General features: G+C 45.2%; 59 protein-coding genes (2 of these 59 cut by a window edge). 35 read left to right on the top strand and 24 right to left on the bottom strand.

All coding sequences use genetic code 11. The features are described from left to right. The 7 genes from ACRD67_RS06075 to ACRD67_RS06045 form a co-directional block, all read right to left on the bottom strand. A protein-coding gene (locus ACRD67_RS06075; RefSeq protein WP_430966147.1) for an alanine/glycine:cation symporter family protein crosses the window boundary here: on the bottom strand, positions 1-82 show its beginning. Its footprint begins 1,532 nt before the window's first position; only the first 82 of its 1,614 coding nucleotides appear in the window; it begins with the start codon at positions 80-82; its stop codon lies beyond the left edge, outside the window. Positions 83-173: 91 nt separating this feature from the next. Beyond that, complete coding sequence (locus tag ACRD67_RS06070; RefSeq protein WP_430966146.1) at positions 174-1,181, bottom strand: potassium channel family protein; 1,008 nt, start codon at positions 1,179-1,181, stop codon at positions 174-176. Positions 1,182-1,183: 2 nt separating this feature from the next. Then, the gene (locus ACRD67_RS06065) at positions 1,184-1,411 is read right to left on the bottom strand and encodes a PspC domain-containing protein (protein ID WP_430966145.1); all 228 of its coding nucleotides are present in this window, start codon (positions 1,409-1,411) and stop codon (positions 1,184-1,186) included. Between the two features lie 9 nt (positions 1,412-1,420). Then, the gene (locus ACRD67_RS06060) at positions 1,421-2,704 is read right to left on the bottom strand and encodes a DUF2851 family protein (RefSeq protein ID WP_430966144.1); all 1,284 of its coding nucleotides are present in this window, start codon (positions 2,702-2,704) and stop codon (positions 1,421-1,423) included. Between the two features lie 53 nt (positions 2,705-2,757). Further along, the gene (locus ACRD67_RS06055; RefSeq protein ID WP_430966143.1) at positions 2,758-3,069 is read right to left on the bottom strand and encodes a rhodanese-like domain-containing protein; all 312 of its coding nucleotides are present in this window, start codon (positions 3,067-3,069) and stop codon (positions 2,758-2,760) included. A gap of 79 nt (positions 3,070-3,148) precedes the next feature. Then, entirely contained in the window at positions 3,149-3,766 is a 618-nt protein-coding gene (locus tag ACRD67_RS06050; protein ID WP_430966142.1) for a thioredoxin family protein, read from the bottom strand. 4 nt (positions 3,767-3,770) lie between these two features. Next, the gene (locus tag ACRD67_RS06045; RefSeq protein ID WP_430966141.1) at positions 3,771-4,316 is read right to left on the bottom strand and encodes a TlpA disulfide reductase family protein; all 546 of its coding nucleotides are present in this window, start codon (positions 4,314-4,316) and stop codon (positions 3,771-3,773) included. Between the two features lie 132 nt (positions 4,317-4,448). Here ACRD67_RS06045 and ACRD67_RS06040 point away from each other — a divergent pair, with 132 nt between their 5' ends. From ACRD67_RS06040 to ACRD67_RS05990, 11 genes are all read left to right on the top strand, one after another. After that, positions 4,449-4,895, top strand: coding sequence for a MarR family winged helix-turn-helix transcriptional regulator (locus ACRD67_RS06040; protein ID WP_430966140.1), 447 nt, complete (start codon positions 4,449-4,451; stop codon positions 4,893-4,895). Positions 4,896-4,900: 5 nt separating this feature from the next. After that, positions 4,901-5,533: an NAD(P)H-dependent oxidoreductase gene (locus ACRD67_RS06035; protein ID WP_430966139.1), complete on the top strand. Its 633-nt coding sequence runs from the start codon at positions 4,901-4,903 to the stop codon at positions 5,531-5,533. Positions 5,534-5,579: 46 nt separating this feature from the next. Next, the gene (locus ACRD67_RS06030; protein ID WP_430966138.1) at positions 5,580-6,158 is read left to right on the top strand and encodes a YceI family protein; all 579 of its coding nucleotides are present in this window, start codon (positions 5,580-5,582) and stop codon (positions 6,156-6,158) included. A 458-nt stretch (positions 6,159-6,616) separates the two neighbouring features. After that, entirely contained in the window at positions 6,617-8,014 is a 1,398-nt protein-coding gene (locus ACRD67_RS06025) for an anthranilate synthase component I family protein (protein ID WP_430966137.1), read from the top strand. A 10-nt stretch (positions 8,015-8,024) separates the two neighbouring features. Further along, the gene (locus ACRD67_RS06020) at positions 8,025-8,588 is read left to right on the top strand and encodes an anthranilate synthase component II (protein WP_430966136.1); all 564 of its coding nucleotides are present in this window, start codon (positions 8,025-8,027) and stop codon (positions 8,586-8,588) included. Positions 8,589-8,626: 38 nt separating this feature from the next. Continuing rightward, a complete protein-coding gene (gene trpD / locus ACRD67_RS06015; protein ID WP_430966135.1) occupies positions 8,627-9,622 on the top strand; it encodes an anthranilate phosphoribosyltransferase in 996 nt (331 codons plus the stop codon). A 7-nt stretch (positions 9,623-9,629) separates the two neighbouring features. Next, complete coding sequence (trpC, locus tag ACRD67_RS06010) at positions 9,630-10,418, top strand: indole-3-glycerol phosphate synthase TrpC (RefSeq protein ID WP_430966134.1); 789 nt, start codon at positions 9,630-9,632, stop codon at positions 10,416-10,418. Further along, positions 10,415-11,059 (top strand): phosphoribosylanthranilate isomerase, encoded by a 645-nt coding sequence (locus ACRD67_RS06005; protein ID WP_430966133.1) that lies wholly within the window; start codon positions 10,415-10,417, stop codon positions 11,057-11,059. Before trpC ends, ACRD67_RS06005 begins: the two co-directional genes overlap by 4 nt. A 14-nt stretch (positions 11,060-11,073) precedes the next feature. After that, a complete protein-coding gene (gene trpB / locus ACRD67_RS06000; RefSeq protein WP_430966132.1) occupies positions 11,074-12,258 on the top strand; it encodes a tryptophan synthase subunit beta in 1,185 nt (394 codons plus the stop codon). Positions 12,259-12,483: 225 nt separating this feature from the next. Beyond that, entirely contained in the window at positions 12,484-13,245 is a 762-nt protein-coding gene (gene trpA / locus ACRD67_RS05995) for a tryptophan synthase subunit alpha (RefSeq protein ID WP_430966131.1), read from the top strand. A gap of 31 nt (positions 13,246-13,276) precedes the next feature. After that, the gene (locus tag ACRD67_RS05990) at positions 13,277-14,776 is read left to right on the top strand and encodes a M20/M25/M40 family metallo-hydrolase (protein WP_430966130.1); all 1,500 of its coding nucleotides are present in this window, start codon (positions 13,277-13,279) and stop codon (positions 14,774-14,776) included. Positions 14,777-14,806: 30 nt separating this feature from the next. Here ACRD67_RS05990 and ACRD67_RS05985 read toward each other — a convergent pair whose 3' ends face one another. Both ACRD67_RS05985 and ACRD67_RS05980 read right to left on the bottom strand, forming a co-directional pair. After that, positions 14,807-15,481: a uracil-DNA glycosylase family protein gene (locus ACRD67_RS05985; protein ID WP_430966129.1), complete on the bottom strand. Its 675-nt coding sequence runs from the start codon at positions 15,479-15,481 to the stop codon at positions 14,807-14,809. 67 nt (positions 15,482-15,548) lie between these two features. Beyond that, on the bottom strand, positions 15,549-19,001 hold the full coding sequence (locus ACRD67_RS05980) for a pyruvate carboxylase (protein WP_430966128.1): 3,453 nt from the start codon (positions 18,999-19,001) through the stop codon (positions 15,549-15,551). Positions 19,002-19,250: 249 nt separating this feature from the next. Here ACRD67_RS05980 and ACRD67_RS05975 point away from each other — a divergent pair, with 249 nt between their 5' ends. Continuing rightward, on the top strand, positions 19,251-19,376 hold the full coding sequence (locus ACRD67_RS05975; protein ID WP_430966127.1) for a 30S ribosomal protein THX: 126 nt from the start codon (positions 19,251-19,253) through the stop codon (positions 19,374-19,376). Positions 19,377-19,381: 5 nt separating this feature from the next. Here the strand turns inward: ACRD67_RS05975 and ACRD67_RS05970 are convergent, their stop codons facing one another. From ACRD67_RS05970 to ACRD67_RS05955, 4 genes are all read right to left on the bottom strand, one after another. Continuing rightward, positions 19,382-19,753 carry a hypothetical protein gene (locus ACRD67_RS05970; protein ID WP_430966126.1) on the bottom strand — a complete coding sequence of 124 codons (372 nt, stop codon included), beginning with the start codon at positions 19,751-19,753 and terminating at the stop codon, positions 19,382-19,384. Positions 19,754-19,810: 57 nt separating this feature from the next. Continuing rightward, positions 19,811-20,569: a peroxide stress protein YaaA gene (gene yaaA / locus ACRD67_RS05965; RefSeq protein ID WP_430966125.1), complete on the bottom strand. Its 759-nt coding sequence runs from the start codon at positions 20,567-20,569 to the stop codon at positions 19,811-19,813. 203 nt (positions 20,570-20,772) lie between these two features. Next, positions 20,773-21,798 carry an RluA family pseudouridine synthase gene (locus tag ACRD67_RS05960; protein WP_430966124.1) on the bottom strand — a complete coding sequence of 342 codons (1,026 nt, stop codon included), beginning with the start codon at positions 21,796-21,798 and terminating at the stop codon, positions 20,773-20,775. Between the two features lie 2 nt (positions 21,799-21,800). Beyond that, a complete protein-coding gene (locus ACRD67_RS05955; RefSeq protein WP_430966189.1) occupies positions 21,801-22,388 on the bottom strand; it encodes a PASTA domain-containing protein in 588 nt (195 codons plus the stop codon). A 185-nt stretch (positions 22,389-22,573) separates the two neighbouring features. On the opposite strand from ACRD67_RS05955, the gene ACRD67_RS05950 reads away from it, so the two are divergent. The 5 genes from ACRD67_RS05950 to ACRD67_RS05930 all read left to right on the top strand — a co-directional run bounded on the left by ACRD67_RS05950 (position 22,574) and on the right by ACRD67_RS05930 (position 29,080). Continuing rightward, positions 22,574-23,557 carry a D-alanine--D-alanine ligase gene (locus ACRD67_RS05950; RefSeq protein ID WP_430966188.1) on the top strand — a complete coding sequence of 328 codons (984 nt, stop codon included), beginning with the start codon at positions 22,574-22,576 and terminating at the stop codon, positions 23,555-23,557. Positions 23,558-23,584: 27 nt separating this feature from the next. Continuing rightward, positions 23,585-24,040, top strand: coding sequence for a pantetheine-phosphate adenylyltransferase (gene coaD, locus ACRD67_RS05945; protein ID WP_430966123.1), 456 nt, complete (start codon positions 23,585-23,587; stop codon positions 24,038-24,040). Positions 24,041-24,221: 181 nt separating this feature from the next. Continuing rightward, entirely contained in the window at positions 24,222-26,879 is a 2,658-nt protein-coding gene (locus ACRD67_RS05940; RefSeq protein ID WP_430966122.1) for a PAS domain-containing sensor histidine kinase, read from the top strand. Continuing rightward, the gene (locus tag ACRD67_RS05935) at positions 26,866-27,270 is read left to right on the top strand and encodes a response regulator (protein WP_430966121.1); all 405 of its coding nucleotides are present in this window, start codon (positions 26,866-26,868) and stop codon (positions 27,268-27,270) included. Before ACRD67_RS05940 ends, ACRD67_RS05935 begins: the two co-directional genes overlap by 14 nt. Before the next feature lie 58 nt (positions 27,271-27,328). Beyond that, positions 27,329-29,080, top strand: a complete 1,752-nt coding sequence (locus tag ACRD67_RS05930) for a M14 family metallopeptidase (protein WP_430966120.1) — start codon at positions 27,329-27,331, stop codon at positions 29,078-29,080. A 16-nt stretch (positions 29,081-29,096) separates the two neighbouring features. On the opposite strand, the gene ACRD67_RS05925 is transcribed toward ACRD67_RS05930, so the two are convergent. Further along, complete coding sequence (locus ACRD67_RS05925; RefSeq protein WP_430966119.1) at positions 29,097-29,684, bottom strand: NUDIX hydrolase; 588 nt, start codon at positions 29,682-29,684, stop codon at positions 29,097-29,099. 7 nt (positions 29,685-29,691) lie between these two features. Here ACRD67_RS05925 and pyrE point away from each other — a divergent pair, with 7 nt between their 5' ends. Continuing rightward, entirely contained in the window at positions 29,692-30,333 is a 642-nt protein-coding gene (gene pyrE / locus ACRD67_RS05920; RefSeq protein WP_430966118.1) for an orotate phosphoribosyltransferase, read from the top strand. A 4-nt stretch (positions 30,334-30,337) separates the two neighbouring features. Then, positions 30,338-30,730 (top strand): SRPBCC family protein, encoded by a 393-nt coding sequence (locus ACRD67_RS05915; RefSeq protein ID WP_430966117.1) that lies wholly within the window; start codon positions 30,338-30,340, stop codon positions 30,728-30,730. Here the strand turns inward: ACRD67_RS05915 and ACRD67_RS05910 are convergent. Continuing rightward, the gene (locus tag ACRD67_RS05910; RefSeq protein ID WP_430966116.1) at positions 30,727-31,458 is read right to left on the bottom strand and encodes a biotin--[acetyl-CoA-carboxylase] ligase; all 732 of its coding nucleotides are present in this window, start codon (positions 31,456-31,458) and stop codon (positions 30,727-30,729) included. The two genes, ACRD67_RS05915 and ACRD67_RS05910, sit on opposite strands and share 4 nt — an antisense overlap. Before the next feature lie 93 nt (positions 31,459-31,551). On the opposite strand from ACRD67_RS05910, the gene rsfS reads away from it, so the two are divergent. The 6 genes from rsfS to ACRD67_RS05880 all read left to right on the top strand — a co-directional run bounded on the left by rsfS (position 31,552) and on the right by ACRD67_RS05880 (position 36,320). Then, positions 31,552-31,929: a ribosome silencing factor gene (rsfS, locus tag ACRD67_RS05905; protein ID WP_430966115.1), complete on the top strand. Its 378-nt coding sequence runs from the start codon at positions 31,552-31,554 to the stop codon at positions 31,927-31,929. Positions 31,930-31,935: 6 nt separating this feature from the next. After that, positions 31,936-33,924 carry an ATP-dependent zinc metalloprotease FtsH gene (gene ftsH / locus ACRD67_RS05900; protein WP_430966114.1) on the top strand — a complete coding sequence of 663 codons (1,989 nt, stop codon included), beginning with the start codon at positions 31,936-31,938 and terminating at the stop codon, positions 33,922-33,924. A 64-nt stretch (positions 33,925-33,988) separates the two neighbouring features. Then, the gene (locus tag ACRD67_RS05895) at positions 33,989-34,600 is read left to right on the top strand and encodes an LUD domain-containing protein (protein WP_430966113.1); all 612 of its coding nucleotides are present in this window, start codon (positions 33,989-33,991) and stop codon (positions 34,598-34,600) included. Between the two features lie 2 nt (positions 34,601-34,602). Continuing rightward, on the top strand, positions 34,603-35,406 hold the full coding sequence (locus ACRD67_RS05890; RefSeq protein WP_430966112.1) for a phosphatidate cytidylyltransferase: 804 nt from the start codon (positions 34,603-34,605) through the stop codon (positions 35,404-35,406). Further along, entirely contained in the window at positions 35,396-36,064 is a 669-nt protein-coding gene (locus ACRD67_RS05885) for a phosphatidylserine decarboxylase family protein (RefSeq protein ID WP_430966111.1), read from the top strand. The genes ACRD67_RS05890 and ACRD67_RS05885 overlap by 11 nt, the downstream gene beginning before the upstream one ends. Beyond that, entirely contained in the window at positions 36,054-36,320 is a 267-nt protein-coding gene (locus ACRD67_RS05880; protein ID WP_430966110.1) for an acyl-CoA-binding protein, read from the top strand. The genes ACRD67_RS05885 and ACRD67_RS05880 overlap by 11 nt, the downstream gene beginning before the upstream one ends. Before the next feature lie 5 nt (positions 36,321-36,325). Here ACRD67_RS05880 and ACRD67_RS05875 read toward each other — a convergent pair whose 3' ends face one another. From ACRD67_RS05875 to ACRD67_RS05840, 8 genes are all read right to left on the bottom strand, one after another. Beyond that, positions 36,326-37,087, bottom strand: coding sequence for a creatininase family protein (locus tag ACRD67_RS05875; RefSeq protein WP_430966109.1), 762 nt, complete (start codon positions 37,085-37,087; stop codon positions 36,326-36,328). Positions 37,088-37,114: 27 nt separating this feature from the next. After that, positions 37,115-38,383, bottom strand: coding sequence for a sterol desaturase family protein (locus ACRD67_RS05870; protein WP_430966108.1), 1,269 nt, complete (start codon positions 38,381-38,383; stop codon positions 37,115-37,117). 8 nt (positions 38,384-38,391) lie between these two features. Next, on the bottom strand, positions 38,392-38,991 hold the full coding sequence (locus ACRD67_RS05865) for a DUF1684 domain-containing protein (protein ID WP_430966107.1): 600 nt from the start codon (positions 38,989-38,991) through the stop codon (positions 38,392-38,394). 104 nt (positions 38,992-39,095) lie between these two features. After that, positions 39,096-39,620 carry a GNAT family N-acetyltransferase gene (locus ACRD67_RS05860; RefSeq protein WP_430966106.1) on the bottom strand — a complete coding sequence of 175 codons (525 nt, stop codon included), beginning with the start codon at positions 39,618-39,620 and terminating at the stop codon, positions 39,096-39,098. 188 nt (positions 39,621-39,808) lie between these two features. Further along, positions 39,809-42,178 (bottom strand): spondin domain-containing protein, encoded by a 2,370-nt coding sequence (locus ACRD67_RS05855; RefSeq protein WP_430966105.1) that lies wholly within the window; start codon positions 42,176-42,178, stop codon positions 39,809-39,811. A gap of 124 nt (positions 42,179-42,302) precedes the next feature. Then, complete coding sequence (locus ACRD67_RS05850) at positions 42,303-42,941, bottom strand: Crp/Fnr family transcriptional regulator (protein ID WP_430966104.1); 639 nt, start codon at positions 42,939-42,941, stop codon at positions 42,303-42,305. A gap of 192 nt (positions 42,942-43,133) precedes the next feature. Beyond that, positions 43,134-44,111 (bottom strand): NAD(P)-dependent alcohol dehydrogenase, encoded by a 978-nt coding sequence (locus tag ACRD67_RS05845; protein WP_430966103.1) that lies wholly within the window; start codon positions 44,109-44,111, stop codon positions 43,134-43,136. Between the two features lie 111 nt (positions 44,112-44,222). Further along, positions 44,223-46,868: a valine--tRNA ligase gene (locus ACRD67_RS05840; RefSeq protein ID WP_430966102.1), complete on the bottom strand. Its 2,646-nt coding sequence runs from the start codon at positions 46,866-46,868 to the stop codon at positions 44,223-44,225. Between the two features lie 198 nt (positions 46,869-47,066). Here ACRD67_RS05840 and ACRD67_RS05835 point away from each other — a divergent pair, with 198 nt between their 5' ends. Next, positions 47,067-47,456, top strand: coding sequence for a DUF1573 domain-containing protein (locus ACRD67_RS05835; RefSeq protein ID WP_430966101.1), 390 nt, complete (start codon positions 47,067-47,069; stop codon positions 47,454-47,456). Between the two features lie 63 nt (positions 47,457-47,519). On the opposite strand, the gene ACRD67_RS05830 is transcribed toward ACRD67_RS05835, so the two are convergent. Further along, positions 47,520-48,854: an aspartyl protease family protein gene (locus ACRD67_RS05830; protein ID WP_430966100.1), complete on the bottom strand. Its 1,335-nt coding sequence runs from the start codon at positions 48,852-48,854 to the stop codon at positions 47,520-47,522. Between the two features lie 153 nt (positions 48,855-49,007). Here ACRD67_RS05830 and ACRD67_RS05825 point away from each other — a divergent pair, with 153 nt between their 5' ends. The 9 genes from ACRD67_RS05825 to ACRD67_RS05785 form a co-directional block, all read left to right on the top strand. After that, positions 49,008-50,198, top strand: coding sequence for a pyridoxal phosphate-dependent aminotransferase (locus ACRD67_RS05825; protein ID WP_430966099.1), 1,191 nt, complete (start codon positions 49,008-49,010; stop codon positions 50,196-50,198). Further along, the gene (murB, locus tag ACRD67_RS05820) at positions 50,198-51,214 is read left to right on the top strand and encodes a UDP-N-acetylmuramate dehydrogenase (RefSeq protein WP_430966098.1); all 1,017 of its coding nucleotides are present in this window, start codon (positions 50,198-50,200) and stop codon (positions 51,212-51,214) included. Before ACRD67_RS05825 ends, murB begins: the two co-directional genes overlap by 1 nt. Before the next feature lie 207 nt (positions 51,215-51,421). Further along, entirely contained in the window at positions 51,422-51,988 is a 567-nt protein-coding gene (locus ACRD67_RS05815) for an RNA polymerase sigma factor (RefSeq protein WP_430966097.1), read from the top strand. Beyond that, on the top strand, positions 51,985-52,743 hold the full coding sequence (locus ACRD67_RS05810) for an anti-sigma factor (protein WP_430966096.1): 759 nt from the start codon (positions 51,985-51,987) through the stop codon (positions 52,741-52,743). The genes ACRD67_RS05815 and ACRD67_RS05810 overlap by 4 nt, the downstream gene beginning before the upstream one ends. Positions 52,744-52,820: 77 nt before the next feature. After that, positions 52,821-53,030, top strand: coding sequence for a membrane or secreted protein (locus ACRD67_RS05805; protein ID WP_430966095.1), 210 nt, complete (start codon positions 52,821-52,823; stop codon positions 53,028-53,030). Positions 53,031-53,071: 41 nt separating this feature from the next. Next, on the top strand, positions 53,072-53,638 hold the full coding sequence (locus ACRD67_RS05800; RefSeq protein ID WP_430966094.1) for an RNA polymerase sigma factor: 567 nt from the start codon (positions 53,072-53,074) through the stop codon (positions 53,636-53,638). A gap of 159 nt (positions 53,639-53,797) precedes the next feature. Then, positions 53,798-54,673, top strand: a complete 876-nt coding sequence (lipA, locus tag ACRD67_RS05795) for a lipoyl synthase (protein WP_430966093.1) — start codon at positions 53,798-53,800, stop codon at positions 54,671-54,673. A gap of 49 nt (positions 54,674-54,722) precedes the next feature. Further along, positions 54,723-55,733 (top strand): type I glyceraldehyde-3-phosphate dehydrogenase, encoded by a 1,011-nt coding sequence (gap, locus tag ACRD67_RS05790; RefSeq protein ID WP_430966092.1) that lies wholly within the window; start codon positions 54,723-54,725, stop codon positions 55,731-55,733. Continuing rightward, positions 55,724-57,671, top strand: partial view of a tetratricopeptide repeat-containing hybrid sensor histidine kinase/response regulator gene (locus tag ACRD67_RS05785; RefSeq protein WP_430966187.1) — the 5' portion only. 278 nt of this gene lie beyond the right edge of the window; only the first 1,948 of its 2,226 coding nucleotides appear in the window; it begins with the start codon at positions 55,724-55,726; the stop codon falls past the right edge of the window. Before gap ends, ACRD67_RS05785 begins: the two co-directional genes overlap by 10 nt.

Raw genomic sequence — 57,671 nt, 5'->3', positions numbered from 1 at the left:
CCAAGCCCAAATCCGAAGACTCTTGGGCAAAGGATAAAAAGGGAAAGAGAAAGGTAATCATTGAGAGAAGTCTATACTTCATAATTGCTGTTTTATGGTTATTTTATTAGTCTGTAAAGGCGGCAATATCCAAAAAATATTCAATCCAATCAAATAATGTGCTTTAAATGTAATCAGCGGATATGGAACATTTCGTTCAACTTTTTAATCTGCTCCGGCCTTCCCAAGACAATAACCTTACTCTTGGGCTGTAATTCCAAATCTGCCTCGGGGTTAATGATGTAGGTACCATCGGGAGCTATGTATCCAATGATAGTACAGCCTGTCTTTTTTCTCAGGTCCAGATCGCGAAGGGAGTTGCATTCCACTTGATCGGCAAAATCCTCTATGGGGACTTCTTCCAAATTGGTGGTATGTTCGCCCTCTACGGATAATTTGTCCATAAAGGTGATCAAATCCGGCATGACCACCAAGGAGGCCATATGATCTCCTCCGATCTTATCGGGCATAATTACCTTATCGGCACCTGCCAACAGTAATTTTTTTTGGGAGGTCACTTGCGAGGCCCTGCTGATGACGAACAGATCCTTATTGAGTTGTTTGGAAGAGAGTACTACAAAAAGATTGGTGGCATCATCCGGCAAAGCGGTAATCAGGTATTGTGCACGTTCAATGCCTGCGGCCATCAACACCTCATCTTCGTTGGCATCCCCTTCCACAAAAAGCACGTCGTCCTCGAACTTTTCAAGTACTTCCTTGTCCCTTTCTATGACGACGAATGGTTTTTTATACGCCCTTAACCGCTCCGCTGCCTGATTGCCGTTACGCCCAAATCCACATACAATCACATGGTCCGATAAACTGTTGATCTTTTTTTTCACTTTCTTCTTCTTTAAAAGTTGTAACGAATTCCTCCCGAGGATATATTCCGTAATCACCGAAAGGGCATAAGCAAATATGAATACGCTGGTAACGATTAAAATTACGGTAAAAATCTTTGCATTGTGGTCCATGGGACCCACCTCCGTAAAGCCTACGGTCGTCACGGTAATGATGGTCATATAACTGGCGTCCAACCAGGTAAAATCAAAAAGATAACGATACCCCAGAATCCCTGACAACACTACAAACACAATGAGGAGCAAGGCCAGACTTATTTTAGAGCGTAGGAGTTTCAGCATATTCAGAGGTCAAAAACAGAAGTTCGTTTGGTATGGATCAAATCTTTGATGCCCAGCCAAAAAGCCAGAAACAGATATAGGGCAAAACCAAAGCCCAGGGTAACAAAGGTGAGGTAAATAAAAGAAGTCCTTACCACTCTGGTCCGGATACCCAAACGTTCGGCGATGCGCCTACAGACCTCAAAGCCCCTTTTTTGAAAGTAGTACAGTATTTTGTAGAAGAAATCCATTGCCTAAAATTAAACTTTTTTACGTAATAAACTAGCTCCAACGGCGCATTGCAAACATTTGTTCTTGGAACAATAGGTATTGTACAACTGTATGAGGGACTGACTTTCCATGGCATTTTGCCCAACAACGCCCAGGGCTTTAAAATTGGTTATAATCCGGTTCTCCTCAGGCTTCAGATGGGATATCATGCGAATAAGCTCTTCGTGGCAGTCTGTTGCAGTGTGACGGGCATGACAAAACTTTAAGGGCAGCAGGGTATTGATGACCAGGAGATCAATGAATTTCCTGGAAAGCTTTTTTTTATGCCGCTTTGTAGGCTTGCCAAAGCTAAAATGGGTATCCCAGTAAGTCGTGGCCGAAATAGTGAAAACACTGTAAATCTCTTCCAAGGAGGTTGCCTTGATCACCTTGCTGAACAAGTTTTGATGGGTCCCGTACAGACAGGCCAGTTGCGACAGTCGTACGGTCGGGAAATTGGAAGGGCGTAGTTTAAAAAACTCCGGGCGTTGTACGCCCAAGTGTTCCAAGTCGTATTTATGCGCCAGATAGCGGTATTCCTTGCGCAGTTCTAAATAATAGGCATCCACAATCCTGTCATCCTCCAAAAAACCGGCTAGGCCGAACAGCACACTTTCCAACTTAAACACCTCATCGTGCATTTTACGGACCAAGGGGAAATGTAGTGCCCGACCGATACTCAAAAAGGAATCGCCATTGATCTTGGATCCCATATTCTTTAGCAAAAGCATAAACAGGACGCTCTCCCAGTCGTTTTTGGAGTGGGCCAACAATTCCATGATCAAACCCGATTTTTGTTCCAAGCGTTCAAAAAAAAGACGCTCCAACCAGTTTTGCAGCAGTAGGGCGTCGGTATGCCTTAGATCTTTTTCGCAGTTAATGAACGATCTATCTCGCTGGTCAAAGAGTTTCCTGTAGGCGGCCAGCACCTCGGGGTAAACGTAGTGTTGAAGTTCCAGCGTAGGCACCACTGTCTGGTTTGCGCGAAACACTTGGGCATCGTCCTCCCAGACCACGTGGAGAATTACGTTGTTGTATTGGGGGTCCGATTCGTGATGGTGAGCGTACCAATCGGAGGACTTTACATGGATTTCCACATTGCCGGCCCAGAGCTGTCCGTCGATATTGATTTTGGCGTTCGAAAAATCGGGGCCCGAAAGGGTATTGTAGGTACCAACATCCACTATGGAAACCGCCTCCTTGCCCGAGGTGGTCAATGTTTCCAACTGAAGCCTTTTGTATTTCCAGATAAAATGAAGCAGTTCTTCCCGCATGTACCTCAAATAAAAAATCCCGCCTTGGCGGGAGGATTACGGGAGCATTAATTTTATTCCGTGACTTCGCCTTCCCACTCCATAAAACCACCTTCGAGATTATAGGCGTTGGCGAAACCAGCATTTTCCATTAGGGCACACGCTTGTCCGCTGCGATTGCCCGATCTACAATATACGTAGTAATTTTTGCTCTTGTCCAATTTTTCCAATTCATCCAAAAATTCCTGCCCCAAATAAATATCGATATTGGTAGCGTTCGGAATATAGCCGTCCTCCACTTCTTCCGGGGTGCGCACATCCAGTATAAAGGCGTTGTCATCCTGTTGTAGTTGTTCTGCCCATTCTTCTTGAGATAAATCTGCCATTTTTTAATCTTTTAGAGCTACAAAAATAAAAATCCGAAGGAAAAACCTCCGGATTTTTGAACAATATCTTGGTGGAGCATCAAACTTTTATGGAACAACCGATTGCCCTTGTGGTCTTTACTTCTATCTCAGCGCCCTGTAACATGGCGTCCACGGCATTTTCCACATACTTTTCCTCCACCGCACCGGCATTGGAAGAATTGTCGTCTATGGTACCGATATACCGTACAATGTTTCCACCCCCTGTTTTTTCCAAAAGAAAAACGTGCGGGGTTCGGGTGGCCCCGTACTGCGGAAAGATCTCCTGGCCTTCATCCAATAGGTAGGGAAAGGGAAATCCCTTAGCCTCTGCCCGTTCCTGCATCTTTTTATAACTATCCGATGGTTGCACAGCTGGGTTGTTCGGGTTTATGGCAATCACCGGTACGCCCTTAGGTTTATATTTTTGGTCCAAAGCTATGATTCTATCCTCATAGGTCACGGAGTACGGACAACTATTGCAGGTAAAAATGACCAAATAGCCCTTGGCATCCGCGTAATCGGACAGGGAAACCATTTTACCATCCACGTTTTTCAGTTCAAAATCCGTTGCCTTGTCGCCAATAGCGTATCCTGGTGGTCCAGATAGGGCGTTATAGGTAAATGAGCTCGCCAGCGCCACAAACGCTAACAATCCAAAAATTTTAAGTGTTTTCATAAGGCTATCCTTTTAAAAATTTATCCAATTCCGATTTGAGTTCATCATACTCGAACGATTGTTCGTAAAAGCTGCGGTTCCCATCCCTGTAAATCAGTGTAGCCGGAATGGCACCGGACCAATTCTGGTCTACCTTAGGTATCCAGGTATTTTGTTTGGGGTCATCCAGAATCACCACGTTGGACTTCAGCCCCTTTTTTTCAATAAAAGGAACCAAATGGGATTTCCACATCCTGGGCATATCCAAACTTACCAGGATAACCTCAACACCATTGTCTTTTTGCTCTGCGTTCAGCTTTTCAAAATGAGGAAGTTCCCGAACGCAAGGCGCACACCAAGTGGCCCAAAAATTAATGACATAGGTCTTGCCGTCCTCTTTATGGAGCAAAGGTTCCAAACCTGCGAAATCATATACAGGCAAGTTCAGATCATCCTCTACGGGTGCCACCTCTTCGGGCATATTGGCCTGCAAGTTGTTTTGTTCTTTGCGCTCTCCCCTACCACAGCCTAGAAAAAGAACGATGCATAAGGGAACAAGAAACCTGTACATAAACTGGATTTTATTCCCATAAAATTAACCATCGATTGTTGCGTCAATACGTTTTTAACATAAAATTATCAGTTAAAAACATGGCGAGGCCAAAATTTGACATACATTTGTATATACAATTGTTGTATAGACATGAACGTAGAGAAAATTATCAAGACGGAAAAACAAATGCCGTTGGAGGCAAGGACGATCATCCATCTTATCCTGGTACAGAACAAGACCACGGAGATCGTTGCCAATGCGCTAAAACCTTTTGAGGTTTCCCAACAGCAATTTAACGTCCTGCGTATCCTTAGGGGGCAACGGGGCAAACCGGCCAATCTTTCTACCATCAACGAACGTATGGTCGCCAAAATGAGCAATACCACGCGTCTGATCGACAAATTGCTGGCGCGCGGCTATGTGCAACGCATCGTTTGCGAAGCCAATAGAAGAAAAGTGGAGATTACCATTACCGAGGCCGGTATAGCGGCCCTTTCCAAAATGGACAAGGCCGTCTCCAAAGCGGAGAAGGTCATCCTACAAAACTTCAACAAAAAAGAATTGAAACAGTTAAACAGTTTATTGGACAAATTTTAGACCCTATGGATCCCTATTTAAAAAGCTTAAACTGGCGTTATGCCACCAAAAAATTCGACGATAAAAAAAAGGTTTCCCAAGAGGACCTGGATACCCTTGTACACGCCATGCAGCTGAGTGTATCTTCCTATGGGCTTCAGCCTTATCACGTATTTATAATTTCCGATGCGGCCCTAAGAGAGCAACTGAAATCGGTTTCCTGGGGACAGTCGCAAATAACAGACGCCTCGCACCTTATCGTTTTTGCCAATAAGACGGCGGTAGACGATGAGCTGATAGATTCCTACCTGGACAAGGTGAGCGAGACCCGAGGAATCCCCAAGGATGGCCTTAGCGGATATGGCGACTTTATGAAATCAAAATTATTGCCGCTCGACGACGGTACCAAGGCCGGATGGACCGCAAGACAGACCTATATTGCGCTTGGCAACCTCCTTTCTGCGGCGGCGAGTCTTCAAATAGACGCCTGTCCTATGGAAGGCTTTGAACCCGAAGCCTACAACGAAATTCTTGGGCTGAAGGAAAAGGGGCTCAATGCCGCTGTGGTGGCTACCATTGGTTACCGTTCCGAAGCTGACGAAACACAGCACTACAAAAAAGTAAGACGCTCCAAGAAGGAGTTATTTACCCATTTATAATTTTTAACATCAGAAACAATCATTAACAGAAATTAAAATCAAAATCATGAAAAGAAATGCACTAAGTATGGTAATGGCCCTGGTATTCGGATTTTCCGCAACGGCCAACACGCCCATAGACGGGGAGAAAAAAGAAGTAAAGGCCAGCGAAAGCAAAGTGACCTGGAAAGCGTATAAGGTTACTGGGTCCCACACCGGAACGGTGGATCTAAAACAAGGTTCCCTTTTGTTTGAAGAGGGCAAGCTTACCGGTGGAGAGTTCGTAGTGGACATGTCCACTTTGGTCTCTACCGATCTGGAAGGAGAGTACAAAGGCAAATTGGAGGGGCATCTTAAATCCGACGACTTTTTTAGCGTTGCAAATCATCCTACCTCCAAGTTGGTTTTCACCAGTGTGGAAGTTTCGGGCAAAAATTCGTACAAAGTGGTTGGCGACCTCACCATAAAGGGAATTACCAAGCCTGTAAGCTTTGATGTTTCCGTTTACGGAAGCAAGGCCACGGCGACCTTAAAGATAGATCGTGCCAAATACGATGTGAAATATGGCTCCGGAAGTTTCTTTGAAAATCTTGGCGATAAGACCATATACGATGAATTTGATTTGGTCGTTGACTTGGAATTCTAAACGATCATTGGTTTAGTGTTGATGGAGAGGTCGTTAAAAAGTAATAAAAGCTAAAAATGTCTCATCGAGCGCCCGCCTGCCTGCCGGCAGGCAGGCCTCCCAAAGTCTCGTACGGAGGGCAGGCAGTCGAGATGCCCAAGGGGACCCTACTAAAATGAGTTCTCGACTGCGCTCGAACTGACATCCAAGTATTTTTTAGACGACCTCTCCATTTTTTAAATCCTTAAAATTTGTCAGTTTAAAATTCCTTTCTATATTTGACCAAATGAAACGAAGAACGGTAAATACTTGGTGGTGGAAAAACTTACGTCAGACGTCGTGAGCTAAGCACCCTTGTACATCAACATACAAAAGGCTTGTCAAATCACGACAAGCCTTTTTATTTTATACATATCTATTGAAAAAAAGTAGCCTTTAAAGATTTCCGCCTTTTGCGGAAATGACAATAAATTTCGCTCATGAAATATTCGCTCAACACCTATTATACCAAAATCCTCGCGGACACCATTACGCCGGTAAGTATCTATCTCAAAATACGCGACAGGTTTCCCAATAGTATCCTTTTGGAAAGTAGCGACTACCGTGCCAACGATAATAGTTTTTCCTATATCTGCTGTAACCCCATCGCTTCCATCAAAGTTCAAGATGAGATGGTAAAGGAGCACTTCCCGGATGGGGATCAACGCACGACCCCGATTACTTCCCAGACCGATGTAGTGCAGCTGATTCATGACTTTAGCCAAAATTTCAGCACGAAGGACAACGGTTTCAAGTTTATCAACAACGGTCTGTTTGGCTATATGGCCTATGATGCCGTGCGCTATTTTGAGGCCATCGATATCACAAAAAAAGAGGGCGATTTGGGTATCCCCGATATTTACTATGCGGTCTATCAAAATATCATTGCGATCAACCATTTCAAAAACGAAGCTTATATTTTTGCCCACTGTTATGAAACCGAGAACAATATCCCGGAGATAGAGCAGATCCTTACCATCAAAAATTTTGCGTCCTACAATTTTTCAAAAACCGGTGAGCCTACCTCCAATTTAAGGGACGAGGAATATTTGGAACATGTAGCACTGGCCAAAAAACACTGTCATAGGGGTGATGTCTTTCAACTGGTACTGTCGCGTAGGTTTTCACAGGATTTTAAGGGCGATGAATTTAATGTGTACCGCGCTTTGCGTTCCATCAACCCCTCTCCCTATCTGTTCTATTTTGATTATGGGGATTTTAAGATATTTGGAAGTTCCCCGGAAGCCCAGCTGGTGGTGCATGATGGCAAGGCCGAAATACATCCTATAGCCGGAACGTTCAAAAGAACCGGCAATGACGAACAGGATGCCCTTCTGGCCAAAAAATTGACCGAGGATGATAAAGAAAATAGCGAGCACGTAATGCTGGTAGACCTGGCACGGAACGATCTTAGCCGAAATGGCAATATGGTAAACGTTGAAAATTATAGGGAAGTACAGTTCTTCTCCCATGTTATCCATTTGGTTTCCAAGGTCACTGGAAAAAAGAAGCCTGATATTCCCACCATGAAGGTGGTGGCAGACACCTTTCCGGCGGGAACCTTGAGCGGCGCTCCCAAGCACATGGCTATGCAGCTCATAGAAAAATATGAAAAAACAAGTAGGGACTATTATGGAGGCGCTATTGGCTTCATGGATTTTAAGGGAAACTTTAACCACGCCATTATGATACGTACCTTTTTAAGCAAGAATCACCGCTTGCATTACCAGGCCGGTGCAGGTTTGGTGGCAGCGTCGGACCCGGAAACGGAACTACAGGAAACCTTCAATAAACTGGGCGCCCTCACCAAGGCACTGGAAATCGCTGAAACCATTTAAAGAAAGGAAAATGGAAAAAATACTGATGATAGACAACTACGATAGTTTTACCTATAATCTGGTGCATTACCTGGAAGATCTGGACTGTGAGGTGGTGGTCAAAAGAAACGACCAACTACAGTTGGAGGAAGTGGATTCCTTTGAGAAAATCGTGCTTTCCCCAGGACCTGGGATACCGGATGAGGCCGGGCTGCTCAAAGAAATCATAGCTACCTATGCCCCCACTAAGAAAATATTTGGCGTGTGCCTGGGGCAACAGGCCATAGGTGAGGTATTTGGTGGCACTATCGTAAACCTGGAGGAGGTGTACCACGGCATTGCAACCAAAATAAAAATTACACAAGGAGATCCATTGTTTCAGGATCTACCAAGGGAAATTGAAGTGGGCCGTTATCACTCCTGGGTGGTCCATGCCGACCTTCCCGAGGCCCTAGAGGCTACATCCTACGATGAAAACGGGCAAATTATGTCCTTGCGCCATAAAGAATACCAGGTGTCGGCGGTACAATTCCATCCAGAATCCGTGCTGACCCCCTATGGAAAAAAGATCTTGGAAAACTGGTTAAAAAATTAGGCTTATCGGGAAGATGGGCCTGCTTAATCCAAAGTAAAATGAAAGAAACGCTCAATAGCTTGATCAACCACGACATCCTCTCCAAGGAGGATGCCAAAGAAATTTTGGTGAATATCGCCAAAGGCGCTTACAATCCCAGTCAGATTGCAGCTTTTTTAACGGTCTATATGATGCGGAGTATTACCATCGAGGAATTGGAGGGTTTCCGCGATGCATTGCTAGAGCTATGTTTGGCCGTGGACCTTTCGGCCTACGACCCCGTAGATCTATGCGGCACAGGGGGTGATGGAAAGGACACCTTTAATATTTCCACTTTGGCCTCCTTCATCACGGCAGGAGCAGGGGTAAAGGTCACCAAACACGGCAACTATGGGGTTTCCTCCAAGTGTGGAAGTAGCAATGTGATGGAATATCTGGGCATCAAATTCAGTAATGAAGCGGATTTCCTCGAAAAATCTTTGGACAAGGCGGGCATTTGTGTCCTACATGCGCCCTTGTTCCATCCTGCCATGAAAAACGTGGCCCCCATTAGGAGGGAGCTTGGGGTGAAGACCTTTTTCAATATGCTGGGTCCCATGGTTAACCCAGCCTTTCCCAAAAATCAGATGGTAGGTGTGTTCAATCTGGAATTGGCACGGATGTACGGATACCTCTATCAGAATACCAACAAAAGATTTACCGTATTACACGCCCTGGATGGATATGATGAAATATCGCTTACCGGGAATACCAAGACCATTTCCAACCACTCGGAGGGCATATTAAGACCCTCGGACTTTGGTGTCCCCAGTATTTCACAAGCCGATATCGCGGGGGGTGAAAGCATAGCCGACTCCGCAAAGATTTTTGTGGACATCCTTAGCGGACAGGGAACCGAGGCGCAGAACAATGTGGTTTGTGCCAATGCGGGCATGGCGATAGCCACGGTAAAGGAGACCACACCCAGAGAAGGATTTGAACAGGCAAAGGCCGCCTTGCTTAGCGGAAAAGGATTGGAGGCCCTAAAAAAAGTACAGGAACTGAGCAGGAATTAATTATCTAATGAATATTCTAGAAAAAATAGTTCGTGATAAACGAAGGGAAGTCGCTCTTAAAAAGGAACTTATCCCTATTTCACAATTGGAACATTCGATCTTGTTCCAGAGAAAATCGCATTCCCTGGCAACCGCTCTGCGCAATAGCAAAACGGGAATTATTGCAGAGCATAAGAGGCGTTCGCCTTCCAAGGCGGTGATCAATCAAGCGTTAAGCGTTCATGACGTTGCCAGGGGCTATGAAAATGCAGGTGTTTCGGGAATGTCCGTTTTGACCGATGGCAAGTATTTTGGGGGTTCCCTGGACGATCTTACGCTGGCCAGGGCGGCCGTACAATTGCCCTTATTACGCAAGGAATTTATTATAGACCCCTATCAAGTCTTGGAAGCAAAGGCTTACGGGGCAGATGTTGTTTTGTTGATTACAGCCATATTGGAGACGGCGGAAATTAAGGAACTATCCGAATTTGCCCAAAGTTTGGGGCTAGAGGTCCTGTTGGAGGTCCATAATCTGGAGGAACTGAGAAGGTCCTTGCTACCCAGCGTGGACATGCTGGGCGTAAACAACCGGAATTTGAAAACCTTTGAGGTAAGTCTGGAGACCAGTAAATCCCTGTCCGCTTCCATTCCCGAGGATTTTGTAAAGGTATCGGAAAGCGGTATTGGCAATGTGGAAGCCATTAAGGAACTTAGGCCCTTTGGGTACCAAGGCTTTTTAATCGGGGAGAATTTTATGAAGGCCTCCAATCCTGGAGAAGGTGCCGAACACTTTATAACCCAATTGAATACGCCATGAAACTGAAGGTCTGTGGGATGAAATATCAAGACAATAGCCATAGCGTGGCCACACTCGGCCCTGACTATATGGGGTTTATCTTTTGGGAACCGTCCAAACGCTATGTTGGGGCACAGCTTCCCGAGATTCCCGCCCATATTAAGAAAGTAGGGGTTTTTGTAGACGCTGGCATCGCGGAAATCATAGAAAAAGTAGCGCGGTTCCATCTGTGGGGCATACAACTTCACGGGATGGAAAGTCCGGCTTTTTGTGCTGACCTACGGGCAAAAGTGCTACGTTCAGGTGAATTATCGAAGGTAAAGATCATCAAAGTATTTTCTGTTGACGTACATTTTGATTTTACCGTACTGGAACCCTATGAGGCGGTCAGTGATTACTATATGTTCGATACCAAGGGAAAACTTCCCGGAGGCAACGGCTATACTTTTGATTGGGAAGTATTGAAAAATTATCCCTCTAGCAAACCGTATTTCCTCAGCGGAGGTATCGGGCTTGGGGAAAAGGACAAAATAGCGGCCTTTTTGCAAACAGGGGCATCCAAATATTGCCATGCCATTGATGTCAACAGCAGTTTTGAAAGTGAACCCGGACGTAAAGAGCCAGAAAAATTAAAAGCGTTTAAAGCACTGATACAGGTGTAAACAAAAAGAGTAACATGAAGACCTATCACGTAGATGAAAAAGGATATTACGGGGAGTTTGGGGGAGCCTTTATCCCTGAAATGCTCTATCCCAATACCGAGGAGCTAAGACAGCAGTACCTACATATTATGGGGGAAACCTCCTTTCAAGAGGAATTTGATCAACTGTTAAAGGACTATGTTGGCAGACCAACGCCTTTGTATTTTGCCGGCCGCTTGTCCGAAAAGTACCAGACCAAAATTTATCTGAAACGGGAAGACCTTTGCCATACCGGTGCACACAAGGTAAACAACACTATCGGGCAAATTCTTATGGCAAAAAAACTGGGCAAAAATCGAATCATAGCCGAAACCGGGGCAGGACAGCATGGGGTGGCCACAGCTACCGTATGCGCACTTATGGGCATCAAATGTGTGGTATATATGGGAGAAATCGATATTGCCCGCCAGGCGCCCAACGTGGCACGAATGAAAATGTTGGGAGCCGAGGTGCGACCCGCCCTCTCCGGAAGTAGGACCCTAAAGGATGCCACTAATGAGGCAATCAGGGACTGGATCAATAATCCAGTGGATACCCATTACATCATCGGATCGGTAGTAGGCCCCCACCCCTATCCGGATATGGTAGCGCGGTTTCAATCGGTAATCTCCGCTGAGATCAAGACACAATTGCTGGAAAAAGAAGGCAGGGAGAATCCCGATTACGTTGTGGCCTGCGTAGGCGGTGGCAGTAATGCCGCCGGGGCCTATTATCATTTTTTGGATAATGCCGATGTGGGCATCATAGCGGTGGAAGCAGCAGGGAAGGGAATAGATTCCGGAGAGAGTGCCGCCACCTCTGCCTTGGGAAAGATCGGTATTATCCATGGCAGTAAGACACTACTGATGCAAACCTCAGATGGGCAAATTACCGAACCCTATTCCATTTCTGCTGGCCTGGATTATCCCGGCGTGGGCCCGCTGCATGCCCACCTATACCGTTCTGGCCGGGGCGAATTTATTTCCATCACGGATGATGAGGCCATGAATGCAGGCTTACAGGTTTCCCAATTGGAGGGTATTATCCCTGCCATAGAAACTTCCCATGCCTTTGCCATTTTTGAACACCGAAAATTCCGGCCAGAGGAACTCGTGGTCATTAACCTTTCTGGTCGTGGCGACAAGGATTTGGATACGTATATCGATTATTTTGAACTGTAACACTATGTCATTCCTGCGAAAGCAGGAATCCAAAAAATGTATACAAAACGGTTGACCCGTATGATGTTCGTGGCATTGCCGACAAAAATGAATGGAAAATTAAACCGATAACAGGCAATCATCCAGATCGGAACGATTTGGTCAGTGATAGGTAAGACTAACAATGGATTCCTGCTTTCGCAGGAATGACAAAAGTAAAAAGCGGGAATGACAAAATTAAAAAGAATGAACAGAATACATCATAAACTGCAGGAGGACAAAAAACTCCTCTCCATATATTTCACCGCTGGTTATCCCCAGTTAAACGATACCGTAAAGATTATTCAGGAATTGGAGGCCCACGGTGTGGATATGATCGAAATTGGCCTCCCCTTTAGTGATCCCCTGGCAGACGGACCCACCATACAGCAAAGCTCCACAACGGCACTTAACAATGGGATGCATACGGCACTGTTATTTGAACAACTCCAGGGCATTCGGGATTCGGTTTCCATTCCCTTGATCCTGATGGGGTATTTTAACCCGATGCTACAGTACGGTGTGGAGGCCTTTTGCAAGAAGTGTAACGAAGTTGGTATTGATGGTCTTATTATACCCGACCTGCCCCTGGATGTGTACCAAAAGGACTATGAAGCCCTCTGTAAAAGGTACGGCCTAATCAATGTCTTTCTGATTACCCCACAAACCAGTGAGCAGCGTATACGTGAAATCGATACGGCTTCCGAAGGTTTCATTTATATGGTAAGTTCCGCTAGTGTAACCGGGGCCCAAGAAGGTTTTGGCGAAGAGCAGAAACGCTATTTTGAGCGGGTGGCCTCGTTGGAACTCGTACACCCGCAAATCGTGGGATTCGGTATCAGCAATGCCCAAACCTTTCAACAAGCAGTCCAAAATACCAAAGGGGCCATTATAGGTTCTGCCTTTATTAAACATTTAACGCAAAATGGCACCAACAATATTGCCGATTTTATAAAAGGAATTTGCTAAATTTAACCCTTCAATTAATGCAATATCATACATGAAAAAAATACTTCTTGTAGTTTTTTTGGCTTTCAACTTTTCCGTATTTGCCCAAGATAGCTCCCAAATTAAATCGCAGGTGCGGCATACCATTGATGAACTCAGGGATTTTGTGGCCATCCCCAACGATGCCCTGGACCATGCCGATATCAATAGGAACCTGACCTGGCTGACAAAAAAATTCAACGAGCGAGGCTTTAATTCCTCCGTGCTGCCCACCGAAGGTGAATCGCTCTTTTTCGCAGCCATGCCCATGGAGGACAGCAAACCCACCATCTTGTTTTACATGCATTTTGATGGGCAATCGGTAGACCCTTCCAAATGGGACCAACCCAATCCTTACCAAGTAGTATTGAAATCCCCGGAAGGCGACGGGTGGAAAACGCAGCCCTTCGAGGAACTCAACGAAGATATCGATTATGACTGGCGACTGTTTGGTCGTTCTACCTCTGATGACAAAGGCCCGATCGTGATGTTCCTGAATGCGATAGACCTTCTCAAAAAGAACAATGTGGTCCTTCCTTTTAACGTCAAGGTCATTCTGGACAGTGAGGAGGAAAAAAGCAGCAAACCCCTAGCCAAGGCCATAAAGCAGTACAAGGAACTTTTGGAGGCCGACTTTCTGTTCATAGCGGACGGACCGGTACATGTTTCCGGCCAACCTACCATGGTGTACGGCTGTCGTGGGATCACCACCTTGTCCTTGACCACCTACGGCCCTCTAAAACCACAGCACAGTGGTCATTATGGCAATTACGCGCCCAATCCAGGTTTCCTGCTAGCCGAGGTCCTGGCCAGTATGAAGGATGCAGACGGAAAGGTGACCATTGCGGGCTACTACGACGGTATTTCAATAGACGAGGCCACCTTGAATATTTTAAAGGGCGTTCCGGACGATGCGGAAGTCATCAATACCCATTTGGCCATTAGAAATCCTGAAGGCGTTGGTAGTTTTTATCAAGAGGCCATGCAGTATCCCTCGCTCAACGTTCGCGGCCTGGGTTCGGGTTGGATAGGGCCCAAGGCCCGTACTATTGTACCTGCCACCGCTACGGCCGAAATCGATATTCGTTTGGTGCCGGAATCGGATGGTAATCGGCTTAAGACCCTAGTAAAAAACCATATAAAAAAACTAGGATACCACATTACGGATAGTGTTCCCACCAAGGCGGAACGTATGGCGCATGACAAAATTATGACCATTACCGAAGGGAACGTTACCGATGCTTTCCGAACCGATCTGGACAACCCGTATGGGGTATTTTTGTCCGACATTCTAAAAAGTACCTTTGGGCAAGAAGTGGTAAAAATCCGAATAGCCGGGGGAACGGTACCCATTGCTCCCTTTATCAATGAACTGAATATCCCCGCTTTTTTGGTCCCCATGGTAAATCCGGACAACAACCAGCACAGCCCCAACGAAAATTTGAGAATTGGCCATATCGCCTATGGCGTCCAGGCCATTTATCAGGTACTGAGTACAGAACTTAGGGAGTAACATTATCTGTCTTTAGTAAACAGGGAGAACCTAAGATTCGAAGAAGGGCCTATATTGCATCACCCTAAAATCGAAGGTAGTGAATTTTGGGTTTTGGTCCTTTAATCGCTTATAGGTTTCCAAACTTCCCACCGCCCTATTCGCCGCTCCGGATGGCGCGGTCAATGACACGGTTTTCACCTTCCTTGTGTCGGTTAGGTGCAGCTCATGTATCCGAGGTACCTCGTTGGAGACCACCTCAAATTTCAGCTTGTGTTCTTTAATCAATTTCCTGAAAAAATATTCGGGTCCGTTTTTACTGTTGCCACCCATGAACAAGAGTGTATCTATCTTCGGATAAGCCTTTAGGTATCCGATCATATCACGGAGTTTTACGTTCTGCATCCCCAGATCTGAAGCGTCTACTTTTTCGCGTTCGGCGCTGGCCACAATATCGCACACACCTATTTTTTTTTCCAACAAAAAACCCTTTCGCTGTTCGGTGGCCACTTGGGTGGTCTCGTAACGAAGGCCCAGATCAAAAATGACGTCGAGAATCCGCCACAACTGCCCATTTCTGCTACCGTAGCAGAAATCCACATCGTCTACCTTTAGGTCTCCCATAGTAAATCTTGGGGGCGGAAGGGTCCCCACAATAAGCTTGGTGGCTTCCTCAAAAAGAAAAGGTTCGTAGGGATGGGTATGTAGGAAGGGTATTGGACTCATCCCAGTAAGTTTTCAGTTATTCGCTTCACAATGCACCTTATACCTTTGACCAAACATCATAGACCTGCTACTTCAGCACCAAAACCAGATCATCGGTATTTACCAAAGAGCCACCGTCCAATTGGATACGATCTACTTTCCCTTCCTCGGTAGCCGTGACCGTGGTCTCCATTTTCATGGCCTCAATTACAAAGAGGGGCTGGTTTTTTTTCACCTCTTGACCTTTCTTTACCAATACATTCGACAACAGGCCTTGAAGCGGTGCACCGATCTGTTTGGGGTCTGTAGCATCTGCTTTTACATTCTCTTTATGCTCCACCTTCACTGAGGTGTCCTTTACCAACACATTGCGAAGTTGTCCGTTGATCTTAAAAAAGACACTTACGTTCCCGGCATCATCGGGTTCTCCTTTTAGCATTAGAGAGACCAGAACGCGCTTTCCACGATCGAGGTCTACCATAATTTCCTCACCCACATCCATCCCGTAAAAAAAGTTTTTGGTAGGAATGTTCATGACGTTGCCGAATTTGACGTGATTGTTATAGGCATCGGTAAAAACCTTTGGATATAACTTGTAGGACAGGAAATCTGTAATCATCAGTTCCCTGCCCATTCCCTTTCTGAACTTTCTTTTAAAAGCCTTGAACTCTTTATCAAAGTCTATGGGTTCCAGATGGGCGTTAGGTCTATTGCTATAGGGTTTTTGGTCCTTGAGAACAATTTTTTGTAACTTTTTTGGGAAGCCTCCCACGGGTTGTCCCAAATCTCCCTTAAAGAAACTAATGACGGACTGAGGAAAGGAAATTTCATCCCCCTTTTCCAGAACGTCCTCTACCGTAAGGTTGTTGCTGATCATGTATTGGGCCATGTCTCCCACTACCTTGGAACTGGGTGTCACCTTAACAATGTCACCGAATAAGGTATTGACTTCGCCGTACATCTTGGTAACCTCCGGAAATTTATCCTCCAGTCCCAAGGCAATGGCCTGTCCCTTTAAATTAGAATACTGTCCGCCCGGTATTTCATGGCTGTAGACTTCCCCCGTGCCCGATTTTAAACCAGATTCAAAAGGATAGTAATAGTTTCTGACCGTCTCCCAATAGTTGGAATACTCCGCCAGCTTTTCGATATCCAAAATATTCTCCCGCTCGTGGAACCGCAACATCTCCGCCACGGAATTAAAATTGGGCTGGGAGGTCAGGCCCGAAAGTCCACCTAGGGCCACATCAATGACATCTACTCCGGCCTCTACGGCTTTTAGGTACATTGCGGCCTGTATGGAAGAGGTATCGTGGGTATGGAGGTGGATAGGGATATTGATTTCCGATTTTAGGGCAGAGATCAGTTCAAAGGCCGCATTGGGCTTTAGCAGGCCTGCCATATCCTTTACCCCCAAAATGTGCGCACCGGCGTTTTCAATATCCTTGGCCAACTGCACATAATATTTTAGGTCGTATTTGCTTTTGGAAGGATCTAAAATGTCCCCTGTGTAGCACAGCGAGCCCTCTGCCAAACCTCCCGTACGCTTCCTAACATATTCGATACAGGGGGCGATGGATTTCATCCAGTTGAGGGAATCAAAAATTCTAAAGACATCAATGCCAGTTTCCCAGGACTGTTCCACAAACTTTTCGATCAAGTTATCCGGATAGGCGGTATAGCCCACCCCGTTAGATCCACGGATCAACATTTGCAACAACATATTGGGCATGGCCTTGCGTAGTAGCGCCAGGCGTTCCCAGGGGTTCTCCTGTAAAAACCGCAGACATACATCAAAGGTGGCCCCGCCCCATACTTCCATGCTAAAGATCTCTGGGTGGTTCTTGGCATATCCTTCGGCAACCTGCAACATATCAATGGTACGCATACGGGTGGCCAAAAGGCTTTGATGGGCATCGCGCATGGTGGTATCCGTAAAATGTACTTTCCTTTCTGCTTTCAACCACTGCGCAAATTTATCCGGCCCCAGTGCAGTAAGTCGATCCTTTGTCCCTTCGGGATAACCGCCATTTTTGGGAAAGGCGGGTACCTTGGGTTTGGAAAAGACATGGTTCGGGTTGATTTTTTTCACATCCGGATTCCCGTTCACAATGGTCTGTCCCAAGAACTCCACCAGTTTGTTGGCCCTATTACGCGGCTCTACGAACTCGAATAGGGCAGGTTCGTTCTTAATGAAATTTACGGTCACCTTGCCTTCCCTAAAGGTGGGATGCTTCAAAATATTGTCCAAAAAGGCCATATTGGTCTTAACGCCCCGGATACGGAACTCGGCCAAAGCCCTTCTCATTTTCCTGCAAGAACCGTCCAAAGTTCTACTAATGGCGGAGACCTTGACCAACATGGAATCAAAAAATGGTGAAATGCTCACACCTTGATAGATACTGCCCGCATCTAGTCGGATCCCCAGACCCGAGGCACTTCTATAGGTAGTGACCACACCGTAGTCTGGTTTAAAATCATTGGCGGGATCTTCTGTGGTAATTCTGCACTGCAGCGCATAACCGGTAACCTGAATCGATTCCTGGTCCTGGATCTTAATTTGTTTATCGGACAATTTGTACCCTCCTGCAATGAAAATCTGGGCCTTGATCAGATCAATGTTGGTTATCATCTCTGTAACCGTATGCTCTACCTGCACCCGGGGATTCACTTCTATAAAATATATGCTGCCATCCTCGTCCACCAAAAATTCCACAGTGCCAATATTGTTATAGTTCACCGCTTTGCAGATATCCACGGCATATTTGTAAAGGCTATCCTTGGTTTCTTGCGGCAATCCGATAGAGGGCGCAAATTCGATGACCTTTTGATAACGGCGTTGTACGGAACAATCACGTTCGTACAGGTGCACAATATTGCCATGGGTGTCGGCTACGATCTGTATTTCAATATGCTTAGGGTTCTCCACGAACTTCTCCAGAAAAACGGTATCGTCCCCAAAGGCGTTCAAGGACTCCCTTCGGGCTTCCGGGAACGCTTTTCTAAGTTCCTCCTCGGTTCGGATAACCCGCATGCCCCGGCCCCCGCCTCCAGAAGCAGCTTTCAACATTATGGGATACCCAATGCGTTTGGCTTCTGCCAGTGCCACCTTAATATCGGTGAGATCCTTATCACTGCTCTGTATTACGGGCACCTTGTTGGCCACAGCCACTTCCTTTGCCATGATCTTATCGCCCAAGGCTTTTAAGACGGACACTTTAGGGCCCACAAAAATAATATCGTTGTCCTTGCATTTTTGGGCAAATTCCGCATTCTCCGAAAGAAACCCATAGCCCGGATGAATGGCATCCACATCATTTTCCTTGGCCACTTTTATAATAGCGTCCATGTCTAGATACGGCTTCAAGGGGTCTTTGTCCTCGCCAATCTGGTAACATTCATCGGCCTTATAACGATGCAGGGAATACCGATCTTCATAAGTATAAATACCTACCGTTTTTATGCCTATCTCTACACAAGCCCTAAAAATCCGTATGGCTATTTCTCCCCTATTTGCTACTAAAACCTTGTTAATTTTCACCTATTTTATTTTTTGAAGAAGACACTGAGACCGTTGGTCTTTAACCAATGGCAAACTTACTCTTTTTGGACCACGATCGCAATACGGGAAAACCATAAAATTTAGAATTTTTGTTATAATTCGCTACGGCTTTGGGCAGAGGCTTGTCAAAAGATCAGGAAACGGTATTTCCCCTGCCGAATCCTTCATTTCATACAGTGCTATATTTTTTCTATCTTATAAGCCTATCTTTAGAAAATTGTCACAGGAATGGGAAAAGGAGATAAAAAAACCAAGCGGGGTAAAATTGCGAATAAATCCTATGGTGCCAGAAGGCCGGGCAAAGCGGCAAAAACCGTGGTAACGACCAAAAAGAAAGCTACGAAGAAGAAATAGCGGCCTTAGTCCACTACAAAATTGAGCGATATGCCCCCACCTTGCTCCAGATCGAGCTCATAGGTATAAAAACCTTTGGACAATGGGGTTTCACCTACAAAATCAATGGGTTGTAATACGTAGGTCTGCCCATCGGCCTCAATACGGATATAACTGTATCTATAAACTGTTTCATATTCCAAATAAGCGGTAAATGCCCCTGGGGGCACCTGTGAGTGGACCTTGTCGACACCGCCTACCTGAACTTCATCGAAACGAAGTGAACTCTTATTTTGGATACGAAGATTTACCGCGTTCGCATTTAAGTCATCATCCCGGTCCGAACACCCCAGGGAAAACAATACTACGAATGTAACAAGTGACAGTATCCGTTTCATAACTTTGCTTTATTGGGTTAGATACGCAAAGTTGACAAAGGTTGCCCCGTCCTTTAACTATCGGGTAAAGACCAGCTCATTTTCGGAGGACATGTCCTCGCTGAAACCATATCCTTCATAATTAAAACCTTTTACGCCTTCGAGTGTATCGATGTCATGATCCACGATATATCTGGACATATAACCACGGGCCAACTTGGCAAAGGTCATAATGCTCTTGTACTCTCCATTTTTGAAATCCTTAAATACCGCGGTGATTACCGGTACCTTCAGGGTTTTGGGGTCTATGGCCTTAAAATACTCCGCACTTGCCAGGTTGAGAAAAAGTTCTCCCTCCTTCAGTTCATCATTGAGTGCCGTAGTTATTTTTTTACGCCAAAATTCATACAGGTTTTTATTTTTCCCCACAGGCATCCTGGTACCCATTTCCAAACGATAGGGCTGTATAAGGTCTAGTGGTTTTAAGAGCCCGTAAAGCCCTGAAAGGATGCGGATACTATCTTGCATTTTGTGGTGTTTTTCTTCCGGAATGGTATAGGCGTCCAATCCTCGGTACACATCACCACTAAAGGCATAGATGGCCTGTCTTGCATTGCTGGGGTCAAAGGGCAAATGCCATTCTTGATTGCGCTCATAATTCAGTTGTCCTAGGCTATCCGAAATGGACATCAGTTTTGAAAGACTGCGGGCCGACTTCTTTTTCAAAAGCTTGTTGAGACGTTCCGACTCTTGCGGAAAACTGGCATCGGTGTACCGGGAAGTGGGTACCGTGCTTTCAAGGTTGAGCGACTTTGCAGGGGATATCACAAGTTTCATCTGTATATATTTATTTGTTTTATCGGTCAGACCGGCCTTGCCGGCAGGCAGGTGTAATTCGCCAATAATCATTTCGGTTGGTTGCCAAAATTCCCATGGCTCATTTCATAAGCTTGAATTTTGTATAAAAATAACAAGGTTTTTTGGGATTACACGGTTAAATTAGAGGAGTTTTCAATACGGGTATCGAAGAAAACTATTCCCTAGGACCGATGCTTGGCGTAATGCCTCCATTTTTCAATACAACTGGCCATATCCTCAGGCAAATCGGAGTTAAATCGCATGGGTTCCCCGGTAGCCGGATGAATAAAACCCAGGGTTTTGGCATGTAGGGCCTGCCTGGGCAATATTTTAAAGGCATTTTCCACAAACTGTCGGTATTTGGTGAAGGTAGTGCCCTTGAGAATCTTGTCGCCCCCATAGCGCGCGTCGTTAAACAGGGTATGTCCAATATATTTAAGATGCACCCGTATTTGATGTGTCCTTCCGGTTTCCAGGCGGCAGGAAACTAAGGTAACATAGCCCAGGCGCTCCAGGACCTTATAGTGGGTCACGGCCTCCTTTCCGTGGTCTCCTTCCGGAAAGACCTGCATTTGCAAGCGGTTTTTTGGGTTGCGATCTATATGGCCTGTAATCGTACCGCTATCCTGTTGCACATCGCCCCAGACCAAAGCGATGTACTCCCGCTCCGTGGTCTTGTCAAAAAACTGTTTGGCCAAATGGGTCATGGCCGTTTCTGTTTTCGCTATTACCAAAAGTCCGGACGTATCCTTATCTATCCGATGTACCAAACCCGGTCTTTCGTTCTGATTGGCCGGTAGATGATCTATGTGGTACAATAGGGCATTGATCAAGGTCCCGGAATAATTGCCATGTCCTGGATGTACCACCATACCGGCAGGCTTGTTCACTACCAGGAGACTATCATCCTCATACACAGTATCCAAAGGGATTTCCTCAGGGGTCAAAAGAAACTCATAAGGTGGATGTTCAAACATCACTTTTACCTCATCCCCGGCCTTCACCCGATAATTCTGCTTCACCTCGGCATCGTTTACCCAGATATGTCCATCCTTAGCTGCCTGTTGAATTTTGCTCCGTGTCGCATTTTCGATGAAGTTCATTAAAAACTTATCCACCCGCAGCGGTTCCTGGCCTGGTGAGGCAACGAACTTGTGGTGCTCAAAGAGCTCGTCCTCCCGGGGTCCCGGTTGTTCCTTTGGTTCCATGGTTATTGGGAATCGGCCTTTACCTGCGCCCTGCCCGGAATCTTACCATTTCCACAGATCAGCTCAATTTTTGAAGTTTTGGGCAGCTTGTCCCCAGGGGAAACATTCTTCCCTTTGTGCTTTATATAGTAGACCATATCCTTGCCCAATTCATCCACATAGGTGATCCGTTGCACGTCAAGGCCCACTGCCCGCAACATGGAAGCGGCATTGCGCTGAGTGACCTGTATTATTTTTGGGATCGTCACCTTTTTGTAACCGGAGGGATTGACCGTGAAATAGATTTTCCTGTTCTGCTTTACCTTATTCCCGGCCGCAGGATTTTGTTCAATGATGGAAAACCTGGGGTAATTGGGATCGTAATTGGCAGAATCCAAAATGGCGTACCGCAATCCGGCATTTTCCACGGCGCTGCGCATATCCATGACAGACATCTTGGAAAAGTCCGGGACCTCCACGAATTCCCCGTGGTTCGTAGATTTTTTTAACCATTGCAATACCAAAAAAACAAGGATTATGGTAACCAGCAAGGCAAGCCCCAATTGAATTAGAAAAATTTTGCTCCTTAAAAAGTTAATAAAACTCCTCATCATCTTTTGATTATCCGGACAAATATATGAAATGAGCCATAACAAATAGTTGCCTTCCTAATGAAATGTCACTTTCCAAATTGCATCGCCGATTAAAAAAATAACATCTCCGCGAAGGAAACCCGATGCTTTTTCTTTACTTTGAAATCGCGATCGTCAATTTAAAGCATTAGTTCGTGAGCAACATGAAAAAAAACATAGCCATTATCATGGGTGGTTATTCCAGTGAGTATCAGATATCGCTTAAAAGCGGTTCGGTGGTGCACCAATATCTGGACCACTCAAAATTCAATACCTACCCCATCCATATCTTTAAGGATAAATGGGTATATGTGGATGATAATGACAAGGAATATCCCGTAAACCGACATGATTTTTCGGTGCAACGGGGCGAAGAAGTGCTGGTGTTCGATTGCGTATTCAACGCTATTCATGGTTCTCCAGGGGAGGATGGCTTTATGCAGGCCTATTTTGAACTCCTTCAGATTCCGCAGACCTCTTGTGGCAACTACCAGGCCGCCCTTACTTTTAACAAGCGGGATCTTTTAAGTGTCCTGAGGCCCTATGGCATAAAATCGGCAACCTCCTATTACTTAAACCAGGGCGACCCGGTTGATCCACAGGCAATCGTTAAGCAGGTAGGGCTTCCGTGTTTCGTAAAGGCCAACAAAGCGGGAAGCAGCTTTGGCATTACCAAGGTATATGAACAAAAAGAGTTGTTGCCCGCCATTGACCGGGCCTATAAAGAGGATGATGAGATCATTATTGAAGCTTTCCTGGACGGGACCGAAGTTTCCGTAGGGGTCATAAAGTATAAGGGGGAGACCAAGGTCCTTCCCATAACCGAAATCGTAAGTGAAAACGATTTTTTTGATTTCGAAGCGAAGTATCAGGGCAAGTCGCAGGAAATTACGCCGGCCAGAATTACCCCTATACAGCGAAAAAAGGTGGCCCAGGTAGCCCAACGCGCTTATGATATCCTGAAAATGAGCGGTTATTCAAGAAGTGAGTTCATCTTTGTGGGCGATGAACCCTATATGCTGGAAATGAACACAACACCAGGACTTACCGCCGAAAGTATTTTGCCAGAGCAGGCCAGAGTGGCCGGTATTGGTCTTTCCGAACTGTTTGAAAGCGCCATAGATGAAGCTTTAAGGGAAATTAAGTAACTTTAACAACGACTATATACCGAACGCATGAGACGCGCCATTTTTCCAGGTTCCTTCGATCCACTTACCCTTGGGCATTACGACATTATTTTAAGAGGCATTACCTTGTTCGACGAGCTGATCATAGCCATTGGAGTCAATGCCGAAAAAAAATACATGTTCCCCCTGGAAAAACGCAAACAATTTGTGAGCGAGGCCTTTAAAAATGAGCCCAAAATCAAGGTAATGACCTATGAGGGCCTTACCGTGGATTTTTGTAAGAAGAACGAGGCGAGGTTTATTCTAAGGGGATTGCGCAATCCGGGCGATTTTGAGTTTGAGAAGGCCATTGCCCATACCAATCGGAAACTTTCTGAAATTGAAACGGTTTTTCTGTTGACTTCCTCCGGAAAATCGTATATAAGCTCCTCAATCGTACGGGATGTCATCAGAAATGGCGGAGACTACACTGGCCTGGTGCCAGAAACCGTTAGAATTGGCTAGGTCCGGTGCATTGGGATATTGGCATTAGGACCTTATTTTTCCTTCAAATTCACCGTAAACAGTAAAAATTGTTTGTTTTTTGTAAGATAATACCTACATTTATATGCGGTATTATAGCACTGCCTATGGTTTTATGCACTGACACAACTAGTTTGATGCCGTTCACAACAAAGTCTTATATATGTTGAGAAATCACTTTACATTAGTAGGAAATTTCGACAATATGCTGCGTGAGACTAAAATATCCCCCTCTACTTATTTAATAAAGCAGTTGCCAGAGGCTACCGCTTTTGTAGATAAAAAGTTGCGGGTGGTGTATGCCTCGGACAAGTGGGTAAACGATTTTGAGTTTACCGGCGGCGAGGTCATAGGAAAAACCTTGCAGCAGCTTTTCGGAACGGTAAGTAAAGAATGGAAGCAGGTCTTGGATAATTGCCTCATGGGAGAGGCCAAGGAGGTAGGGATCGAGCGTTATTACGATAGTGACAAAAACGAAAAATGGTTCGAATGGACCAACATACCCTGGTACGATGACAAGGAGAACGTTATCGGTATCATTATACAAACTTCGGATATTACCCAACGGGTCCTCAACGAGATAAAACTGGAAAAGCTGGAGATCCTCCTTGAGGACAAGTCAGAAATTGCCAAAATAGGAAGCTGGGAATACGATGCCGTAAGGGATAGTCTGTACTGGTGCGATATGACCAAAGCCATTCATGGTGTTCCCTTGGGTTATGTTCCCAGTTTGGAGACCGGTATAGAGTTTTACAAGGAAGGATATAACAGGAATACCATTGCCATGGCCGTGGACAACGCCATGACCAAAGGCGCCGCCTGGAGCGAAAAACTGCAATTAACGACGGCCAAGGGTAAGGAAATATGGGTCATGGCCGCCGGTAAGCCCATTTTTAAGAAAAACAAATTTCTGGGTCTTATCGGCACCTTTCAGGATATTACCGAAGAAGTGGAAGCCCAGATAAAAAAGGAAGAAAAAGACCGGATTGTACGGAGTATTTTTAATTCCTCCTACCAATTCACCGGAATATTGGATCCGGACGGGACCTTCCTGGAAATAAATGAGACAGCTCTTAAATTTGCCGATCTTAAGGCCGAAGACGTTATCAATAAAAAATTCTGGGATGCCTACTGGTGGCCTGTTCCAGATTTGGTAAAGGCCGGTCTTAAACAAGTGGTGAAAGCTGCTTCGGAAGGCGAGTTTATGCGAAGTGAAATTGTCGTTTTCGACAAGAACAAGGAATCCGTTCCCGTTGACTTCAGCTTAAAACCTATATATGATCAGCACGGCAAAGTCGTATCCCTACTAGCCGAAGGGCGGATGATCAAGGAGATGGTTGTGGCCCGGGAAAAACTAAAGCAGAGCGAAAAAAAATTCAGGGCCCTGTACGAACTCTCACCGGTTTCCTATGTTCTGAACGATCTTGAAACCGGGGAAATTTTGGATTTCAATTCGGCTTTTGCGGAAAAAACAGGCTATACCAAAGAAGATATCGCCCAAATAAAGTACAAGGACATTATTCCGGACACCCATAAGAAGGTGCACAAGGACATCATGCAACAGCTCAAAAAAATCAGTGTTGTAGGTCCTATCGAAAAAGAATACCTCAAGAAGGACGGTACTACGTACACCGTTTTGGTCAACAAATCAATATTGGTAAGCAAAAAGGGGCGAAAATTGGTTTGGACCAGCGCACAGGATATTTCCGAAGCAAAAAGGAAGGAATTACAAATACTGGAAGAACGGAAGTTGTTGAAAACCTTGATCGATAACCTACCGCTAAACGTATTCATTAAGGACAGGGATTCCAAAAAAGTCCTGGTAAACAAATCCGAAATCCAATTTTGCGGGGTCTCCAATGAAAACGAGATCATAGGAAAGGATGATTTTGATTTCTTCGATAAAGAAACGGCCCAAAGTTCCAGGGAGGAAGATTTGAGGGTCATGGATTCCTTTGAGCCCATGATCGGTAAGGAAACCATCAATATAAAGAAAGATGGCACCTTAACCACCTTTTTAACGTCCAAGATCCCGCTTAAGGGGATAGACGGTGAAGTCTCCGGCCTGGTAGGCATAAGTCTCGATATCTCCGACCTAAAGCAAAAAGAAGAGGAATTGCGGGGCTTGATCAATGTAACCTCCCTCCAGAACAAAAAGTTGATCAATTTTGCGCACATCGTCTCCCATAATCTAAGGTCGCATACCGCAAATTTCTCCATGCTGTTGGAGTTTTTGATCGATGAAAAGGACGAACAGGAAAAGAAAAAAATCGTGAATATGCTTATTACGGCCTCGGACAACCTATTGGAAACCTTGGATAACCTCAACGAGGTCGTCGCCATAAACATCAATACCAATCTGGAGAAAAAACCCGTGCGTTTAAATGAGAAAATAGCCGCCGTTGAGGAAAACCTGATGGCCTTCCTAAAAAACCACAATGCCACCATTATCAACGAAGTTCCCGATGATACCTTTATCAACGTGGTACCTATCTACGCTGACAGTATCTTGATGAACTTTATCACCAATGCCGTAAAATATAGGGATCCCGAACGAGACCCAGTTATCAAGCTTAGTGCAAAAAGCCAAAACGGGCATACCATACTCAGCATAGCGGACAATGGTGTGGGCATAGACCTAAAGAAAAACGGGGACAAATTATTTGGTATGTACAAGACCTTTCACGACAATTCGGACGCCCGGGGTATAGGGCTGTACATTACCAAGAATCAGATCGAATCCATGAACGGGAAAATAATAACATGCAGTGAAGTTGGAAAGGGAACCACATTTAATATATATTTTAATGAGAAAAATTAACTCGATCTTTGTTATCGACGATGACCCTATTACCGTTTTCGGATTTAAAAAATTGCTCGCATCCTTGGATTTATGCGATGATATAAAGACCTACGGAAATGGAAAGCTGGCCTTGGACGCCATTAAAGATATCCTAAATACCCAAGAGGATCTACCTGAAGTGATTTTTTTGGATATCAACATGCCCATTATGGACGGCTGGCAGTTTTTGGAAGAGTTTATAGCCTTGCCCATTGCACAGAAGGTCCGGGTAAATGTAATTACCTCCTCCATAGACCGGGTAGATTATGAAAAATCGGAAATGTTCAAATCCAAGACCCACCATCTTATAGAATATAACAACAAACCCATCCGAAAAAGGGAAATTGAAGAGATAACCAAAGTAGCCTAGTCCCCAACCTTAATTTTGCTTAATTTTGTCCGTAGTTTGAACGCAAATATTCAGACCTATGAGACTTTTTTTGGGTATAGCCCTTTTATGGTTATGTGTGTCATGTGAAACCATACAGGAGGATAAGGTAGCCGAGTTTCCCACCCCTTTTGAAACCTCCAAGGGCCTGGAATCTGCCACCTACCTGCAAGTAATCGATTTCTACATACAGCTTGCCAAGGAATTCCCTGAAATCAATATCCAAACCATCGGGGAGACCGATAGCGGACTGCCATTGCACGTGGTAACCTACAATCGGGATAGCGATTTTAATTTTCAAAAAATTGGCGCGGATAAGGCTATTGTTCTGATCAACAATGGCATACATCCTGGAGAAAGCGATGGCATAGACGCCACCATGCAACTTTACAGGGATTTGGCGCTTAAAGAAATAACCCCTCCAAAAAACACCGTTTTGGTGACCATACCTGTCTACAATGTGGGTGGAGCACTGAACAGGAATACCAACACAAGGGCCAACCAGAACGGGCCAAAAGCATACGGTTTTAGGGGGAATGCCTTGAATTATGACCTAAACAGGGATTTTATAAAGGCCGATACCAAAAACGCCAGGACCTTTGCTTCCATTTTCCATTTGGTAAAACCGGATATCTTTGTGGACAATCATGTAAGCAATGGGGCCGACTATCAATATACGTTGACCCACCTCTTTACACAGCACAATAAATTGGGCGGTGCTCTCGGGTCCTACCTTCATAACGACATGATGCCGGCCCTTGAAAAGTCCTTGGGCGAGGCCAACTGGGACATAACACCTTACGTGAACGTCTTTAACAAGGTGCCGGAAGCCGGGTTTGATCAATTCATGGATCACCCCAGATACTCTACAGGGTACACCACCCTTTGGAATACTTTGGGACTTATGGTGGAAACGCATATGTTGAAACCCTATGAACAAAGGGTACAGGGCACTTATGCACTATTGACCAAGGTTTTGGATATTGCGGAGTCCGACGTCAAAAAAATAAAGGAACTCCGTGAAAAGGCCAGTGCCGATAGGGCCCAGTGGAAAAACTATCCAGTGGCTTGGGCCTTGGACACCACAAAGGTTTCCAAACTTAGTTTTAAAGGATTTGAAGCCGACACCCTGATCAGCGAGGTGACCGGGTTTCCACGACTTAGATACCATCGGGACCAACCCTTTGTGAAAGAAGTGGCGTACCGCAATTACTATACCCCAAGTCATATGGTACCGATTCCGGAGGCCTACATTATTCCCAAAGGATGGAATAAGGTAATGGACCTGTTAACCCTCAATGAGATACATTACGAAACCTTGGAGAAGGATACCGTTCTTATGGTGGAAAGCTATCGCATATTGGAGTATGAGACCCAACGGAATGCCTATGAAGGCCACTATCCGCACTACAACACCAAAGTCTCCACTACCGTTAAAAATGTAGGGTTCGCTGCGGGTGACTACCTGGTTCCAACGGACCAGGCCGGAATCCGCTATCTCATGGAGACACTGGAACCCGAAGCGGTGGATTCATTCTTTAATTGGAACTTTTTTGACACAATCTTACAACAAAAAGAGGGTTTTTCTCCCTATGTATTTGAGGATGACGCACTAAGGATTCTAAAAAGCAACGAAAAGTTACGGGAAGCGTTTTTGGCCAAAAAAGAGATGGACCCAACTTTTGCGGAGAATTGGTATGCACAACTCGATTGGGTATTTAAACGATCTAAATACTACGAAGCCTCCCATTTGCAATATCCGGTCTACCGGATTGCACAAGGTACCCCTTAGGGCTCCCGTAGGTGTGTTAGTCCTTAAAAAGAATTTTGATATTGGTGTAGGAGTTGGCCAGCGCCTTTTGTATTTTCTTGGGGCCCTTCCACTTCACCTTTTCGATGCCCTCACTCTTTTGACCTGTTAAGGGCCCATCATATGAAGTCTTCATGGCAAACCAATGCACTTCCTTTAGCTTGTATACACCGTTTCTTTTAAAGATATGGTACGTGGTCCTTAAAAAGTTCTCAATCTTTAGGCCCTTTACGCCGGTCTCCTCCTCTACCTCCCTCAAAGCGGCCTTTTCCAAGGTCTCGCCCTTGTCCAACTTGCCCTTGGGCAAATCCCACTTGTCATTTCTATAGATAAACAGCACCTTGCCCTTTTTATTGGTCACCACGCCCCCAGCCGCCACGACCAAGGGAATCTTTTTGGTGAATTTTTTTAGAATTTCCTCATTATTCGGGTGATAAATATAGGCCTCGGTAAGCTTCTTTTTTGCCAAGGCGTCTATGGCATCATTGATAGCTTCACCGTTTAATAAGAAATACTTGCCGTTCGCCGTTTCCGATACTTTATTTGTTAAAATGAGGGGGGCTTCATTAACAAAAACTTTATACATTTGCGTCATGGTTTTAGACAAAGACACCGCCAAAAAAACAGCAGAACTTCTACTACAAATTAATGCAATTAAGTTGAAACCTGAAAATCCGTTTACGTGGGCCTCTGGATGGAAATCACCTATCTACTGTGACAACCGGATTATTCTTTCCTATCCGATCATACGAAATTACATCCGGGAAGAAATGGCCAAACAGGTAGAAGCGCTTTATGGCAAACCAGATGTTATCGCCGGTGTGGCCACCGGGGCCATAGGTATTGGCATGCTTGTTGCCGAACAATTGGGCCTCCCCTTTGTCTATGTGAGGCCAGAACCTAAATCGCACGGAAGGCAAAACCAAATTGAAGGATATCTGGAGCCAGATCAGAACGTTGTGGTCATAGAGGATCTAATAAGTACGGGAAAAAGCAGTTTAAATGCTGTGGATGCCCTTAAAAATAGCGGGGCCAACATCAAGGGAATGGTAGCCATATTCACCTATGGCTTTGAAGTGGCCGCCCAGAACTTTGAACAGCAACAGATCGAACTACATACTTTGTGCGATTACGAAAGTTTAATACAACAGGCATCCGATACCCAGTATATACGGGAAGAACAACTAAAAACACTATTGGAGTGGAGAAGCAATCCCTCCGATTGGCAATCTTAATCATATGCATATAGAAACCCCTAAGAAAACCGTCGCCAAAAGCAGTAAGGAAGTCTATGAATTCCTTACCGATCTCAAAAATTTTGAACGCCTAATGCCGGAAACCATCAGTAAATTTGAAGTCCTGAATGACGACAGGTTTCTTTTTGCGCTGGCAGGAATGCCAGAAATTGTACTGGAACGCAAGGCGCAAAATCCGCATGACAAAATCGTACTTGGCGCGGCCAGTGACAAGTTACCTTTTACACTGACGGCGGATATCGTTTCCTTGTCTGAAAATGAAAGTGAGATACGTTTAAGTTTTGAAGGGGAATTCAATGCTATGATGGCTATGATGATCAAGGCTCCCATTACCAATTTCATTGGGACCTTATCCGAAAATCTTGGGAAACTCTAGTACAGGAGACGTATTTCCTTTAAATCGTACGCCTGTTTTATGTTATCCTCTAGGATGACCAGCAGTTTTCCATCATGTGAGACCCCATCTATGAAACCCATGAACATCTCATCGGCCTTGTTTTTGAAAGTAGAGGGTTTCCCTTTTCTAAACAGCAGATCTTCATAGGAAGCGTGCAGTGCCTCGGCCGGTTTGTTGCTCAATACAGAAAAATAATGGGCCAGGCTTTCCAATATGGATTGCAACAACTCTTCTAGCGACAGGGTCCGTCCCAATAAGCGTTTTAGCGAGGAGGCTTGGGGAAGTCCCTTGAATTCTACCTGATTTACGTTGATGCCAATACCGATGATCGCTGCCTCGATATTCCTGCCCGAGAGGATGTTTTCTATGAGGATACCACAAATCTTATGGTGACCTGACAGAATGTCGTTAGGCCATTTAATACGTAGATCCGGAATTTGAAGTTGTTTTAAGCTGCGGCAGATCGCCAAGGACACACAGATGTTCAGTAGAAACCTATCGGCGATCGAAAAGGTATCAAATTTTTTTAAAACACTACATGTGAGGTTTTTACCTGCCTGGGATGCCCACGCTGTACCCATTTGTCCGCGACCCTTTAGTTGCTTGTTTGCAATAACGGTGGTATAATCTTCAAGCGTTTCGGAGAGCATCAAATTCTTAAGATACAAATTTGTTGAATCCGTGGCATTAAGTTTGAGTATCTGCATAGGACGGCCGTTGTGCGGTAGTTCAATCTTATGTTAAAAACAATAGCTAAGAAAACAAAAAAATAATAACTTTGTATAAATTAAAACTTTTGAATGCAGAAAAGGAAAGCTAGTGCAGATGAGTTAATCGCCTTAATTTTACATGGAATAGAAGAAGTAAAGGGAAATGACATCAACTTATTAGATCTTAGAGAAATAGAAAATACCGTTTGTGACTACTTCATAATTTGTAATGGTACTTCCAACACGCATGTAAATGCAATCGTCAGTTCGATTCAAAAAACAGTTAGTAAATCAATCAAAGACAAACCCTGGCATATTGAAGGTTCGGAAAACGCTGAATGGGTGTTGCTGGATTATGTTAATGTAGTTGTGCATGTCTTTCAAAAACATGTTAGGGAATTCTACGATATAGAAGGCCTTTGGGGAGATGCCAAGGTCACCATGGTAGAAGGTAGTTTTAATCAGTAAAATATAATGGCAAAAGACAATAATAATACTAGTCCCAAAAAACCTAAGTTCAGCTCGTGGTGGATATATGGGTTAATCGCGGTACTGTTGATCGGAGTGCAGTTCTTTGGTAGCGATAGCTTCTCCAATACAAAAAAGACGACGACCTCCGAGCTCCAAGAGTATCTTAGAAACGGTGATATCGATAAAATATTGATTATCACCAACACCCGACAGGCCAAAGTCTTCCTGACCGATGAAGCGCTGCAAAAGGACGTGCACAAGGACGTTGCGGACAAACCTTTTGCTATTACGTCGGGCATGACACCCCAATACATACTGGATTACGGCGACCTCCAAAATTTCGAGAACGAAATAAAAAACCTGAAGAAAGAAAACAATTTAGATACCATTGTGGACTATGATACCGAGTCGGATATCATTGGAAATATGCTGCTCAGTATTTTACCTTTTGTCCTTATCATAGGAATCTGGATTTACCTCATGCGCCGTATGTCTGGCGGCGGTGGTGGCGGTGCTGGCGGACAGATATTCAATATCGGGAAGTCCAAGGCCAAACTTTTCGACGAAAAAACGGATACAAGAACTTCTTTTAAGGATGTGGCCGGTTTGGAAGGGGCCAAGGAAGAGGTAGAGGAAATCGTGGAATTCCTTAAACATCCGGACAAGTACACCTCCCTAGGGGGCAAAATACCCAAAGGCGCTTTATTGGTGGGCCCTCCTGGTACAGGGAAGACCCTCTTGGCCAAGGCGGTTGCCGGCGAGGCTAAAGTACCCTTCTTTTCTCTTTCGGGTTCCGATTTTGTAGAGATGTTCGTAGGCGTAGGTGCTTCCAGGGTTCGAGATTTGTTTAAACAGGCAAAGGATAAATCACCTGCAATCATCTTTATTGACGAAATTGATGCCATTGGTAGGGCCCGTGGAAAAAACAATTTCACCGGTTCCAATGATGAAAGGGAAAACACCTTGAACCAGTTGCTGACCGAAATGGACGGTTTTGGCACTAACACCAATGTCATTGTATTGGCGGCCACTAACCGGGCAGACGTATTGGACAAAGCTTTGATGCGGGCCGGTAGGTTTGATCGCCAGATTTATGTAGACCTACCCGATATTAGGGAGCGGAAGGAAATTTTTGAAGTGCACCTCAGACCCATAAAAACAGCGGAAACCCTAGATCTTGATTTTCTAGCGCGGCAGACCCCTGGTTTTTCCGGAGCGGATATTGCCAATGTCTGTAACGAAGCCGCATTGATCGCGGCCCGTAAGGAGAAAAAAGCGGTGACCAAACAAGATTTTCTCGATGCCGTGGATAGGATTGTTGGGGGACTCGAAAAAAAGAACAAGATCATTACGCCCGGGGAGAAAAAGACCATTGCCTTTCATGAAGCCGGCCATGCGACCGTAAGCTGGATGTTGGAACATGCCGCTCCCTTGGTCAAAGTAACCATTGTTCCCAGAGGGCAGTCCCTAGGGGCTGCCTGGTATTTACCGGAAGAACGCCTGATTGTACGACCAGAACAAATGAAGGATGAAATGTGTGCTACCCTAGGCGGTAGGGCCGCCGAAAAAGTCATCTTCGATAAAATCTCTACAGGTGCCCTTAGCGACCTGGAAAAGGTGACCAAACAGGCCAGGGCCATGGTTACCGTATATGGGCTCAACGATGAGATAGGAAACCTCACCTATTACGATTCATCCGGTCAGACCGATTATGGGTTCTCCAAGCCCTATAGTGAGGAAACGGCTCAAAAAATAGACACTGAAATCTCCAAGCTGATAGAGGAACAATACGCAAGGGCGGTAGCCCTGTTGGACAAACACAAGGACAAACTCACCGAGTTGGCAGAGCGCCTGTTGGAGAGGGAAGTCATCTTCAAGGATGATTTGGAGAAAATTTTTGGAAAAAGACCCTTTGAAAAAGATACTGCTAAAGACGATACCGAGGAAGTGGTGGATAAAAAACCCACGGAAATAGAGAAAGAAAATAAATAGGGCAGGTTTTACGTTATTCCTTATATATTAATTGAGAAGAATAGAAGTTTAGTACACAAGATCAATGGGGCTGTTCGGTAAGCTATTTGGGGGAGGCAGAAAAAAAGTTTCCAGGGAAACGGCGGAAACCAGGGGCGTGCATATGCCCGATCTAAATATCCCGGTAGACGAAAAATTCACGATCAACTTTAAAAAGAACGGGGGCAAGTTCCTGTACTGCGACTCTTATGGCGAAGTGAAGACCACCCTCCAAAATATTATTGAGGAGAATGGCTGGCAAGACAGTCCGTTCTTTTCGATGGATTCCAGACTGGAGGAGAAATTTTCAAAGGAGAACATTGCCTTTACCCATAAAAACAAAAACAGCGATATTTTCTTCACCACCTGTGAACACCTGGTAGCGCAAAATGGCTCCATTTTGGTTTGTTCCAATCAGCTTAAGGAACGTAAATTGGACGAGTTACCTTATAACCTGATCGTCTACGCCACCACCAGCCAATTGGTAGAATCTATCGGCGAAGGTTTAAAGGCCATTAAGAAAAAGTATCGGAACAGCATTCCAGCCAATATTACCACCATTAAACATTTTAAGGCGAAAGCCGAAAACAACAAAGATTTTCTCTCTTACGGAAGTAGTTCAAAAAATTTATATCTTTTACTTCTGGAAGACCTTTAAACATGAGAGAAATTCTAAGGCGCCTACTCACAGGGGCAGTATATGTTATTTTGCTCCTTTCCGCCGTTTTTTTAAGCTCGGATGCCTTTGACTTCCTGTTCATGGTCTTTGGATTGGCCTGTCTTTATGAGTACAAACGCATCATAGGCCTAGGGGGATATCACATCTTTATTGCCTATCTGGCTTTATGGTGGGGTTATATTTATCTGATTCATGATAAACTAATCATCAATATTTTGATGTTCCTTACCATAACGGTTAATTTTGCACTGTTGTTTTACCTGTTTTCAAAAAAGAAAAAAGTGTTTAGCCGTTTTCAAAAATTTGTTATTGGTCTCTTCTACATAGGAGGGGGCTGTATTTTTCTTACCATGATTCCCTATAAGGACAACGAGTTCGCCAAATTTCTGATCATGGGAATCTTTATCCTGATCTGGGTAAACGATTCTTTTGCCTATTTGGTAGGCAAGAGTATTGGACGAACAAAATTATATCCGGCCGTTTCACCAAAAAAAACATGGGAAGGAACCCTTGGCGGTTTTGTTTTCGCTATGGCTGCTGCTTATTTTATGGCGAAGTACGAGACAAACATATCCCTTGCGCAATGGATGATACTGGCCACCATCATTGTCATAACAGGCAGTTTGGGGGATTTGGTGGAATCCAAATTTAAAAGAGTGGCCAAGGTAAAGGACAGTGGAGCCATTCTTCCCGGCCATGGTGGAATGCTAGATCGTCTGGACAGTCTGGTATTCGCCGCTCCCTTCGCATATTTAACTTTAACGATATTTTCCTATGTTTCATAGAGAAGGCCAACGCATCATCATTATTACCTTTTTTGTGGCCAGTGCCGCCGTACTTTTGGCACACTATTACGTGAGCCTACCCTGGGCGCGCTTGAGCATACAAATTGCATCGATCCTAATCCTTATGTTGATTCTCCAATTTTTTAGAAACCCAAAACGCACGGTCTCTAAAAATTTTGACGAGGTCTTGGCTCCGGTAGATGGCAAAGTAGTGGTCATTGAGGAGGTAATGGAAAATGAATACTTTAAGGACAAACGTATCCAAGTTTCTATCTTTATGTCGCCGATCGATGTACACGTTACCCGATATGCGGCCAGCGGCTCCATAAAATATTCCAAATACCATCCTGGAAAGTATTTGGTGGCCTGGCACCCAAAATCCAGCGAGGAGAACGAACGGACCACCGTTGTAATCAACACCCCAAAATTCGGTGATATTCTTTATAGACAAATAGCCGGCGCCATGGCCCGGCGTATCGTAAACTATGCCGAGGTAGGTGATAGTGTACAGCAAGGCGAGGATGCAGGCTTCATTAAATTTGGCTCCAGGGTAGATTTGTTCTTACCTTTAGACTGTCTTGTTACCGTGAAACTGAACCAAAAAGCGGTGGGCGCCAAAACTTGCATCGCCACTATAGTGGAAAAGAATGAAGAATGAGAAGTTACTTAAGGATTTTGAGGAGGCGGTGGAATTTGTAAACAATTACCAAAAACCCTTTCCTGCCGATGTCCTCCTAAAACTTTATGCCTACTACAAAATTGCCAATAAAAACTTCGGAAATCCTGGGAGCAAAACCCCCTTGATCAATGCCTTTAAAGCCAATGCCCTTATCCAGGCACAGAACATCAGTCGGGAGGAAGCCATGAAAAGTTACATCCTCTTGGTCAAGAAAGAGGTCAAAAACAACAAGTAATCCCGTCAATGGTATAAGTCCTCCAGATCTGCGTTGCAGAGTTCCACGAAAAAATTTCCCATTTTTTCTGTTACCGCTTTAAAAAACCGTTCCCCTTTTTCAACAGTAGCCGCCCTAGGGTCGCCTACCCCGGTATCGGCACTGATCTGTGACCATTTGCGTTCGGCCCATACCCAACCTTCGGAAAAGGCCTTTATTCTATGTTTTTTGGACGATCCACTGCCCCATTGATCCTTGGGCAACACCAAATCTGGTCTTAGATAGAGCATTAGACTGGTCTCCATTTCATCGGCATGGTCCCCATCTTCTTCAAAATAGGCTTTTTTGTCCACTACTTGGGGCCATTGTGAAAAACTGATGAAGAGGTCTGGGTATTTCAGCCCCAGTTCCCGCACCAACGGCTTAAAATTATTCCCGCCATGGCTGTTAAAAATGAGCAGTTTATGTATCCCCTGTCTATTTAATACCTCTGCAACATCGCTCAAAATGGCCAGTTGGGTGGTCGGATTCAGGTTCATGTCCAGATAAATATCGGGCTGTCCGGTGTTTACACCAAAAGGAATGGTGGGTAATATAATGACCTTGGCCCCTTTTTCCCAAGCCACCTTGGCAGCGGCTGCAGCCAACGCATCGGCCTCAATAATATCCGTGGCGTAGGGCAAATGGTAGTTGTGCGCCTCGGTAGCGGCCCATGGCAATACGGCCAGGTCAAATGTGGTGTCCTTTACGGCCTTCCAATTGGTTTCTGCAAGTATATAGGGTCTCATAGGTTTGTGCTGTTTTGAATCCACTGCTTATGCGGGTATCTCGATATTTGTGGTCTCCTGTTCCGAAAAGGTAAAATAAATGCCTCCCAAAATCGTGACAAGAAAGTAAGTGGCCATCCCAAAGCGCCCAAAGGGCAGGTACGCTTCCAGTCCAAACCAATCGCCTGTCATCGCGATGAAACCAAGACCGGCTAAGCCTCGGAATATTTCTATCCATACCGCATGACCTTCTCGGTCCATGAGCGAAGTATACCCGTAGATGCCTACAAAGATAAAGGCCCCGAACAATAGCAATCCGCTAAATCCAATAGTTCCATAATTGTAAAACATGAACAAGATCATGGCCAGGGTCGCCAGCATTTGGAAAATGGCGTATCCTTTTAATTTGGCGGTAGAATTGGTATCATAACGTTCAAAGTGGTAGACGTCCTCTATGGTGCTTACGGGAAACTTTTCTTTTACGTCGGCCGGCCTCCAGCCCGTGGGCATAAACCAAATTCGCACTTTGTCCCAATAACTTTGGGTGCGCCAGGCATCCTTGATCAAACGCCAAAGGTGCTGAAAATTGATCCGTACCGGATTCCAGGTAGCCGCAGGCTTTAGCACCCCATATTGTGGTGGTACTGTTTCCAATTCTTCTTGAAAGGTACCAAACCAACGGTCCCAAACACAAAGGATCTGTCCCAGATTCTTGTCTATATATTCCGGATTGATCGCATGGTGAACCCGATGTTGTGATGGGGTTACGATAATGTATTCCAGCCAGCCCATTTTTCCAATATGCTGGGTATGGTACCAGAACTGTGCGAACAAATGGATGGGGGCCAAAATAGCGATAACCTGGGCCGGAACCCCTAATAGGGCCGCAGGAAGCAACATTAAGGGAAAGTACCCTATAAGATTGGAAATGGACTGCCTCAGTGCACAGGCAAGGTTAAATTCCTCACTGCTATGGTGGATGACATGTTGGTTCCAAAAAAAATTGATATGATGGCTTAGTCTATGGTTCCAATATCCCGCAAAATCTATGGCGATAAAGGCAACCAGCCAAACCAACCAGGTGGCCTTGATCTGGGTCACCGCCAAATGCTCCAGTAAAAAAGGATATGAAACCAGGATCAATCCCAGCCCAAGGGAATCCTTCACGATATTGGTAAGGCCAGAACTGATACTGCTTATGGTATCCATCACCTTATGTTTCTGGTTTTTCTTGAAATGCCCATAGATAATTTCAATGACCAAAAGCAGAATAAAAAATGGAATGGCGTACAGCAATGCGGTGGCGTAGGTCTCCATAGGGTCTGTTATTTTTTGGGTTTCTTTACACCGGCCAAAATTTTGACGGCCAAAGTGTTCTCCTTGGGAGGAATAGGACAGGAATATTCCTTGGCGTAGGCGCAATATGGATTGTATGCCTTATTAAAATCGATGAGGATCGTATCTCCTTCCGGAATCTCAAGATCCAGGAATCGGCCTCCAGCATAGGTCTCCTCGCCATTGGTGGCATCGTTAAAGGGAAGAAAAAGATAGTCCTTGTATTCCGCTGTCTCCCTCAAATTATGACTTTGGTAAATATTAAGGACCATCACCTCACCATGGATCTCAAAAGTTGCCTCACCGTATTTTTCATAGGTAGGTGTCCTACTGGTGGTCGTCTGCATTTGAAAGGGCAGCGCGTTCAAGGTCCGCACAAAATTTGCCCTTACCCTGTAGGTGGAATCGATGGCAAAAAAAGCGTGTCCCTTGAAGTCCTTGGCTCGTTGTTTTAAAGGCGACTTCTCAGGATTCCTATAATCCTCCTCAAGTTCTTTCTGGAATTCCTCGGCAGATTGAATGGTGTCCTGTCCGCTAAGGGAAAGGTTAAAAAAGATTACGGCCAGGAGTATCGGATATACGTTGTACATACAATGGTGATTGTGGCATTCTTATCAATTCCAAATATAGGAAAAATGGAACAACCCCTTTATGGGAAGGTATGCACCTACGCAAGCTTTTGGCAACAAGGCCGTTAAACTTTATCGGCTTTTAGGGATATCTCGAAAAGACAGGCAGGGGCCTTGTGATAATGTTCCGGGAGACCCCTGGTATCCTTTAACTCAAATAGCCCTAAAAAGGTAAAACCGGCATTGGTATAGTGGGCGATCAAAGCTTTGTTGTTGCCCAGGGTGTCCAATCTTACGAAATCCTTTTGATTTTCTTTGGCATACACTTTTGACCATTCTACAATAGTGCGTACAAAATTTCTCCCCCTAAAACTGGGGTTGGTCGCAATGCGATGTATGTAAACGGCGCTATCGCTATTTTTTTCCTCCCATATTTGTTCGTCGTTAAAGGTGGTGGCCCAAACGCAGGCTACCTGATCATCTATGAGGAGTTTCCACTGACGGTTTTCGGCGATTTCCGTCGTTACCAATTCCCGATCAAACTGTGGCCATACCACAACACCGCGTTTTGACCTTTGATATTCCGATGCCAATCCGTAAAGTCGGAAAATCTCTTCTATATCCCCTGCACTACAATTTTCGATATGCACGCCCTAGTTTTTTTTACCGTATACGGACAAAGATCGAAATGATTTGGGACTAAAACAATCCGATACTTGCTATTGCCACATCTTTCCTCTTGGACCCGATGGGGCCAAACTAGAAAAGCCGGAAGAAAACTCCCGGCTTTTGCCTATTCAACCTACACCTATCCGTGGGGGGATAGGGCAAACACACACTACTGAGGCTGAATATCTATGCGAACAAGGTTATAGCCACCACGGGGATCTTCAAAATAGACCACTCCGGGAGGGTTGTCGTATATGCCTTTTCCAAATTGCACATCTTCCAAGTCGCTTACTCTTCTTATGCTAGTATTGACATCTGGGGCTCCCTGATCGGTCCCAGCTTGCCTAGGGGCCTGATCTGCCCCAAAGCCAACGGCTTGGTCCACTTCCGTACCCGCATCAAAAAGATAGGATTCATCGCTCTCCGATGTTCCGGAGAATGGAACCCCGCTTTCATCGAACAAAGCCACCCCATTGTTGTTATAACTGATAAACCAGTCATTGGTCTGTACAAGCATGGTCCCGATCCCTAGTTTATAATTTTGGTTCTGCGGCACCTCAATGGAAAACGTCAAGTTTTCCCCTGGGCCTATATTCACTTCCTCCGTACTGGCCGCTACAGGCAATCCCAGTGCGTTGAAAAAGGCCACTGCCGGTGCGTTATTCCCATCTTCCGCCAATTGCTCCAGTCCACTTTCGGGGTTTACGCTTGCGCCCTGTACAAAGAAGGGGTCGCTATTGGTATTAAACGCATAAACAAGCCCTGGTGAAAACACGCTCAACGAAGAGGACAAACGCAAGGGAGATCCATTGGAACCGGTTTCCGTAAACCAGTTGTACAGGGCTCCCGGCATACCATCCTCGGCAATGCCTTCCAGTCCTACACCTCTATCTTCCTGACCTAAAGTAAACAAGGGCTCGGGCAAAGCATGCAACACGGCGATACCTGGCGTAATCACGAATCCGTTGGTCTGACTAGGTGGCAGAGCAGGGTCTGGCGTGTTGATAGCTGTAATGGTAAAGGTAAAGGTACCTGCCGAATTCCCATCTCCATTGGTATAATCCAATACCGCAGTCATATAAATTTCCCCTGTACCTCTTCCGGGCACCAAACGTACCAAGGGATTGGCATCGGCCGGACCTACATTGGCCCCTGCCGGTGGAAAGGTCGCGGGGTCATTATCGGCCTCGGTACCCAAGTCGTAAAGCGAAAGCTTACTTGCTATGTCCACACCGTTCAGCGCCTGTCCATTAGGAAACAAATCTATACCCTCAAGATCTGTTGGGGCAAGGAACCAGTCGTTGCTATTGCCCATCATGGTTACCGGTGTAAATTTCGTTCCAGGAACGGCCTTGAACGATATTTGGTATTGGGCACCATTGGTAGTGAGGGGCCCAGGACCACCTGCTCCTACAGGTGTCGTAAACGTATGTACATTGAGGTAATTGATTACATTGCTAATGGTGACATTGAATGTAGTGGATTGCACGGCTGTGTCGTTGGCAAGACCCAGGGAAGGATTCACTTCTTCCGCCCAATCGGAGGCAGCATCCCCGTCCCCATCATATTCAATACTATAGCTGTCCAAAGCCACGGTAGGCACAAATTCCCCTGCTGTCCAAATTCCTGCGGCTACGGCAACATCTTCACGAGGGCTTCCCCCAGCACCCCACTGCACAAAATCTACAATGGCATCGGCGTTACCAAATTGGTTCTCCGAGTACAGTCCTAAACCTCCTTGATCGTCGGGCATGGTATAAGGAAGTACCAAAAATTCACCTGCAGCCAGTTCAATATTGCCACTTTCTGGCGTTAAATTGCCTATTTGCACATAGGTGCCTGGACCCAAACAGAGCCAATAAGAACTTAGATCGGCACTTACGTTGCCGTTATTGTAGATTTCCACAAGGTCCCGAGATCCGTACTGCACCTCGTTAATTACAAGGGACCGCATTTCCGCGGGCACGGTCAGCACGTTTTCGGCACCAAAGGTAAGGCTTGTAGTTTCGCCCCAGTTGGCAGCTCCAGTACCTTCCCCATCGAACACCAGACTGTTGTCTGCGCTGCCCATAACGGGCACAAATTCTCCTTGTGCCCAGATACCGGCACTTACGGCCACGCTTTCCCGCGGGCTTCCGGCAGCACCCCACTGCACAAAATCGGCTAGGGTTGCAGGGTCGTCAAATGCGGAATTGTCCACATACAGTCCCAAACCGCCTTCGGCATTGGGCATTTCGTAGGAAACTACCAAAAATGCACCAGGTTCCAACTGCAAATTGCCCTCTACGTTCAAGGCTCCTATCTGCCTGTAGGTCCCTGGGCCTAAACAGAGGAAATATCCCTCCAGGTCTACGGCAACATCGCCGTTGTTAAAGATCTCCACACGATCTCCGAGGTATTCCACCTCATTAAGCACTACGGAAGCCTGCCCTTCAACAGGTTCCTCTCCCCCTGGTGGCTCTGCTACCAAGTCGTCATCGTCCGAACAGGATGCAACCAGAGCGGCCAATAGTAAGATTTTAAATAGATTCTTTTTCATAACACTTTTTTTAGATTAGAATAATTTTTGCCAAAACTACAAGTAACCTAAAATGAAAAACGGTGATTAAAATCACCGAAAATTGTTAAATCTATACTAAAATCCGTGAGGTTTTCGTGATACTTTAATTTCTGATCAGTTCTATGTGCCTTTTGTGCTGAATCAATAAATTTTCTTTCTGTAATTTTTTGGTGATCCTGGAAATGACCTCCCTTGAGGTACCCAGGTCGGAAGCGATTTTCTGATGGGAAAGGTGAATGTCCATGGAGCCGGAACGTTCCGATAGGTCCTCCAGGTATTTGATAAGTCGGTCTTCTATACCAAAGCACACAATATCCTTGGTAGTGCGTAAAAGATCTTCAAAATTCCGTTGAAAATCCTTTAGTATGATTCTACCAAAGGAAGGATATTTGATAAACCATTCCTTTACCTTGGATACGGGCAGACAAAGCACTATGGTAGGCTCCTCCGTAATGGCGGAGAACTGGACCGGTTTTTGATCAAACAGATGATTGAAACTCAGGATACAGGTCTCTCCAGAATTAATGTAGTAAAGCAAAAACTGTACTCCGTCCTCCTCTGCGTACATTTTAATGACTCCACTGAGGACCACAGGTAAAAAATCCAAATACGCACCTTGCTTAACCACATATGTACTGGCCGCAAATTCCTTATAAACCCCAACTTCGAGGATTTCTTCGTATAGTTGTTTTTCCAAGAGGGGAAAGCAGCGTTTGATATAGGTATGATTCTCTATTTCCATAAGCTTTAGGATGCTATTGAACGGTCCAAAAAACGGTCCAAATTAGCACTTCGCGAGATAAAACCCACGCAATTTCATCTATTTAACAGTTAGAAATGAACCCCTCCGAGGGGTCCGTGCAAAACTTCCAGGACATCTAGGGCAAAAAGCCCTTCCCTAACCCATATTTAAATCAGAAATTACCCCCCACGGTCAATCTTGCGGGGGTGTAATAATCACATGGCCCTTTTTATGGCCCTGCTCCACATACCGATGGGCTTCCACCAATTGTTCCAGGGGATAGCGTTTATCAATGACCGCTTTCAGCTTCCCGGCCTCCATCAGTTCCTTTAGATAAAGAAAATCGGCAAGTTTATAGCTCGCCAAGGCCGATATTACCTTCTTATTCGTGGTCCATGAGGTCCATAGGCCCCGAAGCATAGCGGGAAGTCTGGGATTGCCCAGAACATATCGGCCCTTCATACGTAAGGAATTTACGGTTCGCTTATAGGGAGCGCCACCTACAATATCGATGATGACATCATAGGTTTGGGCATTTTTTGTAAAATCTTGTTTGGTGTAATCAATAACATGGTCGGCACCAAGTTCCAAAAGCATGTCCAATTTATTGCCCCGGTCCACACAACTCACTTCGGCCCCGGCCATTTTCGCCAATTGCAACAAATAGGTGCCAATACTCCCCCCTGCCCCATTTATCAAAAGGTGCTCTCCGGCCGTTACGTTTCCCTTTCGCAAAAAGTGCAGGGCGTTGATGCCGCCAGTGGGGATAGTGGCCGCTTCTTCATAACTTGCATGTTCCGGTTTGTGGCAAATGACGCGCTCGTTGGACAGGCAGAGATATTGGGCGTAGGCCCCAAAACCCATACCACATTCCGCAAAAATAGCATCTCCGGGTTTTAACCCCTTGACCTTTGCACCTACTGCTTCCACTTCCCCAGCCACTTCCTGTCCTAGGATATGGATCCGAGGTTTTAGGATACCCATATACAGACGAACGGGCAACCAAATCCAAGTGGCAATGTCAAATCTGCGCAATTCACAGTCGCCCGCCGTCACTGTGGCCGCATGCACTTTGACCAGTACTTCGTTATCTTTGGGTACCGGTTGCTCCACTTCTTGGAGTTGCATCAGTTCGGGAGGACCATATTTGGTCCATACCATTGCTTTCATGGGTTGGTATTTCGTATTGTTAGGACGATTTGTCCTGGGCTTTGTTACATGCAGATATAATCTATAGGCGGCATCATGCGCCGCTGGGGTTTCCCGCGGCAATCCTACAGTTTATTCCAAATTTGCCAGACTTTTTTCCAAGGTAGCGATCTTGGCCTCAGCATCGGCCGCCTTCTTCTTCTCAAGTGCCACCACCTGTTGGGGCGCGTTGTTCACAAAACGTTCGTTGGAGAGCTTTTTTTGGACCGATTGCAAAAAACCTTTGGTATAGGACAGTTCCTCGTTTATCTTTTTTATTTCCGCCTCCACGTTCACCACCCCGCTTATCGGGATAAAATATTCGTTGCTCTTTACGCGGAAAGACAGCGCGCCTTCAGCAGCCGCCTCTACATAAGAAATGTTGGATAGATGGGTCAGTTTTGCAATGACCGTGTCCCAATCCATGCCGATTTTTTCCGCATTCAGCACGGAAAGCTCCAGGGCTTCTTTTATAGGCAGGTTCTTTTCCTTTCGGATGGTCCTAATCCCGGAAACCACTTCTGAAGCATGCTCAAATCCCTTGATCAGCTTTTCATCCACCGCTTCCCGTTTGGGCCATTGGGCGATGATCAAGGCCTCCTCGGGGGTACGCTCTGTAATATGCTGCCACACTTCCTCTGTTAGGAAGGGCATAAAGGGGTGCAACAGCTTTAGGTTCTGTTCAAACAGCGCAATGACCGCTTCATAGGAAGTCCGGTCGATCGGCTGTTGATAGACGGGTTTTATAATTTCCAATAACCAGGAGCTATAATCGTCCCATACCAGCTTGTAAATGGTCATCAACGCGTCCGAAATGCGGTATTTGGCAAAATGGTTCTCAATTTCACCCAGAGCCTGCTGGAACTTGGCCCCATACCAGGCAATACCCAATTTGGAGGCCTCTGGTTGTGGTATGTCGGCCACTTCCCATCCCTTTAGCAGGCGAAAGCCGTTCCATATCTTATTGGCAAAATTTTTCCCCTGTTGGCAGAGGTCTTCATCGAACATGAGGTCGTTTCCGGCCGCAGAACTCAATAATAGGCCTACACGTACCCCGTCTGCACCGTAACTCCTGATAAGTTCCAGGGCATCTGGCGAATTGCCCAACTGTTTGGACATCTTACGCCTTTGTTTGTCACGCACCAACCCGGTGAAGTACACATTTTCAAAAGGGCGTTCCCCTCGATATTCGTATCCGGATATAATCATCCGGGCCACCCAGAAAAAAATAATATCCGGTCCGGTGACCAGGTCATTGGTAGGATAGTAATATTTCACTTCGTCATTATCGGGCTCCAAAATACCGTTAAAAACGCTGATAGGCCATAACCAGGAAGAAAACCAGGTGTCCAGCACATCTTCGTCCTGTTTAAGGTCATCCAAGGTCAATGGCCGGTCTTTTGTTCCCCTACCATCTAGCGCTTCATTGGCCAATGCCAAAGCCTTTTCTGGAGTTTCTGCGACCACGAAGTCGTTTTGCCCGTCCCCGTAGTAATAGGCGGGAATCTGCTGCCCCCACCACAGCTGTCTGGAAATATTCCAGTCTCGGATGTTTTCCATCCAATGCCGGTAGGTATTTTCGAATTTTTTGGGAAATAGCCTTACCTCTTGGGTCTCCAACACGGCTTTAAGGGCCGGTTGGGCCAGCTGCTCCATTTTTAGGAACCACTGATCCGATAGGCGGGGCTCTATTACCGCCTTGGTGCGTTCGGAAGTGCCCACCTTATTGATATAAGGTTCCGTTTTTACCAAAAAACCGCCAGCTTCAAGTTCCTTGGCAATTTCCTTGCGCACCTCAAAGCGATCTTTCCCCTCATAATGCAGCCCATAACTGTTTAGGGAAGCATCATCGTTAAAGATATCGATGATTTCCAAGTTGTGTTTTTCCCCTAGTGTTTTGTCATTGGTATCATGTGCCGGAGTTACCTTTAAACAACCTGTACCAAATTCGATATCCACATAGTGATCCTCAATAATCGGAATAATCCGCCCGGCAATGGGCACTACGGCCTTTTTGCCCTTTAGATGGGCATAGCGTTCATCTTTGGGGTTAATGCATATGGCGGTATCGCCTAAAATGGTCTCGGGCCTTGTGGTGGCAATCGTCACGGTTTCCTTGCTTTCTGCTATGGGATAGGACAAATAATACAACAACCCTTGTTTTTCTTCGTAAATGACCTCCTCATCCGAGAGCGTGGTCTTGGCCTGGGGATCCCAGTGCACCATGCGATACCCTCGGTAAATCAACCCTTTTTGAAAGAGATCTACAAAGACCTTGATCACGGATGCTGACATATCGTCATCCATGGTAAAGGCGGTACGCTCCCAATCACAGGAACAGCCCAACTTTTTCAATTGCTCCAAGATAACCCCGCCATACTTGTGTTTCCAGTCCCAAGCCTGTTTCAAAAACTCCTCTCGTGAAAGGTCGCTCTTCGCGATACCCTCTTCCTTTAATTTGGCTACCACCTTGGCCTCGGTGGCAATGGAGGCATGGTCCATTCCCGGCACCCAACAGGCGTTCTTCCCCATGAGGCGGGCCCTACGGATAAGTACATCCTGTATGGTGTTGTTCAACATATGGCCCATATGTAACACGCCGGTTACGTTCGGAGGGGGAATAACAACGGTATATGGCTCTCTGTCATCGGGTTTGGAATGGAAATAATTATGCTGTAACCAGTAGTCATACCAGTGGTTTTCCACCTTTTGAGGCTCATATTTTGAAGGGATATCCATGTTTTTGGAACAGTTTTTGTCGATAGTACGCTGGCCATACCTAATGTTGATGGATATCCAATGTTAAATTATGGTAATCCAATAGGTTTTTGCCCTATAAATAAATACGAAACAAAAATAAGTAACGTTATCAGATAACAAAAGAATTTTGGAGGTTCATTAAAAACATTTACATTTGAAATTCACCCAAAACTAGAAATGATGAAAAAAGCAGTATTAATAGTGTTTGTTGGCCTACTTGGATTTAGCCTTACGGCCCAGGACAAACAGGCGAAGATCGAATTCAAATCGGAAACGGTTGATTACGGTGAAATTGCAAAAGGCAGTGACGGGGTACGTATCTTTGAATTTACCAACACGGGTAGTGTCCCGTTGATCATCAGCAAAGTAAGCTCCAGTTGTGGCTGCACGATTCCAAAGAAACCTGAAGGCCCTATTATGCCGGGCGAAACAGGTGAGATTCAAGTGAAGTACGACACCAAGCGTGTAGGACCGATCAGAAAGGCGATTACCGTCATTTCCAATGCGGATACCCCTACCAAGGTATTAAAGATCAAAGGGGAAGTAAAAGCGGAAGGAACAAAATAAAGGAAACCCTAAGGATTTCCCATTATCATATAGCCCTGATGGTAGCACCGTCGGGGTTTTTTATTAAAAAAGTTTTTTTAGGACAAAAGTAAAAAGCATATCCCTGTTGTAACGTTCTATAAGCAGCCGTATGCGTTTCCCCTCCTTATCGTTCAACATTTTTATGATTTCCTGTAGCTTATAGTGGTAGATCCGCCTTCCGTTGACCGCTAGGATAATATCACCTTCCTGGAGGCCAGCAAGTGCCGCTGGACTACCTGCCCTAATCCCTGAAACCACGATTTCGGGCACTAGGCTAAGTCGGGTTCGATTCTCTAACAATATAGAGACATTTCCCAAGGAAGGGCCCTCACGTCTAAAGGAGACCCCATTGTTATTGGAAAGCCGCTCCGAAATATAACGTACCCCGTTGTGCTGCAGTTCTATACCACTAAGGTTGTAATGAAAGGGTTCATTGAAGTTCAGGTTCTTACGCAAAGTGACCCTGCCGTTTGGATAATCAAAAATAATGTTGAACCGTTTGAGGACCTCGCCTCCCACACTACCATTTCGGTTACCCAGGTTTTTAATCGAATTAAAGGATTGCATATCCGGAAAGGCCGCTTTGGCATCACGTAGGGCATAGGTCCCAATTTTGATGCTGTTCACCATGGTACGTCTTCCGAAAATATCCCCGTTTAAACCCCTGCCGAGAAAATCCTCATAGTTTTTTTCTGGGATATCCAGGCCTTTTTCCTGATTTTCGAACAGCCAGATGGCATCGCTACTTCCCGTATCGACCAGTAGTTTGACGGGCACATCGCTGTTATCCGGCATCAACACCTGTCCGTCTATATACGCTTTGTTGCGACTAATGGTCAAAGGAAAGGTCTCGCTCCGCCTATTTTTCTTATAGGAATAGGTCTCGGGATTATAGAATTTGATGACCTTGGAGTTATAGTTAATGTCCACCACGAAATCACGGAAAAGATCATACCCGATGATGCCATGGATCGGCATGCCCAGGGAAGGCGAAAAATTAAGGTCTTTGTCCAATACTACATATAACAATTGATCAAAGTTCCTAATGTCGCCCAGTTTGAAAATGTTTTCCTTTGAGCTGAGCGCTTTAATGGGATCACCGTCGCCCAATCCCTTGATGGTAATCTCCGAAACTTTGTTGATCTGGATCGAATCTTGATCCGATAGGTTAAAAAGAATGGGCTTACTCACCCCTGAATCCAAAATAAAGGAAAGTTTTGCCCCGTTCACTTCCAAGGGAATAATAATGAGGTTATTGATGAGTTTAAAGCGTACTTTCTCGAACTCCTGTCCCTTGGGCAAAGTAAATGTCTGAGCGCTGCCCATAAAGGGGAAGCACAGTACAAATAGGGCAATATAGGGTAGTAGTTTGCGCAATTCGCTTGTTTTTAACAGATTATCTCTCTTAAATATAAACATATTATTGGTTAATTTAGTATAGTTTAACAAATTATAAAGAGAGAATTAAAAGCTCGTGGCTATTGTTTTGTCCGCTATGATTTCCCATTTTTGCTGAAAATTAAAGATGCCATGCCATCCATATCAAGGAAGGGGCAATTAATGCCCGAATCACCTATTAGAAAACTGGTTCCCTATGCCGAACAGGCAAAAAAGGACGGTATTAACGTAATTCACCTCAACATCGGCCAGCCCGACATTAAGACCCCACAAGTGGCCTTGGACGCGGTAAAGAACAATACGCTGGATATTGTGGCCTACAGCAGGACCGAAGGTTCCGAGGCATATCGCAAAAAAATAGCCGGTTACTATGCCAAAAACGACATTGATGTAATCGCCGAGGACATTATAGTGACCACAGGGGGGTCCGAAGCACTGGCTTTTGCCATGGGCAGCATCGCAGATACCGATGATGAGATCATTATCCCCGAACCCTTTTACGCCAATTACAATGGTTTTGCCACGGCGGCCGGTGTAAAAGTAGTTCCCGTGGTATCCAGCATTGCCAATAATTTTGCCTTGCCCCCTATAGAGGCCTTCGAAAAATTGATCAGTCCACGGACCAGGGCTATATTGATCTGTAATCCCGGGAATCCTACAGGTTACCTGTACAGCAGGGAAGAAATACAGAAGTTGGCCCGCATCGTAAAAAAGCACGACTTATTTCTGGTTGCCGATGAGGTTTACCGGGAATTTACCTATGATGGGAAAAAACACTACTCCATTTTACAGGAGCCCGGCTTGGAACAGCATGCCATGATCGTGGATTCGGTTTCCAAAAGGTATAGCATGTGCGGTGCGCGTATCGGGTTTTTGGTCTCAAAGAACAGGGATCTTATTAAAACGGCCTTAAAGTTTGCCCAAGCGCGTTTGTCGCCCCCCACCTATGCCCAGATAGCCAGTGAAGCGGCTTTGGAAACCCCACAGAGCTATTTTGATTCGGTTATTGAAGAATATGTGGAACGAAGAAATATTCTGATTGCGGAACTACAAAAAATTGAGGGCATTACCATTGCCAGGCCGCAGGGCGCTTTTTACTGCATTGCGGAACTTCCGGTTGAGGATGCGGATGATTTTGCCCAATGGCTTTTAGAAGATTTCAATCTTGATGGTGACACGGTCATGGTGGCCCCCGCCGCCGGGTTCTATGCCACGGAAGGCTTAGGGAAAAATCAAATCAGGATTGCTTACGTCCTGGATAAGAAAAACCTAAAACGAGCCGTGGAAGTTCTTGGGGCAGCCCTAAAACGCTATGGTCATTAATGGAAATCCTGCAGCACATATCCCTTAAAGAATACAACAGCTTCGGTATTTCGGCCAAGGCCGATTATTTTCTGGAAATTAATAACGAGGAAGCGCTGCGTGAAGCCCTTCAGTTGCGCGATCACCCTGAAAAGTTCATCATAAGCGGTGGAAGCAATATGCTTATAGTCAATGATATAAAAGCACTGGTATTGCATATCAACATCAAGGGAATTGAGATTGTCGAGGAAGATGAAGACCACGTTATCCTTAAAGTCATGGCTGGGGAAAATTGGCATCAAATGGTGTTGTGGACGCTTGAAAGAGGTTACGGGGGACTTGAAAATTTATCGCTCATTCCGGGAAGCGCAGGTACCGCCCCTATTCAGAATATCGGTGCATATGGCGTGGAACTAAAGGACAGCTTTGAAAGTTGTACGGCCATGGAAATTGCGAACCAGGAACTAAAGCAATTTTCCAAGGAAGCCTGTCGGTTTGGATACCGTGATTCCTTTTTTAAAAATGAGGGCAAGGGGAAGTACATTATTACCTCACTATGCCTTAAATTGACCAAAAGAAACCATAAGCTCAACACCACCTACGGTGCCATAGAGGCCGAACTCCAAAAAAAGGGAATAACACATCCAACCATAAATGAAGTTTCCCAGGCGGTTATAAGCATTCGAAAAAGCAAACTTCCCGACCCCAAGGAATTGGGGAACAGTGGCAGTTTTTTTAAAAATCCGGTACTCGACAAATCTGAGTTCGACCGTTTTCACCAACGCTATGCGGATGCTCCCTATTATAAAGTTTCCGAAGACACCTATAAAGTTCCAGCTGGATGGTTGATCGAACAATGCGGCTTTAAGGGAAAACGCTATGGCGATGCCGGTGTGCACAAGCGCCAAGCGCTGGTTTTGGTCAATTATGGGAGCGCCAGTGGTAAGGAAATCATGGATTTGGCCGATAAAATTCAGAAAAGCGTTTTGGACAAGTTCAACATTCGTATCTTGCCAGAGGTCAACATCATAAAATAACCCCTGAAGAAAGATTCTACAGGGGCTATACCAAACCAAACTAACCAAAAACTAAATGTACAATAACCAGTTGTACATTTATCTAATTAAATATTGAGATAACGCTTAATAACAATCAATTTTATATTTTAGCGTTATTCTATATACGGTTTAAGTGAAGCATTTGGATGCTAGCTTGACATATTTTTTTGGCCCGCAAATCGGCTTATGAGCACACTACTTGAAAAACATATTGTTGAACTCCTTGAGGAAAGGAACGAAAAGGCCATTTCACTGCTCTACGAGCACTATGGGGACACCCTTTATGGGGTGGCACACAAGGTACTTCGCGACGAGGAACTGGCGCAGGACGTATTGCAGGAAAGTTTCGTTAAGATCTGGAAAAAATCGGACTCCTATGACTCCACCAAGGCCAAGTTGTTCACTTGGCTTTTCAGGATCACCAGAAATACCGCTATAGATAAACTTAGAAGTACCAACACGAAAACGGATCGGGAAATCCAAATGGACGTTTCAGACGTATATAATTTAGGCGTTGACAGTATTAGGCCCGAGTTTATGGACGTTCGGGAAAATCTGGACAAGATCGAATCCAAGTATCAAATTGTGCTCGAAGCCCTTTTTTTTCAGGGTATGACACAACAGGAAGCCAGTGAAGAACTGGATATTCCCTTGGGGACCATCAAATCCAGGTTGAAGATCGGTCTAAGGGAATTAAGGAAAATTTACGGCACCTCGATGCTGTTGATGCTTTTAATACCATTGTTATCATGAAAGAAAAAATACGCATATTTTTAGATACGGATCTACTTGAAAAGTATTTGTTGGGGACCACCTCGAGCGAAGAGACTTTGCAGGTAGAACGCTATATTGCCATGTATCCCGAGGTACGGGACACCTATGACGAACTGCAGGAAAACCTGGAGACCTTCGCCAAAATGCACGCCATTAAGGCGCCAGAAGGCCTAAAGGATAGAATTTTGAAACGCATAAAAGCGGAAAACAGCGGCAGGAGAAGATTCTTGCGTTACGCGATTGCCGCTAGTTTTGTTGCCTTTATTTTCGCTGGAGCGTCCTATTTCTTCTGGAACCAAAACCAAAACCTAGTGGAGGAAAACACGATTGTTTCCAATAAGATCAAGGATTTGGAGCAGGATATGAGAGAGCGCTTGGAAGATGTGAGGAACCAGTTCATTGTACTGAACAATCCACAGACCAAGAAGTATACGGTAATGGGCAACAAAAAAGCACGTGACTTAAAGGCCGTGGCTTATATCAACCCTGTTAAAAAGCTTTCTTACATCAATGTCAGTAAGTTACCCAATCTTCCCGAGGACCAATGCTACCAGATGTGGGCAGAGGTCAATGGGGAAATGGTAAATCTTGGTATCATTACCGAGGCGGACAATACGGAAAAACTGTTGGCACTACCTTATGCGGAAAATGCCATAAGTTATATTACCATAGAGCCCAAAGGGGGTAACGAAACCCCCACTGTGGCGAATATTGTGGCCAATATCGCATATTGAGTCCCCGTTTCTTAAAGGAACCCTAAATACCCTGATACAAGGACGATATTTTCGTATCTTTGCGCAAACCTTGTACTATGAAATTAGTTCTGCTGACCATTGGCCTTCTTGCACTTGCCTTTTCCGGTATCGCCATAAAACTCTGGGCCAAAAAAGACGGTAAATTTTCAGGCACCTGCGCCAGTCAGAATCCTTTTCTGAACAAGGAGGGGGAAGCCTGCGGCTATTGCGGAAAACTTCCCGATGAGCAGGATTGCAAAAGAGAAACCGTCGGGGAAATTCAATAGGCCAAAAGCACATTGCCGCTTCCGCATAAACTACACCTCACTTGGGCAAAACCGAAGAAACGCTTAAAAATACGATCGAAAAGGCCAAAAAGGGCAATCAAATTGCATTTAGCACCCTTTTGGATACCTTTTGGAACGATGTCTACGGATTTCAGCTCATACGGACCAAAAACGAGAACGACGCCGAAGACATTACCATTCAGACATTTTCCAGGGCCTTTGACAAGATCGATTCCTATGATGCCTCCTACGAATTCAAGACCTGGTTGATCACCATTTCCAAAAATTTACATGTGGATCTTATCCGGAAAAGAAGGAGAAATGTCCTTGAAAGTACGGAAAGTGGCAACCATGATGCCATTAAAAAAGTTTTGGACGATACCCCTTCTGCCGAGGACCAATTGATTACCGAACAGAATTTGGCAACGCTCTTGCAGCACATAAAGGAGTTAAAGCCCCACTATCAAAAAGTCATTAATCTCCGGTATTTTAATGAACTGAGCTATGCAGACATTGCGTTACAACTGAATGAGCCCGTGAACAATGTAAAAGTGAAGCTCCTAAGGGCGAAAAAGCTCCTGGCCGAAGTCATAAAAAGCAAGGCCTGACATCCAGTGGCCCTCGACATCGAATTGTTTTTGGAACATCCGGGGGGAATCGGGCCAAGGCATTTTGTTTTCGTTGCCCGCCCAAAATTAGCCAGGTCGCTACATTGTGCATTGCCATAAATCCCCCATTTAGTTCGTATATTTGTATAAAAATAACGCATGAGCACAGAAACCCTGGAAAGTGTCGTCCCGCCCAAAGGAAAACCCAAATGGTTACGGGTAAAACTGCCTACCGGTAAAAAATATACCCAACTTCGAGGGTTGGTAGACAAATACGATTTGCACACCATATGTACTTCGGGGAGCTGTCCGAATATGGGGGAATGCTGGGGTGAGGGTACGGCCACTTTTATGATCCTAGGAAATATTTGTACCCGTTCCTGTGGTTTTTGCGGTGTAAAAACCGGACGCCCGGAAGAAGTGGATTGGGAAGAACCCGAAAAGGTGGCGCGTTCCATAAAAATAATGGGGATCAAACATGCGGTGGTCACGTCCGTGGATCGGGATGACCTAAAGGACATGGGTTCCATAATTTGGGCAGAAACCGTAAAGGCCATTAGACGTATGAACCCCCAGACCACCCTGGAAACATTGATTCCTGATTTTCAAGGCATCCATACCCATTTGGACCGAATTATTACCGTAGCACCAGAAGTGGTATCGCATAACATGGAAACCGTAAAACGACTCACCAGGGAAGTGCGGATACAGGCAAAGTACGACCGCAGCCTGGAAGTGCTGAGCTATCTGAGAAAAAATGGGGTAAACCGTACAAAATCTGGCATTATGCTTGGCCTGGGCGAGCAGGAAGGAGAGGTAATCCAAACGCTGGAAGATCTTAGGGACGCCCACGTAGATGTGGTTACGATAGGGCAATACCTGCAACCTTCCAAAAAGCACCTGCCCGTAAAGGAGTTTATTCTCCCCGAACAGTTTAAGAAATATGAGGAAATAGGATTAAAAATGGGCTTTAGACATGTGGAAAGCGGCGCACTGGTACGTTCTTCCTACAAAGCCCACAAACATATAAATTAGCGGACGCATTGTAGTATGAACTCCCGCCTAGGCGGGATTTTTTTTCTGTATGAAGGAAATTAGAATTGGAATCAATGGTTTTGGCAGAATAGGCAGGACCTTTTTTAGATTGGCACAAAAGCATCCACATTTAAAGGTGGTGGCAATAAATGATTTGGCCGATGCGCTTACCCTGTCGCATTTATTGAAATACGACAGCATGCACGGTATTTTTGACGGGGAGATCTCACATTCGGAACAACATATCCAGGTAAACGGCTCTGAAGTGGCCATGCTCAATGGATGCTCCCCCGCGGAAATTGATTGGGCGGCCCATCAGGTAGACCTGGTCATTGAGGCATCGGGCAAGTTTAAGACCCGCGAGCTACTGGAGCCCCACCTTTCCAACGGGGCTAAAAAGGTAATTTTAACGGTACCCCCGGCCGAAGATGATATAAAAATGGTTGTTTACGGCGTTAATGAACACATTTTGGAAAAAGGGGATGCCATTATCTCCAATGCCTCCTGTACCACGAACAACGCCGCTCCCATGATCAAAGTGATGCAGGAACTTTGTGGTATTGAACAGGCCTATATCACAACGGTACATTCCTATACCACCGATCAAAGCCTGCACGATCAACCCCATAAGGACTTGAGAAGGGCCAGGGCCGCCTCTCAGAGTATAGTACCCACCACTACAGGCGCCGCTAAGGCGCTGACCAAAATTTTTCCAGATCTGGCACAGGTCATCGGTGGTTGTGGCATACGTGTACCCGTTCCCAATGGGTCGCTGACCGATATTACCCTAAATGTTAAAAAGGAGACCTCCATTCAAGAAATTAATGATACATTTAATGAAATTTCGCGAAATGAGCTAAAAAACATACTTTTCTATACGAAAGATCCTATAGTTTCCATAGATATAAACAATAGTTGTTACTCTTGTACGTTTGATTCTCAGATGACTTCCGTTGTAGGAAAAATGGTGAAGATCATTGGATGGTATGACAATGAGACAGGATATAGCAGTAGAATTATAGACCTTATCAACTTATTGATAAAGAACAGATACTTTTGAGATTCGTATTGTCACATATACGGCTTGCAAACGCGCTTTTAATTTTGGCCTTTTGTGCCTTTCAAAGTGCATACGCCCAGGAGACCCCTTCTCCTGACCGCAGCGTGCAGTCTTATTTTGACCAAGCCTTGGTCCTTAAGAACCAAAACAAGATAGACCGTGCACTGGAAGTCTTGAACCAGGCTGCAGAGCTCGCTGAAAAAAATGAGGACGAAAAAGCACTGGTAGATAGTTACCACAGATTTGCCCTGCTATATCTGGAACTCGATAAAACGGACAACACGCTCTTCTATTGGGACAGGGCCAAAGTACTGCTCAATGATATCGCTTACCCTTATGGCAATGCCGTGCATAAATACATAGAGGCGATCGTGCTCTATCTGCAGGACCAAAATTTCCAGGCCATCTATATGCTGAACGATGCCAAACAACTGAACAACGACCGGAACCTGCTCAACAACATTCTCCTGGCCGAGGCCAATATCTACATGAATATTGAAAAATACGACAGCGCCTCCAAAAATTTCAATTCCCTGGTCGTGAACAACGATGTCTATGAAAAAGAATACCTGGCCACCAAGGCCTATATGGGACTGGCCAGATTGAACGAGAAAACCGAAAACTGGGAGGAAACCATAAAAAGTGCTTCCGGAGCGCTTGCCCTCGCGCAGGAAAATGGCTTCTCCAAGGAAGTATTTGAGGCCAATGTGTTATTGGGCAGGGCCTATGAAAAAGTACAAAAATACGATCTGTCACTGGTACACAATAGAAATATTCTCCAGATAAAGGATTCCCTTTTCACTATTGAAAAGGTAAAGACAGAGGCCAAGACGGCCGATAAAATCCAGTTCGATTTTATGAACGATGAGATTAGGCGCCAAGATGAAAAAATTGAGGAGCTGAACGAATCTGCCAACCGTTCTGAAATTACAGCAATCCTTACCTCGGCCTTTTTGACCATTATTTCCCTCTTGGCAGTATCGCTTTACAGAAACAACCAGATCAAACTAAAGACCAATGATCTGTTGCAGACCAAGAACAAGGAACTGCAGAACGCAAGGGATGCGGCGGTACAAGCCATGGAGGCCAAAACCAATTTCCTCTCTACCGTAAGCCATGAACTCCGGACGCCATTGTACGCCGTTACCGGACTTACGCATTTGCTGCTAGAGGAAAACCCGAGCGAAAACCAGAAGGAACATTTAAAATCCCTGAAATTTTCGGGAGACTATCTGCTGAATTTTATCAATGATATTCTTCAGATCAACAAAATAGACGCCGATAAGCTAGAACGGCTGAGCATAGAGTTCAATCTCAAAAAAGTACTGAACGATGTCATCAGTTCCCTTCAGCAAAGCGCCAAGGAGAACCGGACCGAAATCGTATTGGAATATGATGATGAGATACCATCACACCTTATGAGTGATCCCCTAAAACTCTCACAGGTCTTTATGAACCTGATCGGTAATGCTCTAAAGTTTACCAAGAACGGTACCGTTACGGTAATTGCCAAATTAATGAAGAAGGTAGAAGAGGATGTTACGATCTACTTTGAGGTAAAGGATACCGGGATAGGTATTTCAAAAGAGCAGCAGAAGAGCATTTTTGACAGTTTTGAACAGGGGTCTATCCAGATCAACAGAGAGTACGGCGGTACTGGTCTGGGGCTTACCATTGTAAAAAGTTTGCTAGGCCTCTTCGATAGTACCATTCAACTGGAAAGTGAGTTCGGCAAGGGCAGCTCCTTCTTTTTTGAATTGAACCTGAAAAGCAAGGACAGTCTTGTTGACGACATTCCGTTCGAAATCACACAGAAGGACTATAATCTTAAAGGATTGCACCTTTTGGTGGTAGAGGACAATAAGATCAACCAGGTGATTACCAAAAAGATGTTGAGCAAGAAAGACATCACCTGCGAAATAGCCAGCAATGGTACCA

The sequence above is a fragment of the Eudoraea algarum genome (genome assembly GCF_050589645.1).
Classification (GTDB): domain Bacteria; phylum Bacteroidota; class Bacteroidia; order Flavobacteriales; family Flavobacteriaceae; genus JBNGOQ01.
The sequence above is the reverse complement of the archived record's forward strand: the minus strand, read 5'-3'. Positions and strand labels throughout refer to the sequence as shown.

Bases quoted from the DNA above. Each gene is read 5' to 3' on its own strand.
- ftsH (WP_430966114.1), top strand. From the start codon at position 31,936: ATGGCAAAAGACAATAATAATACTAGTCCCAAAAAACCTAAGTTCAGC.
- ACRD67_RS06050 (WP_430966142.1), bottom strand. From the start codon at position 3,766: ATGAAAACACTTAAAATTTTTGGATTGTTAGCGTTTGTGGCGCTGGCG.
- ACRD67_RS05910 (WP_430966116.1), bottom strand. From the start codon at position 31,458: ATGCAGATACTCAAACTTAATGCCACGGATTCAACAAATTTGTATCTT.
- ACRD67_RS06025 (WP_430966137.1), top strand. From the start codon at position 6,617: ATGAAATATTCGCTCAACACCTATTATACCAAAATCCTCGCGGACACC.
- pyrE (WP_430966118.1), top strand. From the start codon at position 29,692: ATGGTTTTAGACAAAGACACCGCCAAAAAAACAGCAGAACTTCTACTA.
- ACRD67_RS06020 (WP_430966136.1), top strand. From the start codon at position 8,025: ATGGAAAAAATACTGATGATAGACAACTACGATAGTTTTACCTATAAT.
- ACRD67_RS06040 (WP_430966140.1), top strand. From the start codon at position 4,449: ATGAACGTAGAGAAAATTATCAAGACGGAAAAACAAATGCCGTTGGAG.
- ACRD67_RS05870 (WP_430966108.1), bottom strand. From the start codon at position 38,383: ATGGAGACCTACGCCACCGCATTGCTGTACGCCATTCCATTTTTTATT.
- ACRD67_RS05825 (WP_430966099.1), top strand. From the start codon at position 49,008: ATGCCATCCATATCAAGGAAGGGGCAATTAATGCCCGAATCACCTATT.
- ACRD67_RS05895 (WP_430966113.1), top strand. From the start codon at position 33,989: ATGGGGCTGTTCGGTAAGCTATTTGGGGGAGGCAGAAAAAAAGTTTCC.
- ACRD67_RS05885 (WP_430966111.1), top strand. From the start codon at position 35,396: ATGTTTCATAGAGAAGGCCAACGCATCATCATTATTACCTTTTTTGTG.
- ACRD67_RS05925 (WP_430966119.1), bottom strand. From the start codon at position 29,684: ATGTATAAAGTTTTTGTTAATGAAGCCCCCCTCATTTTAACAAATAAA.
- ACRD67_RS05850 (WP_430966104.1), bottom strand. From the start codon at position 42,941: ATGGAAATAGAGAATCATACCTATATCAAACGCTGCTTTCCCCTCTTG.
- ACRD67_RS05930 (WP_430966120.1), top strand. From the start codon at position 27,329: ATGAGACTTTTTTTGGGTATAGCCCTTTTATGGTTATGTGTGTCATGT.
- trpD (WP_430966135.1), top strand. From the start codon at position 8,627: ATGAAAGAAACGCTCAATAGCTTGATCAACCACGACATCCTCTCCAAG.
- ACRD67_RS06070 (WP_430966146.1), bottom strand. From the start codon at position 1,181: ATGCTGAAACTCCTACGCTCTAAAATAAGTCTGGCCTTGCTCCTCATT.
- ACRD67_RS05955 (WP_430966189.1), bottom strand. From the start codon at position 22,388: ATGAGGAGTTTTATTAACTTTTTAAGGAGCAAAATTTTTCTAATTCAA.
- ACRD67_RS06045 (WP_430966141.1), bottom strand. From the start codon at position 4,316: ATGTACAGGTTTCTTGTTCCCTTATGCATCGTTCTTTTTCTAGGCTGT.
- ACRD67_RS05855 (WP_430966105.1), bottom strand. From the start codon at position 42,178: ATGAAAAAGAATCTATTTAAAATCTTACTATTGGCCGCTCTGGTTGCA.
- ACRD67_RS06005 (WP_430966133.1), top strand. From the start codon at position 10,415: ATGAAACTGAAGGTCTGTGGGATGAAATATCAAGACAATAGCCATAGC.
- ACRD67_RS05950 (WP_430966188.1), top strand. From the start codon at position 22,574: ATGAAAAAAAACATAGCCATTATCATGGGTGGTTATTCCAGTGAGTAT.
- ACRD67_RS05815 (WP_430966097.1), top strand. From the start codon at position 51,422: ATGAGCACACTACTTGAAAAACATATTGTTGAACTCCTTGAGGAAAGG.
- ACRD67_RS05990 (WP_430966130.1), top strand. From the start codon at position 13,277: ATGAAAAAAATACTTCTTGTAGTTTTTTTGGCTTTCAACTTTTCCGTA.
- yaaA (WP_430966125.1), bottom strand. From the start codon at position 20,569: ATGAAACTTGTGATATCCCCTGCAAAGTCGCTCAACCTTGAAAGCACG.
- trpA (WP_430966131.1), top strand. From the start codon at position 12,484: ATGAACAGAATACATCATAAACTGCAGGAGGACAAAAAACTCCTCTCC.
- ACRD67_RS05940 (WP_430966122.1), top strand. From the start codon at position 24,222: ATGTTGAGAAATCACTTTACATTAGTAGGAAATTTCGACAATATGCTG.
- gap (WP_430966092.1), top strand. From the start codon at position 54,723: ATGAAGGAAATTAGAATTGGAATCAATGGTTTTGGCAGAATAGGCAGG.
- ACRD67_RS05880 (WP_430966110.1), top strand. From the start codon at position 36,054: ATGAAGAATGAGAAGTTACTTAAGGATTTTGAGGAGGCGGTGGAATTT.
- ACRD67_RS05845 (WP_430966103.1), bottom strand. From the start codon at position 44,111: ATGAAAGCAATGGTATGGACCAAATATGGTCCTCCCGAACTGATGCAA.
- ACRD67_RS05835 (WP_430966101.1), top strand. From the start codon at position 47,067: ATGATGAAAAAAGCAGTATTAATAGTGTTTGTTGGCCTACTTGGATTT.
- lipA (WP_430966093.1), top strand. From the start codon at position 53,798: ATGAGCACAGAAACCCTGGAAAGTGTCGTCCCGCCCAAAGGAAAACCC.
- ACRD67_RS05890 (WP_430966112.1), top strand. From the start codon at position 34,603: ATGAGAGAAATTCTAAGGCGCCTACTCACAGGGGCAGTATATGTTATT.
- trpC (WP_430966134.1), top strand. From the start codon at position 9,630: ATGAATATTCTAGAAAAAATAGTTCGTGATAAACGAAGGGAAGTCGCT.
- ACRD67_RS06035 (WP_430966139.1), top strand. From the start codon at position 4,901: ATGGATCCCTATTTAAAAAGCTTAAACTGGCGTTATGCCACCAAAAAA.
- ACRD67_RS05810 (WP_430966096.1), top strand. From the start codon at position 51,985: ATGAAAGAAAAAATACGCATATTTTTAGATACGGATCTACTTGAAAAG.
- ACRD67_RS05970 (WP_430966126.1), bottom strand. From the start codon at position 19,753: ATGAAACGGATACTGTCACTTGTTACATTCGTAGTATTGTTTTCCCTG.
- ACRD67_RS05865 (WP_430966107.1), bottom strand. From the start codon at position 38,991: ATGTACAACGTATATCCGATACTCCTGGCCGTAATCTTTTTTAACCTT.
- ACRD67_RS05935 (WP_430966121.1), top strand. From the start codon at position 26,866: ATGAGAAAAATTAACTCGATCTTTGTTATCGACGATGACCCTATTACC.
- trpB (WP_430966132.1), top strand. From the start codon at position 11,074: ATGAAGACCTATCACGTAGATGAAAAAGGATATTACGGGGAGTTTGGG.
- ACRD67_RS05875 (WP_430966109.1), bottom strand. From the start codon at position 37,087: ATGAGACCCTATATACTTGCAGAAACCAATTGGAAGGCCGTAAAGGAC.
- coaD (WP_430966123.1), top strand. From the start codon at position 23,585: ATGAGACGCGCCATTTTTCCAGGTTCCTTCGATCCACTTACCCTTGGG.
- ACRD67_RS06030 (WP_430966138.1), top strand. From the start codon at position 5,580: ATGAAAAGAAATGCACTAAGTATGGTAATGGCCCTGGTATTCGGATTT.
- ACRD67_RS05915 (WP_430966117.1), top strand. From the start codon at position 30,338: ATGCATATAGAAACCCCTAAGAAAACCGTCGCCAAAAGCAGTAAGGAA.
- ACRD67_RS06055 (WP_430966143.1), bottom strand. From the start codon at position 3,069: ATGGCAGATTTATCTCAAGAAGAATGGGCAGAACAACTACAACAGGAT.
- murB (WP_430966098.1), top strand. From the start codon at position 50,198: ATGGAAATCCTGCAGCACATATCCCTTAAAGAATACAACAGCTTCGGT.
- ACRD67_RS05960 (WP_430966124.1), bottom strand. From the start codon at position 21,798: ATGGAACCAAAGGAACAACCGGGACCCCGGGAGGACGAGCTCTTTGAG.
- ACRD67_RS05840 (WP_430966102.1), bottom strand. From the start codon at position 46,868: ATGGATATCCCTTCAAAATATGAGCCTCAAAAGGTGGAAAACCACTGG.
- ACRD67_RS05985 (WP_430966129.1), bottom strand. From the start codon at position 15,481: ATGAGTCCAATACCCTTCCTACATACCCATCCCTACGAACCTTTTCTT.
- rsfS (WP_430966115.1), top strand. From the start codon at position 31,552: ATGCAGAAAAGGAAAGCTAGTGCAGATGAGTTAATCGCCTTAATTTTA.
- ACRD67_RS06065 (WP_430966145.1), bottom strand. From the start codon at position 1,411: ATGGATTTCTTCTACAAAATACTGTACTACTTTCAAAAAAGGGGCTTT.
- ACRD67_RS06060 (WP_430966144.1), bottom strand. From the start codon at position 2,704: ATGCGGGAAGAACTGCTTCATTTTATCTGGAAATACAAAAGGCTTCAG.
- ACRD67_RS05805 (WP_430966095.1), top strand. From the start codon at position 52,821: ATGAAATTAGTTCTGCTGACCATTGGCCTTCTTGCACTTGCCTTTTCC.
- ACRD67_RS05975 (WP_430966127.1), top strand. From the start codon at position 19,251: ATGGGAAAAGGAGATAAAAAAACCAAGCGGGGTAAAATTGCGAATAAA.